General features: G+C 65.9%; 60 protein-coding genes, 1 tRNA gene and 1 other RNA gene (2 of these 62 cut by a window edge). 25 read left to right on the forward strand and 37 right to left on the reverse strand.

Annotation, left to right across the window (positions count from 1 at the left end):
* From PBN85_RS05390 to purL, 5 genes are all read right to left on the reverse strand, one after another.
* Window positions 1–25 carry the 5' end (the start) of a hypothetical protein gene (locus tag PBN85_RS05390; protein ID WP_271300376.1) on the reverse strand. The gene continues 140 nt to the left of window position 1, outside the view, so 25 of the gene's 165 nt are visible here — the first part of the coding sequence; it begins with the start codon at window positions 23–25; its stop codon lies beyond the left edge, outside the window.
* 109 nt (window positions 26–134) lie between these two features.
* Window positions 135–1,460: an outer membrane protein assembly factor BamB family protein gene (locus PBN85_RS05395; protein WP_037535023.1), complete on the reverse strand. Its 1,326-nt coding sequence runs from the start codon at window positions 1,458–1,460 to the stop codon at window positions 135–137.
* The gene (locus tag PBN85_RS05400; protein WP_271300377.1) at window positions 1,457–2,209 is read right to left on the reverse strand and encodes a tetratricopeptide repeat protein; all 753 of its coding nucleotides are present in this window, start codon (window positions 2,207–2,209) and stop codon (window positions 1,457–1,459) included. Before PBN85_RS05400 ends, PBN85_RS05395 begins: the two co-directional genes overlap by 4 nt.
* Window positions 2,210–2,321: 112 nt before the next feature.
* A complete protein-coding gene (gene panB, locus PBN85_RS05405; protein ID WP_037535021.1) occupies window positions 2,322–3,185 on the reverse strand; it encodes a 3-methyl-2-oxobutanoate hydroxymethyltransferase in 864 nt (287 codons plus the stop codon).
* Window positions 3,186–3,239: 54 nt separating this feature from the next.
* Window positions 3,240–5,459 carry a phosphoribosylformylglycinamidine synthase subunit PurL gene (gene purL / locus PBN85_RS05410; RefSeq protein ID WP_271300378.1) on the reverse strand — a complete coding sequence of 740 codons (2,220 nt, stop codon included), beginning with the start codon at window positions 5,457–5,459 and terminating at the stop codon, window positions 3,240–3,242.
* Window positions 5,460–5,565: 106 nt separating this feature from the next.
* Between purL and PBN85_RS05415 the strand changes: the two genes are divergently transcribed.
* Window positions 5,566–5,871: a polyhydroxyalkanoic acid system family protein gene (locus PBN85_RS05415; protein WP_037535019.1), complete on the forward strand. Its 306-nt coding sequence runs from the start codon at window positions 5,566–5,568 to the stop codon at window positions 5,869–5,871.
* A gap of 230 nt (window positions 5,872–6,101) precedes the next feature.
* On the opposite strand, the gene fghA is transcribed toward PBN85_RS05415, so the two are convergent.
* The 5 genes from fghA to PBN85_RS05440 all read right to left on the reverse strand — a co-directional run bounded on the left by fghA (window position 6,102) and on the right by PBN85_RS05440 (window position 9,878).
* Window positions 6,102–6,932: an S-formylglutathione hydrolase gene (gene fghA, locus PBN85_RS05420; protein WP_271300845.1), complete on the reverse strand. Its 831-nt coding sequence runs from the start codon at window positions 6,930–6,932 to the stop codon at window positions 6,102–6,104.
* A gap of 9 nt (window positions 6,933–6,941) precedes the next feature.
* Window positions 6,942–7,325, reverse strand: coding sequence for a VOC family protein (locus PBN85_RS05425; RefSeq protein ID WP_271300379.1), 384 nt, complete (start codon window positions 7,323–7,325; stop codon window positions 6,942–6,944).
* Between the two features lie 252 nt (window positions 7,326–7,577).
* Entirely contained in the window at window positions 7,578–8,699 is a 1,122-nt protein-coding gene (locus PBN85_RS05430; RefSeq protein WP_037535017.1) for an S-(hydroxymethyl)glutathione dehydrogenase/class III alcohol dehydrogenase, read from the reverse strand.
* A 72-nt stretch (window positions 8,700–8,771) separates the two neighbouring features.
* Window positions 8,772–9,413, reverse strand: a complete 642-nt coding sequence (locus tag PBN85_RS05435) for a histidine phosphotransferase family protein (protein WP_037535016.1) — start codon at window positions 9,411–9,413, stop codon at window positions 8,772–8,774.
* A 63-nt stretch (window positions 9,414–9,476) separates the two neighbouring features.
* Window positions 9,477–9,878: a M67 family metallopeptidase gene (locus PBN85_RS05440; RefSeq protein WP_271300380.1), complete on the reverse strand. Its 402-nt coding sequence runs from the start codon at window positions 9,876–9,878 to the stop codon at window positions 9,477–9,479.
* A 20-nt stretch (window positions 9,879–9,898) separates the two neighbouring features.
* Here PBN85_RS05440 and PBN85_RS05445 point away from each other — a divergent pair, with 20 nt between their 5' ends.
* The 4 genes from PBN85_RS05445 (at window position 9,899) to mtgA (ending at window position 13,791) form a co-directional block, all read left to right on the forward strand.
* The gene (locus PBN85_RS05445; protein WP_271300381.1) at window positions 9,899–10,846 is read left to right on the forward strand and encodes an RluA family pseudouridine synthase; all 948 of its coding nucleotides are present in this window, start codon (window positions 9,899–9,901) and stop codon (window positions 10,844–10,846) included.
* A gap of 76 nt (window positions 10,847–10,922) precedes the next feature.
* Window positions 10,923–11,828 (forward strand): RNA polymerase sigma factor RpoH, encoded by a 906-nt coding sequence (rpoH, locus tag PBN85_RS05450; protein ID WP_037535013.1) that lies wholly within the window; start codon window positions 10,923–10,925, stop codon window positions 11,826–11,828.
* A 4-nt stretch (window positions 11,829–11,832) separates the two neighbouring features.
* Window positions 11,833–13,107: a flavin monoamine oxidase family protein gene (locus tag PBN85_RS05455; RefSeq protein WP_271300382.1), complete on the forward strand. Its 1,275-nt coding sequence runs from the start codon at window positions 11,833–11,835 to the stop codon at window positions 13,105–13,107.
* A gap of 9 nt (window positions 13,108–13,116) precedes the next feature.
* Window positions 13,117–13,791: a monofunctional biosynthetic peptidoglycan transglycosylase gene (gene mtgA, locus PBN85_RS05460; protein WP_271300383.1), complete on the forward strand. Its 675-nt coding sequence runs from the start codon at window positions 13,117–13,119 to the stop codon at window positions 13,789–13,791.
* Window positions 13,792–13,905: 114 nt separating this feature from the next.
* On the opposite strand, the gene PBN85_RS05465 is transcribed toward mtgA, so the two are convergent.
* Together PBN85_RS05465 and PBN85_RS05470 are read right to left on the reverse strand one after the other, a co-directional pair.
* On the reverse strand, window positions 13,906–14,229 hold the full coding sequence (locus PBN85_RS05465) for a YbaB/EbfC family nucleoid-associated protein (RefSeq protein ID WP_037535010.1): 324 nt from the start codon (window positions 14,227–14,229) through the stop codon (window positions 13,906–13,908).
* The gene (locus PBN85_RS05470) at window positions 14,226–15,872 is read right to left on the reverse strand and encodes a DNA polymerase III subunit gamma/tau (RefSeq protein ID WP_271300384.1); all 1,647 of its coding nucleotides are present in this window, start codon (window positions 15,870–15,872) and stop codon (window positions 14,226–14,228) included. Before PBN85_RS05470 ends, PBN85_RS05465 begins: the two co-directional genes overlap by 4 nt.
* A 92-nt stretch (window positions 15,873–15,964) precedes the next feature.
* On the opposite strand from PBN85_RS05470, the gene PBN85_RS05475 reads away from it, so the two are divergent.
* From PBN85_RS05475 to PBN85_RS05490, 4 genes are all read left to right on the forward strand, one after another.
* The gene (locus PBN85_RS05475) at window positions 15,965–16,219 is read left to right on the forward strand and encodes a hypothetical protein (protein ID WP_271300385.1); all 255 of its coding nucleotides are present in this window, start codon (window positions 15,965–15,967) and stop codon (window positions 16,217–16,219) included.
* 110 nt (window positions 16,220–16,329) lie between these two features.
* The gene (gene recJ, locus PBN85_RS05480) at window positions 16,330–18,084 is read left to right on the forward strand and encodes a single-stranded-DNA-specific exonuclease RecJ (protein ID WP_271300386.1); all 1,755 of its coding nucleotides are present in this window, start codon (window positions 16,330–16,332) and stop codon (window positions 18,082–18,084) included.
* Between the two features lie 52 nt (window positions 18,085–18,136).
* Window positions 18,137–18,211 (forward strand) — tRNA-Glu (locus PBN85_RS05485).
* Between the two features lie 134 nt (window positions 18,212–18,345).
* Entirely contained in the window at window positions 18,346–19,074 is a 729-nt protein-coding gene (locus PBN85_RS05490; RefSeq protein WP_271300387.1) for an HNH endonuclease, read from the forward strand.
* A gap of 73 nt (window positions 19,075–19,147) precedes the next feature.
* On the opposite strand, the gene PBN85_RS05495 is transcribed toward PBN85_RS05490, so the two are convergent.
* A complete protein-coding gene (locus tag PBN85_RS05495) occupies window positions 19,148–20,413 on the reverse strand; it encodes an AAA family ATPase (RefSeq protein WP_271300388.1) in 1,266 nt (421 codons plus the stop codon).
* Window positions 20,414–21,563: 1,150 nt separating this feature from the next.
* On the opposite strand from PBN85_RS05495, the gene PBN85_RS05500 reads away from it, so the two are divergent.
* From PBN85_RS05500 to PBN85_RS05510, 3 genes are all read left to right on the forward strand, one after another.
* A complete protein-coding gene (locus tag PBN85_RS05500) occupies window positions 21,564–22,145 on the forward strand; it encodes a recombinase family protein (RefSeq protein ID WP_271300389.1) in 582 nt (193 codons plus the stop codon).
* Window positions 22,146–22,200: 55 nt separating this feature from the next.
* On the forward strand, window positions 22,201–22,863 hold the full coding sequence (locus PBN85_RS05505; protein ID WP_271300390.1) for a hypothetical protein: 663 nt from the start codon (window positions 22,201–22,203) through the stop codon (window positions 22,861–22,863).
* Window positions 22,864–22,945: 82 nt separating this feature from the next.
* Window positions 22,946–23,122 (forward strand): hypothetical protein, encoded by a 177-nt coding sequence (locus PBN85_RS05510; RefSeq protein WP_271300391.1) that lies wholly within the window; start codon window positions 22,946–22,948, stop codon window positions 23,120–23,122.
* Between the two features lie 41 nt (window positions 23,123–23,163).
* Here PBN85_RS05510 and PBN85_RS05515 read toward each other — a convergent pair whose 3' ends face one another.
* The 9 genes from PBN85_RS05515 to PBN85_RS05555 form a co-directional block, all read right to left on the reverse strand.
* On the reverse strand, window positions 23,164–23,448 hold the full coding sequence (locus tag PBN85_RS05515) for a hypothetical protein (RefSeq protein ID WP_271300392.1): 285 nt from the start codon (window positions 23,446–23,448) through the stop codon (window positions 23,164–23,166).
* A gap of 62 nt (window positions 23,449–23,510) precedes the next feature.
* Window positions 23,511–23,933, reverse strand: coding sequence for a TlpA disulfide reductase family protein (locus tag PBN85_RS05520; RefSeq protein WP_271300393.1), 423 nt, complete (start codon window positions 23,931–23,933; stop codon window positions 23,511–23,513).
* Window positions 23,934–24,170: 237 nt separating this feature from the next.
* On the reverse strand, window positions 24,171–25,004 hold the full coding sequence (locus PBN85_RS05525; RefSeq protein ID WP_271300394.1) for a hypothetical protein: 834 nt from the start codon (window positions 25,002–25,004) through the stop codon (window positions 24,171–24,173).
* A 953-nt stretch (window positions 25,005–25,957) separates the two neighbouring features.
* Entirely contained in the window at window positions 25,958–26,983 is a 1,026-nt protein-coding gene (locus PBN85_RS05530; RefSeq protein WP_271300395.1) for a hypothetical protein, read from the reverse strand.
* Window positions 26,984–27,647: 664 nt separating this feature from the next.
* Window positions 27,648–29,408 carry a hypothetical protein gene (locus PBN85_RS05535; RefSeq protein ID WP_271300396.1) on the reverse strand — a complete coding sequence of 587 codons (1,761 nt, stop codon included), beginning with the start codon at window positions 29,406–29,408 and terminating at the stop codon, window positions 27,648–27,650.
* A 132-nt stretch (window positions 29,409–29,540) separates the two neighbouring features.
* Complete coding sequence (locus PBN85_RS05540; protein WP_271300397.1) at window positions 29,541–30,419, reverse strand: polysaccharide deacetylase family protein; 879 nt, start codon at window positions 30,417–30,419, stop codon at window positions 29,541–29,543.
* A gap of 33 nt (window positions 30,420–30,452) precedes the next feature.
* Window positions 30,453–30,995, reverse strand: coding sequence for a DUF2076 domain-containing protein (locus PBN85_RS05545; RefSeq protein ID WP_271300398.1), 543 nt, complete (start codon window positions 30,993–30,995; stop codon window positions 30,453–30,455).
* Window positions 30,996–31,064: 69 nt separating this feature from the next.
* Entirely contained in the window at window positions 31,065–31,868 is an 804-nt protein-coding gene (locus tag PBN85_RS05550) for a metallophosphoesterase (protein ID WP_271300399.1), read from the reverse strand.
* Window positions 31,865–32,728, reverse strand: a complete 864-nt coding sequence (locus PBN85_RS05555) for a hypothetical protein (RefSeq protein WP_271300400.1) — start codon at window positions 32,726–32,728, stop codon at window positions 31,865–31,867. The genes PBN85_RS05550 and PBN85_RS05555 overlap by 4 nt, the downstream gene beginning before the upstream one ends.
* Before the next feature lie 103 nt (window positions 32,729–32,831).
* Between PBN85_RS05555 and PBN85_RS05560 the strand changes: the two genes are divergently transcribed.
* A complete protein-coding gene (locus PBN85_RS05560; RefSeq protein ID WP_271300401.1) occupies window positions 32,832–33,908 on the forward strand; it encodes an aldose epimerase family protein in 1,077 nt (358 codons plus the stop codon).
* Window positions 33,909–33,928: 20 nt separating this feature from the next.
* Here the strand turns inward: PBN85_RS05560 and PBN85_RS05565 are convergent, their stop codons facing one another.
* The 3 genes from PBN85_RS05565 to PBN85_RS05575 all read right to left on the reverse strand — a co-directional run bounded on the left by PBN85_RS05565 (window position 33,929) and on the right by PBN85_RS05575 (window position 35,837).
* A complete protein-coding gene (locus PBN85_RS05565) occupies window positions 33,929–34,447 on the reverse strand; it encodes an Hsp20/alpha crystallin family protein (RefSeq protein WP_271300402.1) in 519 nt (172 codons plus the stop codon).
* Between the two features lie 32 nt (window positions 34,448–34,479).
* Complete coding sequence (locus PBN85_RS05570; RefSeq protein ID WP_271300403.1) at window positions 34,480–34,944, reverse strand: Hsp20 family protein; 465 nt, start codon at window positions 34,942–34,944, stop codon at window positions 34,480–34,482.
* A gap of 149 nt (window positions 34,945–35,093) precedes the next feature.
* On the reverse strand, window positions 35,094–35,837 hold the full coding sequence (locus PBN85_RS05575) for a phosphatase PAP2 family protein (RefSeq protein ID WP_271300404.1): 744 nt from the start codon (window positions 35,835–35,837) through the stop codon (window positions 35,094–35,096).
* Window positions 35,838–36,019: 182 nt separating this feature from the next.
* Between PBN85_RS05575 and PBN85_RS05580 the strand changes: the two genes are divergently transcribed.
* From PBN85_RS05580 to PBN85_RS05625, 10 genes are all read left to right on the forward strand, one after another.
* The gene (locus tag PBN85_RS05580) at window positions 36,020–38,311 is read left to right on the forward strand and encodes a chemotaxis protein CheA (protein WP_271300405.1); all 2,292 of its coding nucleotides are present in this window, start codon (window positions 36,020–36,022) and stop codon (window positions 38,309–38,311) included.
* The gene (locus tag PBN85_RS05585; RefSeq protein WP_271300406.1) at window positions 38,311–38,736 is read left to right on the forward strand and encodes a chemotaxis protein CheW; all 426 of its coding nucleotides are present in this window, start codon (window positions 38,311–38,313) and stop codon (window positions 38,734–38,736) included. Before PBN85_RS05580 ends, PBN85_RS05585 begins: the two co-directional genes overlap by 1 nt.
* Before the next feature lie 66 nt (window positions 38,737–38,802).
* The gene (locus PBN85_RS05590; RefSeq protein ID WP_037530094.1) at window positions 38,803–39,168 is read left to right on the forward strand and encodes a response regulator; all 366 of its coding nucleotides are present in this window, start codon (window positions 38,803–38,805) and stop codon (window positions 39,166–39,168) included.
* 16 nt (window positions 39,169–39,184) lie between these two features.
* Complete coding sequence (gene cheB / locus PBN85_RS05595) at window positions 39,185–40,285, forward strand: chemotaxis-specific protein-glutamate methyltransferase CheB (protein ID WP_271300407.1); 1,101 nt, start codon at window positions 39,185–39,187, stop codon at window positions 40,283–40,285.
* Between the two features lie 2 nt (window positions 40,286–40,287).
* Window positions 40,288–41,136, forward strand: a complete 849-nt coding sequence (locus tag PBN85_RS05600; protein ID WP_037530765.1) for a CheR family methyltransferase — start codon at window positions 40,288–40,290, stop codon at window positions 41,134–41,136.
* A gap of 41 nt (window positions 41,137–41,177) precedes the next feature.
* The gene (locus PBN85_RS05605) at window positions 41,178–41,867 is read left to right on the forward strand and encodes an N-acetylmuramoyl-L-alanine amidase (protein WP_271300408.1); all 690 of its coding nucleotides are present in this window, start codon (window positions 41,178–41,180) and stop codon (window positions 41,865–41,867) included.
* A gap of 96 nt (window positions 41,868–41,963) precedes the next feature.
* Window positions 41,964–42,346, forward strand: an RNA gene (gene rnpB, locus PBN85_RS05610) — RNase P RNA component class A.
* Window positions 42,347–42,393: 47 nt separating this feature from the next.
* A complete protein-coding gene (locus tag PBN85_RS05615; RefSeq protein WP_271300409.1) occupies window positions 42,394–44,328 on the forward strand; it encodes a hypothetical protein in 1,935 nt (644 codons plus the stop codon).
* Window positions 44,329–44,373: 45 nt separating this feature from the next.
* Complete coding sequence (locus tag PBN85_RS05620) at window positions 44,374–44,913, forward strand: J domain-containing protein (protein WP_271300410.1); 540 nt, start codon at window positions 44,374–44,376, stop codon at window positions 44,911–44,913.
* Window positions 44,898–45,230, forward strand: coding sequence for a hypothetical protein (locus PBN85_RS05625; protein WP_037530102.1), 333 nt, complete (start codon window positions 44,898–44,900; stop codon window positions 45,228–45,230). The genes PBN85_RS05620 and PBN85_RS05625 overlap by 16 nt, the downstream gene beginning before the upstream one ends.
* Here PBN85_RS05625 and PBN85_RS05630 read toward each other — a convergent pair.
* The 9 genes from PBN85_RS05630 to PBN85_RS05670 all read right to left on the reverse strand — a co-directional run bounded on the left by PBN85_RS05630 (window position 45,221) and on the right by PBN85_RS05670 (window position 48,811).
* Window positions 45,221–45,625 (reverse strand): SufE family protein, encoded by a 405-nt coding sequence (locus tag PBN85_RS05630; protein WP_037530103.1) that lies wholly within the window; start codon window positions 45,623–45,625, stop codon window positions 45,221–45,223. The two genes, PBN85_RS05625 and PBN85_RS05630, sit on opposite strands and share 10 nt — an antisense overlap.
* Window positions 45,626–45,943: 318 nt before the next feature.
* Window positions 45,944–46,177: a hypothetical protein gene (locus PBN85_RS05635; protein ID WP_037530105.1), complete on the reverse strand. Its 234-nt coding sequence runs from the start codon at window positions 46,175–46,177 to the stop codon at window positions 45,944–45,946.
* A 175-nt stretch (window positions 46,178–46,352) separates the two neighbouring features.
* Window positions 46,353–46,634: a hypothetical protein gene (locus PBN85_RS05640; protein ID WP_443026766.1), complete on the reverse strand. Its 282-nt coding sequence runs from the start codon at window positions 46,632–46,634 to the stop codon at window positions 46,353–46,355.
* A gap of 10 nt (window positions 46,635–46,644) precedes the next feature.
* The gene (locus PBN85_RS05645) at window positions 46,645–46,911 is read right to left on the reverse strand and encodes a hypothetical protein (protein WP_235199435.1); all 267 of its coding nucleotides are present in this window, start codon (window positions 46,909–46,911) and stop codon (window positions 46,645–46,647) included.
* 9 nt (window positions 46,912–46,920) lie between these two features.
* Entirely contained in the window at window positions 46,921–47,265 is a 345-nt protein-coding gene (locus PBN85_RS05650; RefSeq protein WP_373276460.1) for a hypothetical protein, read from the reverse strand.
* Between the two features lie 48 nt (window positions 47,266–47,313).
* Window positions 47,314–47,688: an envelope stress response membrane protein PspC gene (gene pspC / locus PBN85_RS05655; RefSeq protein ID WP_037530111.1), complete on the reverse strand. Its 375-nt coding sequence runs from the start codon at window positions 47,686–47,688 to the stop codon at window positions 47,314–47,316.
* A gap of 1 nt (window position 47,689) precedes the next feature.
* Window positions 47,690–47,953 carry an envelope stress response membrane protein PspB gene (gene pspB / locus PBN85_RS05660; protein ID WP_051583132.1) on the reverse strand — a complete coding sequence of 88 codons (264 nt, stop codon included), beginning with the start codon at window positions 47,951–47,953 and terminating at the stop codon, window positions 47,690–47,692.
* A gap of 1 nt (window position 47,954) precedes the next feature.
* Window positions 47,955–48,620, reverse strand: coding sequence for a phage shock protein PspA (pspA, locus tag PBN85_RS05665; protein WP_037530113.1), 666 nt, complete (start codon window positions 48,618–48,620; stop codon window positions 47,955–47,957).
* Between the two features lie 56 nt (window positions 48,621–48,676).
* Window positions 48,677–48,811: a hypothetical protein gene (locus PBN85_RS05670; protein WP_268747098.1), complete on the reverse strand. Its 135-nt coding sequence runs from the start codon at window positions 48,809–48,811 to the stop codon at window positions 48,677–48,679.
* Between the two features lie 174 nt (window positions 48,812–48,985).
* On the opposite strand from PBN85_RS05670, the gene pspF reads away from it, so the two are divergent.
* Window positions 48,986–50,050 (forward strand): phage shock protein operon transcriptional activator, encoded by a 1,065-nt coding sequence (pspF, locus tag PBN85_RS05675; protein ID WP_271300411.1) that lies wholly within the window; start codon window positions 48,986–48,988, stop codon window positions 50,048–50,050.
* Window positions 50,051–50,135: 85 nt separating this feature from the next.
* The gene (locus tag PBN85_RS05680) at window positions 50,136–50,741 is read left to right on the forward strand and encodes a superoxide dismutase (RefSeq protein WP_271300412.1); all 606 of its coding nucleotides are present in this window, start codon (window positions 50,136–50,138) and stop codon (window positions 50,739–50,741) included.
* Window positions 50,742–50,881: 140 nt separating this feature from the next.
* Here PBN85_RS05680 and PBN85_RS05685 read toward each other — a convergent pair whose 3' ends face one another.
* The 3 genes in view from PBN85_RS05685 to mtaB are tightly spaced (at most 32 nt apart) and all read right to left on the reverse strand, a layout consistent with a single transcriptional unit that may run on beyond the window.
* Complete coding sequence (locus PBN85_RS05685) at window positions 50,882–51,520, reverse strand: inner membrane-spanning protein YciB (protein ID WP_037530120.1); 639 nt, start codon at window positions 51,518–51,520, stop codon at window positions 50,882–50,884.
* A 32-nt stretch (window positions 51,521–51,552) separates the two neighbouring features.
* Entirely contained in the window at window positions 51,553–52,491 is a 939-nt protein-coding gene (gene ftsY, locus PBN85_RS05690) for a signal recognition particle-docking protein FtsY (RefSeq protein ID WP_037530122.1), read from the reverse strand.
* Window positions 52,488–53,565 carry the 3' portion of a tRNA (N(6)-L-threonylcarbamoyladenosine(37)-C(2))-methylthiotransferase MtaB gene (mtaB, locus tag PBN85_RS05695; RefSeq protein WP_271300413.1) on the reverse strand. It continues 326 nt past the right edge of the window, so only the last 1,078 of its 1,404 coding nucleotides appear in the window; its start codon lies beyond the right edge, outside the window — the gene reads right to left on this strand; the stop codon is at window positions 52,488–52,490. Before mtaB ends, ftsY begins: the two co-directional genes overlap by 4 nt.

Here is a 53,565-nt window from a genome sequence, read left to right on the forward strand (position 1 = left end):
CATCGGCTTGCGGCAAGAAGAACACCGGGCTCCCGGCTGGGCGGGAGCACAGACATGACCGTCGCAATTCTCCCCACCCGTTCGGGATGAGGGCATCGCAAGCAACCCCAATTCCGCCCCGGCCGCGGAAAGGATCACCGATAGGCGGTGATCTTCCCCGACTGGCCGAGCGTGTAGAGCGTCGACTTCACGACGATCGGCGGCAGCGCATAGCTGTCCTTGGTCTCGATCGTCTTGACGATGCTGCCGTCGGTCGGCGAGGCGAAGGCGATGTCGCCCAGCGAGTTGGTCAGCACCAGCCGGTTGCCGGCGAGCACCGGCCCGAACCAGGTGACCTGCGGCCCCTTGTTCTTCTTGGCGTTCTTGAAGCGCTGCAATTGCGCGATCCAGCGTGCCTTGCCGTTCGACCGGGCGAGGCAGACGAGCCGCGCGTCGTCGGTGACGACGAACAGCCATTCGCCCGCGATCCACGGGGTCGAGATGCCGGCGAAATTCTGCTCCCACAGCCGCTGGCCGGTGGCGAGATCGAGGCTGACCATGCGGCCGCCCTGGCCGACCGCGAAGACGCGGCCGTTGTCGATCACCGGCGCGGCATCGATATCCGACAGGCTCGACACCGAGGTGGTGATCGAGGTGCGCGACAGAGCGTCACCCCACAGCACGCGGCCGTTCTCGTAGCGATAGGCGTTGAGCTCGCCGCTCGAAAAGCCGGCGACGATCGTGCCCTGGCTCGCGGCGGGGGCGGCGACGCCGAACACGCCCTGCGTCTCCAGCGTGCCCGACTGCGTCCATTGCACCTTGCCGTCGCTCTGGTTGAGCGCGAAGATCTGATTGTCCTGGCTCAGCACATAGACCGAGCCGTTGGCGACGGTCGGGGCGCCGCGCAGCGGGCCGCCCGGCTTGGCGCGCCAGATTTCCTTGCCGTCCGCGGCATTGACCGCGACGACGTCGCCGACGCCGTCGGTCGCATAGACGTGGCCGTCGTCATAGCTCGCGCCGCCGCCGAACCGCGCCGGACGATTCTGGTCGCCGGTGCTGACCGAGGCGTCCCAGAGCTTCGCGCCGCTGTCGGCGGCGAAGGCGTGGATCTGCGCATTGACGTCGACGACGAACAATTTGTTGTCGGCGACCACCGGCGGCGCGCCGAGGCGCTCGCGGTTGGAGGCGCGGCCGATCGACTCCTGCCAGGCGCGCGCCGGCGATTCGGCCAGCGCCAATTGTCCCATCGACTTGGCGGCATTGCCGCCGGGCTGCGTCCAGGCGTCGTTCGGCTCCGCGGCGGGCAGCGTCACCTGGATGTCGGCGATCGTGCTGTCCGCCTCGATCGCATTTTCCGATGCGAGGATCGGCACCCGCTCGCCGACCGTCGGCGTCTTCTTGGTATGGCCCTTGAAGATGCCGCAGGCGGACAGCGCCATCAACGCCGCCACCGCCACCGAGGCCCGATATCTCGTCGTCATTGCGCAGGTGCTTCCTTCGATTGTGCGCCGGCCGCGCTGGCGGGAGAGACGATCCGCACCTTGGCGGCATCGTTCGGCGTGGCATCGATACCCATCGTGCCCGCCATCTGAACCGCGCGTTGACGGATCGTGTCGGGCACCGCGTCATTCTGCGCGAGCTGGCTGAACAGCTGGCCGGCGAGGTCCTTGCGGCCGCTGTCGAGATAGGCGATCGCGAGCATCTCGCCGGCGCTGCCGAAATAGGCGTTGGTCGGCACCGCGATCGGGCGCAGCCGCTCGATCACCACCTGCGGCTTCAGCGTGTCGAATTCGGCGCTGGTCTGCCGGATCAGCGCGAGGTCGCGGAACGGCTGGGCGAGGCTGGTGTCGGCGGCGATCCTGGCGAACATCGCCGCGGCGGGCTTGATCTGCTGCTTGCCGAGCAGGATGTCGGCCTGCGTCATCTGCGCGAGCGCGCGATAGCCGGGGCGCGGCGAGCCGGCGATCGGCTTGAGCATCGTGTCGGCCTTGTCCGCCTGTCCGGCGCCGAGCGTGTCATAGGCGGCCTGCAACTGCTCGCCCTCGACGCCCGCCGCCTCGGTCTGGCGATGCTGCCAGTAGAGCACGCCGGCGAAGGCGGCGAGCGCCACGACGATCGCGGCGATCGTCCAGCGGCCGTAGCGCTCCCAATAGCTGGTCAACTGGTCGCGGCGCAGCTCGTCATCGACTTCGCGCAGGAACGCTTCGTTGTTTTGCGGCGTAAGGGCCAAGGAGGGCTCCGGAACAGACGGTGGAATTGGCGCGCACTCTTAGCGGCGACGCCGACGAAACGAAAGCACGCGAAATGTGGCGGGTTGAGGGCGCTGCACCGCGGGCGGGGACTTACACCTTGGCGGCGTAGATCTGCTCGGGTCCGGGGAAGGTCCGCGCGCGCACTTCCGCGGCATAGCGTTCGGCGGCGTCGGAGATGCGCGCCGCCATATCGTCATAGCGTTTGACGAAGCGCGCGGTGCGCTCGAACAGGCCGAGCATATCCTCCGCCACCAGCACCTGGCCGTCGCAGCGGGCCGAGGCGCCGATGCCGATCGTCGGGCAGGCGACGCTTTCGGTGATGCGGATCGCGATCGGCTCGACCACGCCTTCGATCACCAGGGCGAAGGCGCCAGCCTCGGCGATAGCGGTGGCGTCGGCGGCGATCGCCTCCGCCTCCGCGTCGCTGCGGCCGCGTGCACCATAGCCGCCGAGCACGTTGACCGCCTGCGGCGTCAGGCCGACATGGCCCATCACCGGAATGCCGCGCTCGCTGAGGAAGCGTACCGTCGGCGCCATCGCCGCGCCGCCTTCCAGCTTCACCGCCGCGGCACCGGTCTGCTTGAGCAGCAAGGCGGCGCTGTCGAACGCCTGCTGCGGCGAGCCTTCGTAGCTGCCGAACGGCATGTCGATGACGACCAGCGCGTGATAGCTGCCGCGCACCACCGCCGCGCCATGCGCCGCCATCATCTCCAGCGTCACCGGCACGGTGGAAGGCAGGCCGTAGATCACCTGGCCGAGGCTGTCGCCGACGAGCAGCATGTCGCAATGCGGGTCGAGCAGCTGCGCGGTGCGCACCGTATAGGCGGTAAGCATCACCAGCGGTTCGCCGCCGCCCTTGCGCTGGCGAATCGCGGGCACGGTCAGGCGCTTGCGCGGCGCCGGCGTCGGGTTGGCGCGGCTGGTCGCGGTGTCGATGGTGAAGGTGGTGGACATGGCCATGCCTTACCGCGCGGGGCGGGCGGGCGCTACCCGGCCCGCCGCTGCCGGTCAGGCGAGCGCGCCGTCCACCCCCATCAGCGCCGGGAAGAAGCCCTCGTGCGCGCTGCGCAGCGCCTCCAGCGTCACCACGTCGTCACGATCGGGCCGTTCGAAGATCAGCCGCTTGCCGCCGGTGCGCCCGAGCGGCTCGGCCTCGACCCCGGCGGCATGCGCCGCGCCGAGGAAGTCGAGCAGCGCCGCATCGTGGACGGTGACGACATAGACGCCCTGGTCCTCCGCGAAGAAGGCGCGCGCACAGTCGAACGGCTGCTTGCGGTCGATCATCGCGCCGACATTGCCGGCGAGCGCCATTTCGGCGAGCGTCACCGCGATGCCGCCGTCCGACACGTCGTGCACTGCGGAGAGCTGTCCGGCGGTGATCGCGGCGCGGATCAGGTCGCCGGTCTTGCGCTCGGCGGCGAGATCGACCGGCGGCGGCGGGCCGTCCTCGCGGCCATGGCATTCGCGCAGGAAGAGCGACTGGCCGAGATGGCCGCGCCGCGTGCCGACCGCGAGGATGATGTCGCCGGTGCCCTTGAAGGCGATCGTCGCATTCCGGGTCCAGTCCTTGAGCAGCCCGACGCCGCCGATCGCCGGGGTCGGCAGGATCGCGCTGCCGCCGCCGGTCGCCTTCGATTCGTTGTAGAGCGAGACGTTGCCGCTGACGATCGGGAAGTCGAGCGCGCGGCACGCCTGCGCCATGCCGTCGAGGCAGCCGACGATCTGGCCCATGATCTCGGGCCGCTGCGGATTGGCGAAGTTGAGGCAGTTGGTGATGGCGAGCGGCGTGCCGCCGACCGCGGTGATATTGCGCCACGCCTCGGCGACCGCCTGCTTGCCGCCCTCGACCGGATCGGCGAAACAATAGCGCGGCGTGCAATCGGTGGTGATCGCCAGCGCCTTGTCGGTGCCGTGGACGCGGACCACCGCGGCGTCGCCGCCGGGCGCCTGCACCGTATCGGCACCGACCATGTGGTCATATTGCTCCCAGATCCAGCGACGGCTGGCGATGTCGGGCGAGCCCATCAGCGTCAGCAGGTCGGCGGCGATGTCGCGGCTCTCGGGCACGTTGGCGAGCGGCGCCGGCGGCGGCGTCGGCACGTGCGGCCGGTCGTACAGCGGTGCCTCGTCGGCGAGCGGGCCGAGCGGGATGTCGCAGACGGTCTCGCCCTTGAAGGTCAGCACCATGCGGCCGGTGTCGGTGACACGGCCGATCACCGCGAAATCGAGCTCCCATTTGCGGAAGATCGCCTCGGCCTCGGCCTCGCGACCGGGCTTGAGCACCATCAGCATGCGCTCCTGCGATTCGGAGAGCATCATTTCATAGGGCGTCATGCCGGTTTCGCGCTGCGGCACGTCGTCCATCACCAGCTCGATGCCGACGCCGCCCTTCGACGCCATCTCGACGCTCGACGAGGTGAGGCCGGCGGCGCCCATGTCCTGGATCGCGACGATCACGTCGGTCGCCATCAGTTCGAGGCAGGCCTCGATCAGCAGCTTCTCGGTGAATGGATCGCCAACCTGCACGGTCGGACGCTTGGCATCGGCATCCTCGCCGAAATCGGCCGACGCCATCGTCGCGCCGTGGATGCCGTCGCGCCCGGTCTTGGACCCGACGTAGACGATCGGATTGCCGATGCCGCTCGCCGCGGAATAGAAGATCTTGTCCTGATCGGCGATCCCGACCGTCATCGCGTTGACCAGGATGTTGCCGTCATAGGCGGGGTGGAAATTGACCTCGCCGCCCACCGTCGGCACGCCGACGCAATTGCCGTAGCCACCGATGCCATGGACGACGCCGCTGATCAGGTGGCGCATCTTGGGATGGGTCGGCGATCCGAAGCGCAGCGCGTTCATGTTGGCGACCGGCCGTGCGCCCATCGTGAACACGTCGCGCAGGATGCCGCCGACCCCGGTCGCCGCACCCTGATAGGGTTCGATGTACGACGGGTGGTTGTGGCTCTCCATCTTGAAGATCGCCGCCTGATTGTCGCCGATGTCGATCACGCCGGCATTCTCGCCCGGACCGCAGATCACCTGCGGCCCTTCGGTCGGCAGCTTCTTGAGGTGGATGCGGCTCGACTTGTAGCTGCAATGCTCGGACCACATCACCGAAAAGATGCCGAGCTCGACCAGATTGGGCTCGCGGCCCAGCGCGTGGAGGACGCGCTCATATTCTTCCGGGGACAGGCCGTGGTCGGCGACGATCTGGGGCGTGATCTCGGTCATGCGGCGCGCCTTAGCGGGGCGCGGCGGTTTCGTCACCATCGCTGATGGTTGACGGCGCACGCCGGGCGCGGGCAGGGGCGCCGCCTGTTCCTTTCCGGAGACGATGATGGCCGCGATCCCCTTCGACATAGCGCACGACCTCGGCCGCGACGAGGCGCGGCGGCGGATCGCGGCGGGGCTGCCCAAGCTCGCCCGGCATATCCCCGGCGGCGGCACGGTGGATGCCGACTGGACGGGGCCGGACACGCTGGCGCTGGCGATCGTCGCGATGGGGCAGAAGGTCGCGGTCGACATGACGGTCGGCGACGCCGACGTCCGCGGCACGGTCAGGGTGCCGATGATGCTGGCGATGATGTCCGGCCCGATCGCCGACTTCGTGAAGACCAGCGCGGAGAAGATGCTGGCCAAGTGAAGAGGTGATCACGTGCGTTCATCCGCTGAGCGTCGCGTGATCCTGTCAGACTAGAGTGCTCCCGCGCAGGCGAGAGCCCAGTGTTTCTGTGCTGCAAGCCGTCGTTCTGCTGGGCCACTGGATTCCCGCCTGCGCGGGAATACGGGCGGGCAGGCGGAAGCCCCCGATCAGCAGCGGCGTTCTACAAGCGGAGGTGATGGGGTGACCATCGCTAGCGTACCCGTAACCCGCTACCCCAGCCGCGCGGCATGCCAGGCGAGATGGTCCGCCATGAACGTCGCAATGAAATAGTAACTGTGGTCATAGCCCGGCTGCATCCGCAGCGTCAGCTCGATCCCCGCGGCGTCACACGCCTCGGCGAGCAACTGCGGGCGTAGCTGCTCGGCGAGGAACTGGTCGGCCTCGCCCTGGTCGACGAGCAGCGCGGGCACGCGCGCGCCGTCCTCGATCAGCGCCACCGCATCGTGCCGGCGCCACCCCGCGCGGTCCGCGCCGAGATAGCCGCCGAGCGCCTTCTCGCCCCACGGCACCCGGCTCGGCGCGACGATCGGTGCGAAGGCGGAGACGGCGCGGAACCGCTCCGCCAGCATCAGCCCGATGGTCAGCGCGCCATGACCGCCCATCGAATGGCCCATGATCGACTGGCGCGCCATGTCGGCCGGGAAATGCGCGGCAATCAGCGCGGGCAATTCCTCGGTGACGTAGGACCACATGCGGAAATGCGCCGCCCAGGGCGCCTCGGTCGCATCGACGTAGAAGCCGGCGCCCTGGCCGAAGTCATAGGCGGGATCGTCGGCGACGCCGTCACCGCGCGGCGAGGTGTCGGGCGCGACGAAGATCAGCCCGAGCTCGGCGCAGGCGCGGCGATATTCGCCCTTGTCGGTGACATTGGCGTGCGTGCAGGTCAGCCCCGACAGATACCAGATTACCGGCAGCGTCTGTCCCGGCACATGCGGCGGGACATAGACCGAGAAGGTCATCGGCGTGCCGGTCGCGTCGGAGGCATGGCGATAGACGCCCTGCGTGCCGCCGAACGCCCGCGCGGTGGCGACGGTCTCGATCGCCATCGCTCAGGCCGCCATACGGTGCGCGGCGCACAGCTTGTTGCCGGCGGGATCGCGCAGATAGGCGAGATAGAGCTGGCCGAACGGCGACTGGCGCGGGCCGGGCGGGTCCTCGATCGCGGTGCCGCCATGCGCGAGTCCGGCGGCATGCCACGCATCGACCGCCGCGGGCGAGGCGGCGGCGAAGCCGATTGTGCCGCCATTGGCGTGGCTGGCGGGCTCGCCGTTGATCGGCACGCTCAGCAGCAGCCGGCCGCCAGCGTGCATATAGGCCGTGCGGCCCTTGGCATCGCTGACCCCCGGTCCGATGCCGAGCGCGCCCAGCGTCGCATCGTAGAAGGCGCGCGAGGCGGCCATGTCATCGGTGCCGAGCATGACGTGGGAGAACATGGGAGGCTCCTTCATGTGTGTTCGATGCTACGCTTGGTCGAAGGTAAAGCGGGTCGCTGTTTCAGCGATCCAGCCGTCATCGGGATGGTTGAGAATACCATTCCGTATCTCCCTAGCTACCACCCCGGCGCAGGCCGGGGTCCAGTCGGGTGGACCCTGGTAGTCACTCACTCCGCGTCCCCCATCTGGGCCCCGGCCTCCGCCGGGGCGGTCGGAGGATTGTTGCAGGAATCCAGGGGGAATCGTGCGCCGTCAGTAGATCACCACGCTGCGGATGCTCTCGCCGGCGTGCATCAGGTCGAACCCCTTGTTGATCTCGTCGAGCGTCAGGCGGTGGGTGATCATCGGGTCGATCTGGATCATCCCGTCCATATACCAGTCGACGATCTTGGGCGTGTCGGTGCGGCCGCGCGCGCCGCCGAACGCGGTGCCGCGCCAGTTGCGCCCGGTGACGAGCTGGAACGGGCGGGTGCTGATCTCCTTGCCCGCCTCGGCGACGCCGATGATGATCGACGTGCCCCAGCCGCGGTGGCAGCATTCGAGCGCCTGGCGCATCACATCGGTGTTGCCGGTGGCATCGAAGCTATAGTCGGCGCCGCCGTCGGTCAGCTGGACGATATGCGCGACGATGTCGCCCCCCGGTACCGAAGAGGCATCGCGCGGATTGGCGAAATGGGTCATGCCGAAGCGGCGGCCCCAATCCTCGCGATCCGGATTGATGTCGACGCCGACGATCATCTTCGCGCCGGCGAGCTTCGCCCCCTGGATGACGTTGAGGCCGATGCCGCCGAGGCCGAAGACGACGACGGTGTCGCCCGGCTGCACCTTGGCGGTGTTGACCACCGCGCCGACACCGGTGGTGACGCCGCAGCCGACGTAGCAGCTGGTGTCGAACGGCGCGTCGGGGCGGATCTTGGCGACCGCGATCTCGGGCAGCACGGTGAAGTTGGAGAAGGTCGAGCAGCCCATGTAGTGGAAGATCGGCTGGCCCTTGTAGCTGAACCGGGTGGTGCCGTCGGGCATCAGCCCCTTGCCCTGCGTCGCGCGGATGGCGGTGCACAGATTGGTCTTCTGGCTGAGGCACGACTTACACTGGCGGCATTCGGGCGTGTAGAGCGGGATGACGTGATCGCCGACCGCGACGCTGGTCACCCCCGCGCCGACCTCGCGGACGATGCCCGCGCCCTCATGGCCTAGCACGCTCGGGAACAGGCCCTCGCTGTCGAGGCCGTCGAGCGTATAGGCGTCGGTATGGCAGATGCCGGTCGCCATGATCTCGACCAGCACCTCGCCGGCCTTCGGTCCTTCGAGGTCGAGCTCGACGATCTCGAGCGGCTGTTTGGCGGCGAAGGCGACGGCGGCGCGGGTCTTCATGGATCGGAGCTCCGGAAAGTGCAGGCCGCCCGGTTAGTCCCCTCCACCCGGACAGGGCAAGTCGCGGCGGGATCAGCCGCGAAATACCGCGCCGAAGATCATGATCGTCTCGGTCGGCTCGCTGATCTGCAACGTGCCGCCCGCCTGCGCGACCAGGCTGTGCACCATATAGGCGGCGGCGGTGCGCGGTGTGACGCCCTCCGGCCCTTCGCCATGATCGAGCGCGAGCCGCAGGTCGGGCGCGAGGATGATGCGCGGCCCCTCGATCTTGACGACGATCTCGAGCTGGCCGTTATTCTCCTCGCCGCCGACGTCGAGCGTGCCGCCGCGCACCAGCGCCTCGCTGGCGAGCAGCGCGAGGTTGAGCATCACCTTGAGCGCCGTCTTGGGCAATTGGTCCGACTCGACCCACCAGTTGAAGGTGGTGCGCTTGTTGTCGATCAGCAGGCCTTCGATCGCCGTCTTCGCCTCGCGCGAATCGACGCGGTCGCCGAAGCCGCCCGCCCCGCCGAACGCGAGGCGGAAGAACTTGAGCTTGTTCGCCGAGGCGCGGGCGGATTCGGCGAGCAACTGGAAGACGCGCGCGCGCATCTCCTCGTCGGTTTCGTCGGTGAGCAATTCCAGTCCGTTGTTGAGCGCGCCGACCGGCGAGAGCAGGTCGTGGCACAGCCGCGAACAGAGCAGACTGGCGAAATCGACCGGACTGACGGACATGAGCTTCCCCTGGATGAACGCTGCGTGTGTGGCCGAGCCGAGTCGCGCGCGCAAGGGCGGCCGTCAGGCGATGCGCAGCGGCACCGGCGCGAACCGCCCCTCGACCGGTCCGTCGGCGACAGCGCGCCAGCCGCGCACCGTCCCGCCGGCGACGATCAGCCACAGCGCACCGTCGGGCGGCGCGCTCGCGGCATCGCGCGGCGAGGGACGCGCGATGCCGCTCGGGTGCGAATGATAATGGCCGATCAGGCGCGGTCCGCCGCCGCGCGCGGCGCGATGCGCGGCGAGCAAGGCGGCCGGATCGATCTCGAACCAGCGCGCCGGATCGGCGGCGACGTTGCGGCACGGCCGGATCGCGGTGATCGCCGCATCGTCGCCGAACAGCAGGCCGCAGACCTCCGCGTCGGGACAGGCGGCGGCTTCGCAGCGGATGCGGTCGATCAGGTCGCTTGCAATTGCGGTCATGCTACCCACATCCCTAGGTAATGGACCGGGGGGTTTCCATCATTGAAGCAGTGATCGCGCCGGCGGCGGACGGCTGGCGGCTCGATCGGGCGCTGGCCGATGCGGTGCCGACGTTGTCGCGCGAACGGCTGAAAGTGCTGATCGCCAGCGGCGCGGTGACGCGCGCGGGCCTGATGGTGCGCGATCCCGCCAAGCGCGCCGCGGCGGGCGACCGGCTTGCGGTCGCGGTGCCCGTGCCGAGCCTGCCGCATAACGAGGCGCAGGATATCCCGCTCGTCGTCGCCTATGAGGACGAGCATCTCATCGTCATCGACAAGCCCGCCGGGCTGGTGGTGCATCCCGCCGCGGGCAATCTCGACGGCACCCTGGTCAACGCGCTGCTCCACCATTGCCAGGGATCGCTGTCGGGAATCGGTGGCGTCGCGCGGCCGGGGATCGTCCACCGCATCGACAAGGACACCTCCGGCCTGATGGTCGCCGCCAAGACCGATCGTGCGCATGAGGGGCTGGCGCGGCAGTTCCACGATCACAGCATCGATCGCCGCTATCGCGCGATCGTCGGCGGCGTGCCGCGTCCGGCGGAGGGCAAGGTCGACGCGCCGCTCGCGCGCTCCGCGGCCAATCGCAAGAAGATCGCGATCGTCCCCGGCGGCAAGCGCGCGGTGACGCATTTCCGCACGATGCAGGTGCTGCGCGATGCGGCGCTGGTCGAATGCCGGCTGGAGACGGGGCGGACACACCAGGTGCGCGTCCATATGGCCTCGCTCGGCCACGCCTTGCTCGGCGACCCGGTCTATGGTAGAACAAAGGGTGTTCAAAAGGCGCTGCTCGAAACCCTTGGTTTCCGGCGCCAGGCCTTGCACGCCGCCCATCTCGGGTTCATCCATCCGGTGAAAAGCACCGCTTTGGCGTTCGATAGCCAGATGCCTGCAGACATGCAGGAACTGTTCACCGAGCTTCACGTATAGGTTCGAGCCGGTTCGCCGCCGCCCCAAAGGAGACAGGGCGGGGCGAATCGCCTCCGAAAGAAAGGGAGATCAGATCATGGCAGCCCGCAGCAACGTCCCCGCGACGATTCCTGCCCTTGGCGGGGAGCAGAGCCTCAACCGCTACCTGGCCGAGATCAAGAAATTCCCGATCCTCGCGCCCGAGCAGGAGTTCATGCTCGCCAAACGGTTCCAGGAGCATGGCGATACCGATGCGGCGGCGCAGCTCGTCACCAGCCATCTGCGCCTCGTCGCGAAGATCGCGATGGGCTATCGCGGCTATGGTCTGCCGACCTCGGAGCTGATCTCGGAAGGCAACATCGGCCTGATGCAGGGCGTCAAGAAGTTCGAGCCCGATCGCGGCTTCCGCCTCGCCACTTATGCGATGTGGTGGATCCGTGCCTCGATCCAGGAATATATCCTGCGCTCGTGGAGCCTGGTGAAGATGGGCACCACCGCCGCGCAGAAGAAGCTGTTCTTTAATCTGCGGCGGATGAAGTCGAAGCTCGACGCGTTCGAGGACGGCGACCTCAAACCCGAGCATATCACCAAGATCGCCACCGACCTCGGCGTCGCGGAAGCCGATGTCGTGTCGATGAACCGGCGCATGGCGATGGGCGGCGACACCTCGCTCAACGTCTCGATGCGCGAGGATGGCGAGGGCCAGTGGCAGGATTGGCTGCAGGACGACGCGCCGTTGCAGGATACCGTTGTCGCCGAGGCGCAGGAGGCGGACGTCCGCCACGGCATGCTCGTGTCGGCGATGGACGATCTCAACGATCGCGAGAAGCATATCCTCACCGAGCGGCGGCTGACCGACGATCCCAAGACGCTGGAAGAGCTGTCGCAGGTCTATGGCGTATCGCGCGAACGCGTGCGGCAGATCGAGGTGCGCGCGTTCGAGAAGCTCCAGAAGGCGATGATGCGCATCGCCGGCGAAAAGCGTCTGCTCGCCGCGGCCTGACCCGATGCGCACCGTCGTCATCGGCGGCGGTGCGGCCGGGATCGCCGCGGCCCGGCGGCTGCACGATGCAGGCGCCGAGGTGCTGCTGGTCGAAGCAGGCAGCCGACTCGGCGGCCGCGCGCGCAGCGTCGCGGTGGAGACGCTAACCGGTGGTGAGAGACTGTCTTCGCGCGCGCCGGATCGGGCCGAAGGTCAACCCGCCATCGATCTCGGCTGTGGCTGGCTCCATTCCGCCGGCCGCAATCCGTGGACCGCGATCGCCGAGCGCAGCGGCGCCGCGATCGATCGCAGCTCCCCCCATTGGGGTGAGCAATGGCGCGACCTCGGCTATCCGCCCGACGAGCAACGCGCCTTCCGCGCCGCCTATCAGCGCTGGGACGAGGCTGCGCATGCCGCGCTCGCCGGCCCCGACCGGCCCTTGTCCGATTTCGTCGCGCCGGACGATCCGTGGCGGCCGATGATCGATGCGATCTCGGGCTATGCCAATGGCGCGCCGCTCGACCGTGTCTCGCTGCACGATTGGGCGGCTTACGAGGATGCCGCCACCGACGACAATTGGGCGCTTCCCGCCGGCTATGGCACGCTGATCGTCGGACACGCCGGCGCGGTGCCGGTGCGGCTCGATACGCCGGTGACGCGGATCGACCACCGCGGCCGGACGATCCGGCTCGACACGCCCGCGGGGACGATCGAGGCCGACCGTGTCATCCTCGCCATCCCGACGAGCGCTTATGCCGCGATCCGCTTCGACCCGCCCTTGCCCGACAAGCAGGCGGCGGCGGCGGCGCTGCCGCTCGGTCTCGCCGACAAGGTGTTTCTCGCGGTCGACCGACCCGAATGGCCGGCACAGGCGCATCTGATCGGCGATCCGCATCGCAGCTGCACCGCCAGTCACCGGCTGTCGCCCTTCGGCCTGCCGATCATCGAAAGCTTCTTCGGCGGCGCCTGCGCCGAGGCGATGGCCGACACCCGCGCCGCGACCGACTTCGCGATTCGCGAGCTGGTCGCGCTGCTCGGCTCCGACTGGCGGCGCCGGCTGACCCCGCTCACCGCGACGCACTGGCGCGGCGAGTCGTATATCCACGGCAGCTACAGCCACGCGCGGGTCGGGCAGGCGGGGGCGCGCGCGATCCTCGCCGCGCCGGTCGACGATCGCCTGTTCTTCGCGGGCGAGGCCTGTTCCGCCACCGACTTCTCGACCGCGCACGGCGCCTATCAGACCGGCATCGCCGCCGCCGACGCGATCCTCCCCTTGCTGGAGCCCGCGCCGCGCCGGTAAGGAGCGGCGATGCTCTTCGTCCTCCGCCTCCTGTTCAAGGCCGGTCTGGTCTTCGTCGCGATCAGCCTGCTGTGGGTCGGCATCTATCGTTTCGTGCCGGTGCCCTTCACCTGGACGATGGCGGGCGATCTGCTCGGCGGGCGCAGCGTCACCAAGGACTGGATGCCGCTGTCCAAGATGGACCCCGACATGGCCCGCGCCGCGATCGCCGGCGAGGATGCGCGTTTCTGCTCGCATCACGGCTTCGACTGGCAGGGGATCGCGCACGCCGCCTATAGCAATGCGCAGGGCAACCGGCTGCGCGGCGGCTCCACGATCAGCCAGCAGACCGCCAAGAACGTCTTCCTGTTCCAGGGCGGCGGCTATGTCCGCAAGGCGTTCGAGGCCTATTTCACCGTCCTGATCGAGACCCTGTGGGGCAAACGCCGGATCATGGAGGTCTATCTCAACGTCGCCGAGACGGGGATCGGCACCTATGGCGTCAATGCCGGGGCGATGCGCTATTTCCACCACGACGCTTCGCACCTGACCCCGACCGAGGCGGGGCGGATCGCCGCGGTGCTGCCGCTGCCCAAGAAACGCGCGGCGATCGACCCGCACGGCTTCGTCCGCCGCCACGGCAACGCCCTGTCGCGCTATGTCGGCGTGGTGCGGCGGAGCGGGCTGGACAGCTGTCTGCGGTAGGGGAGGTCGGTCCGGGGCAGCGTCTTACCTCTGTATCGCGTCTGTCTTGTCGTCCTGCCCCGGTGGTCATCCCCGCCTGCGCGGGGATGACAAATTCCAGTGGAGCTAAGACCCTCAGAACGGCAGCTTGAACCCCGGCGGCAACGGCAGGCCGCTCGTCATCTTCGACATTTCCTGGCCCGACACCGCATCCGCCTTGGCGCGCGCATCGTTGAACGCCGCGGCGAGCAGGTCCTCGAGCATCTGCTTTTCCGACACCTCGATCAGCGAATCGTCGATCGCGATGGTGATGATCCGGCCCTTGGCGCTCGCCTTGACCTTGACCAGGCCGCCGCCCGAGACACCCTCGACCTCGATCGTGTCGAGCTGGTCCTGTGCCTTCTGCAGCTCGTTCTGGACGTTCTGCGCCATGGCGAGGATTTCGTCGATATTCTTCATGCCATACTCCGTTTGCCGGGCCAGGATTCGAGTTCCGCCTCGGGGAAGGCGGCGAAGGCCGCCCTGACCAGCGGCGTGTCGAGGATCGCCAGCCGCTTCGCCTCGTCGTCCGCCTTGGCCTGCTCGCGCAAGGTAGGCGCGCCGGGCGCATCCTCCAAGGCGATCTTCCACACCTGTCCGGTCGCGGACTTGAGCGCATCGGCGACGTCGCGCAGCGTATCGGCGGACATCGGCCGCGACCCGCTGAGGATCAGCTCGGGCGCCGCATAGCGGACGACGCGCGCGCCGTGGCTGAGTTGCGCCGCGACCGCGAAATGGCCCTTGTCCTCGAGCAGGGTGACGAGGCCGGGGAAGTCCGCGGGCACCGCCGGACGTTCGGCCACGGGGGCGGCGGCGGCGGCGGGCGCCGGCGCGCCGGACGCGGCAGCGGGTGCGCCGATCGCGCCGAGCTTGCCGCTGGCGATCTGCTTCGCCAGTTCGCCGGGATCGGGCAGGCTCGCGGCATGGATCGCGCGCAGCAGCGCCATCTCCGCCGCCTCGATCGGCAGCGCCGCCTTGGCGACCTCGTCATGCCCCTTCAGGAACAATTGCCACAATCGGTGCAGCGCCGGGAAGGACAGGGCCGCCGCCCATTCGTGCCGCGCCGCGCGCTCCTCGGCGGGCTGGGCGGGATCGTCGGCAGTGCCGACCTTGGTCAGCGTGATGCCGTGCACCGATTCGAGCAGCGCGCGCAGCACCGCCTGCGGATCGACACCATAATCATATTGCCGGCGCAGGCTGGCGAGCGCCCCCGCCGAATCGCCGGCGAGCACCAGCGCGAGCAGGTCGCGCACCGCGCCGCGATCGGACAGGCCGAGCATCTGGCGCACCGCATCGGCGGTGACGCCGCCGCCCTCCAGCCCGGCATGCGCGATTCCCTGGTCGAGGATCGACAGGCCGTCGCGCGCCGAACCTTCCGCGGCGCGTGCGATCAGCATCAGCGCCTCGGGCTCGGCCTCGACGCCTTCCTCGCGGCAGACGAAGGCGAAATGCTGGGCGAGCTGCTCGGCCGAGATGCGCCGCAGGTCGAACCGCTGGCAGCGCGACAGCACGGTGATCGGCACCTTGTTCACCTCGGTGGTGGCGAACAGGAATTTGACGTGCGCCGGCGGCTCCTCCAGCGTCTTCAGCAACGCGTTGAACGCATTCTTCGACAGCATGTGGACTTCGTCGACGATATAGATCTTGTAGCGTGCCGACACCGCAGCATAGCGCGCCGCATCGATGATCTCGCGCACGTCGTCGACGCCGGTATGGCTGGCGGCGTCCATCTCGATCACGTCGATGTGACGCCCCTCGGCGATCGCGCGGCACGGCTCGCAGACGCCGCACGGATCGATCGTCGGACCGCCCTGGCCGTCCGGGCCGATGCAGTTGAGCGCCTTGGCAATCAGCCGCGCGGTCGACGTCTTGCCGACGCCGCGCACCCCGGTCATCAGGAACGCATGCGCCAGCCGGTCGCGCTTGATCGCATTGCCGAGCGTGGTAACCATCGCGTCCTGGCCGATCAGCTCGCGGAAGGTCTGCGGACGGTATTTGCGCGCCAGCACGCGATAGGGCGTCGCCGCCGCCGGTGGTTCGCCCAGATCAAAGGAATCGGCCATTGGCGCTGATATAGGCCGGGAGCGGGCCGGTGTCGAAGGGTGAGACGGGAACGGCGGTTCCGGCGCCGGGACGATAGATGGAGGGGACGACCTTGCTCGCCGATCTGCTCACCGCATTCGCATCGACGGCCTGCGTCGGTTTGATCGGCTACGCCGCGACCCGGTGGCTGGCCCCCTTGCGTCCGGCCCGTTTCGGCGGCTTCATGCTGGCGATCGGCTATGCCTCGGCACGGTTCAGCGGCGCGGGGGCGGGGGAGGCGCCGCTGATGCGCGCGATCGGTGCCGCCGCGGCGCTCGGGTTGCTGTGGTTCCTGTGGTTTTCTGAACGCGACGCGGATCGGCCGTGACACCGCGATGAGCCGCTGACCGGCAAAGCGTTTCCTCCTCGGCGCATCTTGCTTTAAGGACGGCAGACCGTCGCGCCGTGCCGCGCCCTACCGGAACCTTTGCCCCATCCATGACCCCCGTTCTCGGCGTATCCCATTCGATTCTCGGCCAGCCCTGGCATTGGCGCAGCCTCGCCGCCGATGCGCGCGATGGCTTTGGTGCGGACGATCTCGTCACCCAGCTGCTGCTCGCCCGCGGCGCCGAGCGCGAGACGCTCGACGATCACCGCAGCCCCTCGATCCGCGCCTTCATGCCCGATCCGTCGGTGTTCCGCGACATGGACCGCGCCGCGGCGCGGCTCGCCGATGCGGTGCAGGCGGGGGAGAGCGTCGCGGTGTTCGGCGATTATGACGTCGACGGCGCCACCTCGGCGGCGCTGATGATCCTCGTGCTGCGCGAGCTCGGGCTCGAGGCGCGGCCCTATATCCCCGACCGGCTGCTCGAAGGCTATGGCCCATCGGGCGATGCCCTGGTGCGGCTGGCGGGTGAGGGGGCGTCGCTGATCGTCACCGTCGATTGCGGCGCGCAGGCGTTCGACGCGCTGGCGATGGCGCATGCGCATCCGGTCGACGTCGTCGTCGTCGATCACCACAAATGCGCCGCCGCGCTGCCGCTCGCGCATGCGCTGGTCAATCCCAACCGCCTCGACGAGGCGGAGGGCGCGGCGCACGGCCATCTCGCCGCGGTCGGCGTCTGCTTCCTACTCGCCGCCGCGCTGCTGCGCGTGCTCGATGCGCGCGGGTTCTTCGCCAGCCGGGCCAAGCCCAACCTGCTCCACCATCTCGATCTCGTCGCGCTCGGCACCGTCGCCGACGTCGCGCAGCTGCGCGGGCTCAACCGCGCCTTCGTCGCGCAGGGGCTCAAGGTGCTGGCGCAGCGCCGCAACCCCGGCCTCGCCGCGCTGATCGAGGCGGCGCGGCTGACCCGTGCGCCGACGTGCAGTGACCTGGGCTTCGCGCTCGGCCCGCGGATCAACGCCGGCGGCCGCGTCGGCCGTGCCGACCTCGGCGTCCGGCTGCTCACCACGCGCGATCCCGACGAGGCGCGGCAGATCGCCGTCGAGCTCGACCGGCTCAACGAGGAGCGCCGGCTGATCGAGGCGGGCGTGCAGCAGGCCGCCGAGCTCGGCGCGACCGGCGACCGCCGCGTCGTCGTCGTCGCGGGCGAGGGCTGGCACCCCGGCGTGATCGGCATCGTCGCCGGTCGCCTCAAGGAGAAGCTCGGCCGCCCGGCGATCGTCATCGCGATCGGCGAGGACGGGCTCGGCAAGGGATCGGGCCGGTCGATCGCCGGGGTCGATCTCGGCGCGGCGGTGCTCGCGGCGAAGGAGCACGGGCTGCTCGTTGCCGGCGGCGGCCACGCGATGGCGGCGGGGCTGACGATCCCCGCCGACGGCATCGCCGCCTTCGCCGACTTCCTCGAAGCGCGGCTCGCCGCCACCGTCGACAGCGCGATGGAGAGCCGTGCGCTGCTCGTCGACGCGGTACTCGCGCCGGGCGGGATCAACCCGCTGCTGGTCGAATCGCTCGACGTCGGCGGGCCGTACGGCATGGGCTGGCCGGCGCCGCGCATCGCCGCCGGGCCGGTGCGGATCATCAAGGCCGATGTCGTCGGCAACGGCCATGTCCGCGCGGTGGTGGCGGGCGACGATGGCCGCAGCTTCAAGGCGGTGGCGTTCCGCGCCGCCGACACCGCCCTGGGGCAGGCGCTGCTCGCCGCCGCGCCGCACCGCCGCCTGTGGCTCGCCGGCCGCGCCAAGATCGACGATTGGGGCAGCCGCCCGGCGGCGGAAATGCACCTCGAAGACGCCGCTTGGGCAAATTGATCGCTGCAACCCCTTGACCGATCGCCGACCCTCTTCTAGCAGCACCCCCGCTGGCCCCTTCGTCTAGCGGTTAGGACGCGGCCCTTTCACGGCTGAAGCACGGGTTCGATTCCCGTAGGGGTCACCACGTTAAGGATTTCAATGACTTAGCGTGGTGACCAGCAGCAAAATCTCACAGTTTTATCTCGCATTTCCGATGGACGGGTCCACGGCTCAAACGAGCCTGTCGCATGGTGATCGGTGGCGAGGTACTGTCCACGGATGGAAAAGCAGCCGCGCAACCCGGTATGGTCAAGAGACGAGCTGACCTTGGCGCTCGACCTCTACGTCAAGACAGGCGGGAATCCGACCGCGAAGGATGATGCCGCGTTAGAAGCGCTGTCGTCCGTCTTGAACAAGATGCATCGGCTAAACGGCGGCAGCGACAGCGACACGCTTCGAAATCGTAATGGCGTCTACCTTAAGGTGATGAACTTCCGCTCGTCCGATTCGACGTACCTAGAGCAAGGCAAAGTCGGTATGCAGCGCGGAAACCGCCTTGAAGGCGTGCTGTGGGCCGAATACGACGGTCGGCTAGCTGATCTTGCTACAGATGCAGATGCGATCAGACAGGCCGTCCTGGGGGCTGATGAGGCGGTACTAGCAAAGCTACCACCGGCAGAGCCTTACGAAGGTGAAGAGGGCGGCGTCATCATGCGCCTTCACAAGCGCTATGAGCGCGATCCGAAGCTGGTGAAAGAGAAGCGTAAGGCAGCGGCGGCAGCGGGATCGTTGACGTGCGAGGTATGCGGATTCGACTTCGAGGCCACGTATGGAAAGCTAGGTGCCGGGTACATCGAGGTACACCACACCAAGCCGGTACATACGCTCAAACCCGGAACTAAGACGAAGCTAGCCGACCTCGCTACCCTATGCGCCAACTGCCACCGAATGGCGCATAGGAACCGCTCGCTGATTTCCTTATCGACTCTGAGAGAATACCTTAAATAAGCATACCAAATTAGGATAGGGAAGACAGCTAATCAGCTTGCGAGACAACATTTTTAATTTATTTTGAATAACTCTAAAATAACTTTATAACGCGATTTTCTTCGTCTAACTTAAATCTAGCTCTAATAATCATTTTAAGTTTCGGAGATACGAAACGGTAGCCCTCACCCGACGGATGCCTTCGGAGAAGGGGGTTCTCGGTTTTAGTAAAGCTAGCCAAAATTTGGGGGATATTAAGGTTGATGGCATCTTCGACATCGAATCGCTCTCTCACCGATCTCTCTATGTCAATATATTTAAAGTCTTCTTTTTTATAAGTCCCGAGGCAGTACAAAACCTGATTTTTCCTTCCAACCTTTGTATCTCTCGAATTCATTAATAATTCAATTGTGCCTAGGTCAGCAGAAAGTGATTCGTGCGCCCACGCTTCTTCCGCAGCGGCCACAACCTCTTTAGAAATCGTCCCTGAATTTCGTCGCGCTTCCAGGGCAATTTTCAAACAAAGTTCTTGTATTTCTTGCGCGATACGGTCGGTTTTCCAGCAAATGTCTTTGTATAACTCGTTTTTGTTGACGGTAAATGTATAACGCAGATGCCTTTCGAACCCCTGTGCCATGATCGCAAATGCCTCATTCGGCTCCAATCTGGCAACCTCTGGTATCTCTATAAGTCTGTTTGAAATTGTATAGGCATTACTAACTCTTGAAATCATGTGCCGAATATTATTTGGTGTCCCGACGATAAGAACCTTAACGTTGTGCACGGCAATTGATTCTTCATCGGCAGATATTATTAAATTTGCAACCTCTTTGACTAGTTTTTCGTTTTCAACAACTTGTTCAAAGTTATCTAAAACGAGAACGCCTTTCTTGCCGCCATTCGTATGCGATATTTCGGCGAGAAGTCGAGAGAACGCGCTTGGACTCCAATTTTTATATTCTGTAGTCTCTTTCATTGCGATGCCGACGTTAAATGGTCGAGCGCCGCCCTCAATTTCGGTTTTTTTACTTAAGAGTTGCTGGTGGCCGATTTCCCCGAGCTTCTGCTCAAACGCGCCTTCCAAGCTGCCCACCGTATTCGCATTCGCTAAATTTACCGTCTGAAAAGACAATCCTGCCTGACTAAGAACTTTCTTAAATAGCCACGTTTTACCGTTTCCGCTTTCCCCATGGATAATGATGTACTTACGCCCGCCTAACGCATCGAGTAAGCGATGTTCCAGCCCACGACGCTCTACGTACGTTCGCTGATTAATGTCGTGTGATCTCGGCGTAAAAACCTCATTCGGGTCGTTGCTCGACTTCAAAATTCCTGCTCCATCGGTAAGCCAGCTATTCATGGGTTCTCCCCCAGGCGATTTGCCCTCGTTATGAGGGGCTTAGAGAGGAAGGCAAGCCTCTATCGCTAACGGCTCTACTTATCTTCGCTCGTAATTGGACGTACCCACTATGCCGATTCTGACACTTGCACGCTGTTCGCCCGCGCAGTGCCAGGAAATCACACTTACTGTTGCGCTTCGTGTTACAGCTTGGCATTTACGCTTTGCCGTCCGGCATAATCCGGGCTGTGAGGCGTAGGAACCTCCGAGAGAAACCAGCCGGTCACGTCTAAGTGGCCGGGTGGCATGTGCGTATGTCCAGCCGGCGACGGTAAAGGCACATGCGCCTGTGGGGTTTCTCCGGGTTCCTAACACCCGGCTCGCCGCCGGGTTTGCCTCCAACTGATTTGGGGGCATAAATGAGCAGAAAGGCGCTAATCTTCATTGCTACAGCCGTTACATTGGCGGCGTGCTCGAACGCCGGCGAGAGCGGAAGCGGTGGAAACTTAACCGGATCGGCAAAAAGCGTCGAGCTACGGCGACGTGATTTCGATTGGAAAGCCGTGCCGGAGGCTCGACCTTATCGACGCCTAATAGTCGCCGCTGCGAATGGGGTCCTCCGTTCCGATACAAACTGTATTTCGCTAGCCCCGCATGCGCTAGCCGTCGATAAAGACCTTTACAGTAAGGCGAGCCCCGTTTTTCAGCTTACCTGCGCGACGAAAGGCCCGAAGGCGCATGTGGTGCGTATCGACGTACGGGCCATTCAAGCTGCTGCTAATGCGGAAGCCCCGACTCCACTAGATCAGGCACAAGCGATGCTTCTTTGTCGTCGTGCAGTGGAAACGCGTACAACCCACCCGTTGTCCATCGAATTTGTAAGCGGCGACGCCTTCGATAACTTGGGGGAACGAAAGGCACATTTCGCGACCAGTTTCACAGCGCAAAATAGCTTCGGTGTTCGCGACCAATTCCGAGCGCACTGCTTTTTTGAAGGGGAGCGGCTGACGCGATCCCTTGTGAGGCCAGAAGTCGGCTAGCCGAGATACGTAAGTTGTAACTGATGAGCCACCCGCAATATAAATTGCACCATAGGCTCAAAAGATATAACTCCACATTTATGCACCTGGTGCGTAAATAGAGAATATCTTTTGAGCGACTCGGAGCCTCTATGTCCCGCATTGCATACTATCGCTGTTCGACCGCGGACCAGAGCGTCGAGTCACAACGTCAGGCTCTAGGTGGGACCTTCACCAAAGAGTTCACGGACGAAGGCGTGTCCGGCGCGGTGCTAGCTGCCGATCGTCCCGGCTTTGCAGCGTTGCTAGGTTACGTTCGTGAAGGCGATACAGTCTGCATATATGCAATCGACCGCCTAGGTCGGGATGCTCTTGATATTCAGACGACCATCCGCCGATTGATCGACAAAGGCGTAACGGTAGACGTTCGCGGCCTCGGCCCGATTGCCAAAGGCGTTGGTGAGTTGATCGTTGCGGTTCTGGCGCAGGTTGCGGAAATGGAACGGCAGCGAATTAGGGAAAGGTGCGATGCCGGACGTGCCGCTGCTAAAGCGGCGTTGGCACTCACCGGCAAGACTCACAGGGGTAAGGTTAGCCTTGGTCGTCCAGTCGCCCATGATCGCAGTGAGGTTCTTGCATGGCGTCGCGATAATGGAGCAAGCATCGCGAGGACCGCTGCGCAATTTGGAGTCTCTGCGGCGACCGTGAAGCGCTACTGCGTGAAATCCGAATAAGAGCGTAGGCTTGAAAAAATTCTGACTTGTGCCACCCTCCATAATGGAGGTGGCCATGGCCCTTGATAACATTCACCTGCGCAAGCTTTTGAAGATACTCTTCTTGGATCAAGCACCGAGGCGAACAGCCCTCCGTGGCGATATTAGGGAGGAAATAGCCAAAGAAGCGGGGGAAACCGCGGGCGGTGGAGACTTTTACGCTCCATTCTGGTTCGATGCTAAATCCCATGTGTTTGGCACGGCCGATCTTCATACCTGTGTCGAGGAACGAGTGGCCGCAAACGGGGGGCGTGCAAACCTCTACCCTTTGTTGCGGGATGGATTTCTTCTTTGGTGGAATGAGCGTCGCCGTTGGACCAACGAGCCATTTAGGCCGGGGCAGTCGTTGAAAACGAGTTTCCGCTTCCCTGGCCTTGCAGCGACGGTAAAAGTAGACAGCATTCTATCGGTTCGCGATGGACAGGACATAGAGCATTTTGTCTACCCATACTTTGCTCCCACACCTGCGCTGTCGGACGAGGCAGCACGATGGGGTCTTTGGCTTTTGGGACGTGCAATACCAACGGTCCAGCTAGGCGAACTGCGTATGCTGGACGTAATCAGAGGGCGGACGTTCTCGATCGATCGAAGCCCGTTGCGCGGGGACGAACAAGAGCGATTTAGGCAGCGCTATGAGCAAGTGCTGGAAGAACGTGTCGTACTCCGGCGTGATTATTGAAAGGTCGTCGGGCATTCATCAGGCTCACTGCAAAGGCGACCTGTCAGGTAAGGAATGGTACGGGTACGCGGCATCTATCGACGTGAACGAGACGAACGCCATGGGCGGCTATTCGGGTTATCAGCCGTACACGATCCTCTTCACCAACGGCAAAGCATGGAAGGCCGTGGAAGGGACTGACTTCGGCGCTTTTGGCCCTGCCAAAGGGCTGCTAGGCCTTGGTGGTGGTGCCGGCGTTTGCCGTTGGCTAGATCGTTAAGCGATGCGCTGGCGTCTTACCAAAACGCCAGCGGGAGAAGATCAATGGGACGTTTTAACTACCGTCTTGCGATCACCGTCAGAGCTTACAGACGTTTCCCTGACGATCTTACGCTTCACTGTCTTATGGCCTACCTTTACCCCTAGAATCTTCTTCGGGCGATGGGTCTTCCGCTTGCTAGACTCGGTGACCTTCGTGGTCGTCGTGGCGACGCCATTATGAACCTTGGTATCGTGGTCCACCTTTGTCTCGCGCACGGTCTGTGCCATTGCGGACGTGCCTACGGTCAACGACAAGGCGGCGATGGCGATCAAGCTGCGTTTCATGGCTTACTCCTACTGGGGAGCGGATAACCAATGGACGGGGCGCTGGTTCATCGAGCGCTGGTCTAGTCCGACAGCAGCCCCGGTATCCGTGCAAGCGCCATTGGCTTGTAGCCAACTATCATCGCTATCGGCGTTCCTGCTTTATCGAAGACGAAGGTGCGCGGAATCAGATTGCGAGTATCGTTCGTAAGGCGTGGTAAGTCGGCATAACCCATCGACACGTAATCGTGTGGCGGCATCCCGATTGACCGCAGAAAGCGAGCTAGGTCCGCTGGGGGAGCGCCATCTTCACGGACATTGAGGTAGACAAGGTTTATTTTGTCGGGGCCGAAATGGCGCCGCAATTCGACTATGTCGGGTGCTTCAAGCTGGCAGGGGCCGCACCAGCTTGCCCACAGCGAAATGACGGTCGGCAATCCCGGACGAATTAGTTGACCCAACGGGGCTTGCTGCCCGTCTGGAAGCGTGACTGGAAGCTTGCTCACCACCTTAATAGGCGGCGGCATTGGACCGGTCGTAAAGGATTGGGCTGACCAAACCCGCACCCCGATAAGCGCGAGCAGGGCCATAGCCACTAGTGGCAAAAGCCGACGCCAGCGTAAGTGCTTATGACGTTGCTCCGAGTGTCCTATCGACAATGCCATTATGGATGCCCCTACGGATTTAGTCGGACCGGAAGATCAGAATGGATAGCGTTATTTAGCGCAGAGCAGGACCACGGGCTAAAATGGGGGTGGAATCTCCCTGACGAAGCGTACGGTTTTGATTTTATCGCTAGATAGCACGATGCCGGCACTCCAAAGGCCGCCTGCGAACAATCTAACCGCCTCTGGCTTAGCGCCATTGACCTCTGCCAAATCCTTCCACTTCAAAAGGTCACTTGGCCAACTTTCGCTGTACGCGTCGATCCGGCTTATACTCGTTATTGGGAATTGAGCGAGCGCGGCGCGGCCATTCGTGATGGAAGTGGTTGCTTCTTTAGGAAAGTTGGCGTGGTCTGACGGACGCCTTGAGAGGTAAGCTCGATTAGATCGAGCGTACTCATCATCGATGCTAAGTGTCGCACCTGCGCCGTGCTTTTGCTGTAGGGCGACAAGGAAACGGATAACCTCGAAGCCGCGCTGCGCATTATCAGCCTGTGCTTCGAAGAATTCGTAGTGTTTACCTTCGCAGCTCGCAGAGGTGGTGCCATTTGTAGCCCAACGGTAAAGCTTTGTATTTGTGAGTCGAGCCGCTTGCGCCGGTGGCAGAGTGCCGTTGATCCGTGTCACTGGGTCTAATAATACGGTTGCCTGTATCTTCTCGCAGAAGCCTTTTTCGCTGGAAGGTTGAGCCGCTGTATATAGCCTTATTTCGCTTTGGATCGGGCTTTCTGGTGGGGGTGGCGGCATCATTCCTATGGGGCCAACGCTAGCTTCGACGATTGGCGGATGATTAGGCGCAAGCAAAGCATCACCCAGTTCTGCCGGTGTCATAGCCTTAGCTTGCTCTAGGGTTATAGCGGGGCCATCTTGGCGTACATCAACCGTTGCGATCATCAGCAGCAGCGTAAGCATCTAATTTCCAACCTTTGCCAATGAAGCTAACGTTTCGAGCTTGCACTTTAGGCTTATGCGCAAGCTCTACAACCTTAAAGCCTTCCGCCTCATACATCGTCCGATGCGGGGTTAAGCGACTGCGAAGTCCTAGATTAGAACCGATCCGGAGTTACCGGTGCATCGTCAGCCAAGACGGCAAAAAACCTATGTGTGAGGATACTGCCTAGGTAGGCTGATCCCTATGATCGCAATCGGATGCCTATCGCTTATTGTCCTTCCACTAATCGGGCTTGCTGTAGGCGGCTACATCGGCGGGTTGGACGCTGCGATCTGGTCCGCAGGTTTGGGGTTGGCGGTTGCCGTGCTGATCTGTGGAGTTGGAATAACCGCTTTGATCAAGTCCGGGCGTCAGTAGGCTGGCGCAAGGCTTATTTAAGCCTCGTACAGGGCCTTGGGCGTGTCGGGCTACCCACGTAGCTGCCACACCCGCTTCGGTGTCGGCTGGTGGGCGGCTGGGGCCTTAATGATGATGCTGCGCTTTGGTTAGCCGTTGGTGGGCTGACGGTTGCTGCGCTGTTGTGTGGATTGACGGCAGTGGCGCTCATGAAGGCTAAACGGCGTTAGGCTTTAAACGCCCTTAGAGGCCCCGTAGAGCGTCTTCCGCTTTCTAGGCTATCCCAGTAGCCCTTGGCCTCTTTTCCTGCTCAAGGGGCCTTCCTGGCTCGTTTTCAGCTAAATGGGGGAGTGGTTTGCCAGTAAGCATGTTTTAAAACGCGTCGCTTGCCTCTAAAGCAGAGGCGGCGACCAACCACCATTCTTAAATTGATGGCGAACCTGCCTCATAGGTTCTTCAACCCCCTTCCATCCTGCTTGTTTCCCGTATGAGAGAGAGTGGATGGGGGGGGGGGTGAAGAGAGAGGATATATAGATATTTTACATTATCTTTTTGCTGGTAATCATCAAGTCATAATCTAATTAGGATTATCAACAATCGCCTGAATGCCGGTATGCTTTAGAAATTCATCTTTAATAACATCAACGGTCATTGACGAGTCCTGAACCGACACCCTTAAGGCATCATGCATTGGCAGCGCTGGTATGTTATGAACCTCTGCCAAACGTTGTGTAGCGTCTAGCATGATCTGGCTTTCTGCCCTGAACAAGTCGGCCCATGAGTATGAACTTTCTACCCATTCCGAAACAATCGGAAAGTGAGGTAGGCACGCTTTCCTTACGGCCGTCATCGGATACCTTTTTGGTACGTCTACGTACCCCTTCTCTTCAAGCTTACTAATCGTCTCTTTCGGCCATCGCTTATGATAATTGGAGTGACCAATAGTAAGGTTGACCCAAGCCTTGATGATATCGCGGGGCAGGTCGGGGCCAGCATAGGGATCAACCGTAGCGCAGAAGGGGTGGCCGAGAAGGAAATGTAGAAGCGTAAGGAAGCAGGCTGATATATCTACCTCAATCGTCCTGTGGCCGTTGATCGTAATATGTTCGCGGTATTTTCTTTTAATGCTTTGATATGACTCATAGGCCCGGCCGCCTTTATTATATCCATGACCTGACTGATCGCCGAGATTGAAGATACGGCGCAGGGCTATGTCCAGTGTCACGCCTTCATGGTCGATAACAGATTGCTTGCCTAAATAGGCGTTGATTGACCGAATTTGGTCTGCGTGGGCTGTGACCGTGGGGCAGGCGTAGTCGACCCTCATCTTCCTACCTCGGAACACGCGGGGCCATTCCTTAGCGGTGGTTGCCCGTAGTTGGATCGGCGGAATGTCTTCCATAGCCCGTTGATAATCGAAATGGTGGAAACGGTTGGCGACTGTGATCCCCGATGCCGCCAGTTGGTGGGTAAGCCTTGGCGTGAATAGAATGCGCGTTACCGTACCTTCGCGGGTTCCCCACTCGGAATAGCCCTTTTCAAGCTTGGCAAAGCCGTGGCTGCGCATATCGGCCAACGCCTGCTTAAAGGGGCGATAGCCCACGGCACCACCAGTGAAGCTTTCGGTTTTCAGAGGCCGGAAGCAAGCGCGGGGTGGAGCGTACGATGCCGCCCTTAGGAGTTCCGCAACCATAGCACCTAGAGCAAGGTGATACTCTGAATTGGGGGTGGTGCAGGGTATCTTTGACTCGATCATCGAGGCTGCGAGCGTGGCGATAAACGCTTTCGCCGCAGCGCTTCTTGGGCGTGACGTTAAGTACATGCGGGCGGTGGGTTGATCCCGGTCAAGCGGGCTGTGGTCCGTTGCCGCTACAAGGGTCAGTGACGGGATGGGTGGGTTTATTACAAGTTGCATATTGGCTCCAAAAAACCGGCGGGATTGCCGGCGGAGCCATGCTAGATGACAGGAAAATATGGGGCGGCAACAGCTAGTGAATTGATTAGGAACACATTTGTTTAAGAAACTATAAGCTATATTTATGAATTTGCTTAAAGCTAATGTTAAGTAGAATGCTTATGACGCGCCTACTTAACAAAATTCTTTGTCATATTTGTTAGCCACCTATCTTGAAAGCGGTCAACCCACCGGTTGGTGCGGCTGGTTTGTCGCAGATGCGCATGTAGAACGGCGATCCTCACAGGGCGGCAGTTGCAATTCAGGCGTTTTGGTGAGTAAAAGACCAAACTGCGTTAAAGTTCACGCTTATCTAATTTGGTAAAGGGGGCGCAACAGGTAGATTTAGGCCCTGAAAGTTACAATTCCTCATCACGGGGTAAGTCTCTTCGATAGTTACCTCGCCTATATACCGCTCGTTTAACTCGCTTTGCTTGTGGCCGACCACTTCATCATAGATCAGCGAGGGTACGTTTGGCCACTTACCGACCATGGCTTTGAATGATCCTCGGAATGAATGAAAAGTAACGTCGCTACGAGCGCCGCTAAGCATATTGGCGCCTAACGTCTTCGGTATGACGTGACGATTGAAGGCGCGCACAACGCCGTAATTAGACCACGCAGGATCATCGCTTTCTGTAGCACCTTTCCGCTTAGGCGCTGTCCACTTTGGGAATAATCGGTCATTTTTGCCATCGTTGATGCTGACCACATATTCCGCGAAGCCCATGTTGAGCAAAGCATCTAAGATAGGTACGCTGCGAGCGCGTCGGCTTTTCGTGCGGCGGTATTCGTTGTCCCGTACGATAAAGTGCGGATGCGGGTCATCTAATCGAACCTCGCTTAACTTCATCCCACCTAGCTCACCCGCTCGGCAGCCGGTGAACAAAGCGACGATTGGAACCCAAAAGTGTTCCCCGCGAAGGCGATGACTGCCGGGTTTGTAAGGTTTGGTTTCTGACTCGCAGCCTGTAAACCAAGGATGCGCAAAGATCGAGTTTAGCTCACTAATGCGAAAACGCCGCTTGTCTGGCATAATAGCTTTGTCGACTGGTCGAACGTGACCGGCGAATCGTATATTAGAGAAGGGGTTTTCCCCGGAAAAAATCTCTCTATCGCGGGCAAAATTCACCGATGAACCAAGTAGCCGACAACGCTTTCTTATGCTCTGCTCGGAAAGAGGGCGAACTACGCTTCCGGCTGTTTTCCCGCCTACCGTCTGATTAGACAGATACTCAATAAAGTCATAAACGTCTTCACGACGAATTGCTGCAAGTGTCTTGCGTCCGACGACCTGCTCAAACTGACCCAGAGCTAAATTAATTTCGCTCAAGGCCTTGGCCGGAAGCTTTCGTACTTCGATGTACCGTCGGACAGCGTCCGCAAGCGTTATAGTATCTGCTATACTAGATGATGGCGAAATGTCATCAAGACGAGGCGCTACGTCCCCTGTCGAAAGTGCAGCAATGCGACGATAGCCTCGTTCCATGCCGCTTCTGACTGCACCGATGATCGCGCCGCGATTTTCACTACCGGCAGGTGCGAAATAGCCAATCTCGTCAATCAGCAGATTCGCCTCGGATGCAGGCCGTAAGAAGGCGCTGTCGTTTCCGTCACTACGGCTTCTTACCGCGTCTCTGATCTGGTCAGCGTCCATTTCAAGATCGCTTTCCATGCGTTCAAGATCGGCCGCCGCGATTGGACATACGTTCGCTCTTCGGTGGAGTCGTTCGAACGGTCCGGCGGTGAGCATTTCGTACCGGTCGGCTATGGCGGTAAGGTCTTGATCCGTTAGTGTACGTCGCGGGTCTTCGCGGTTCGGCTTTGGACGCACCTCAATGCCGCACTTGCGACCCAGCAACGCCTCAAATTGTGCGTCGACCGCCCCGTATGCCAAAACGGCTTCGTCTCGCTTTTTCGTCCGCAATGACCTGCGGAATAAGGCTTGGCCTTTGAACGTCTCTTGGAATCTCTTCGTGTCGCGCTGAATGGCGATGGGGATACGACGTTCATATTGAAACACACCGTCTCGGTTTCGGATATATGGCAATGATGCTGTCATATTCTCGTTCATGATCGAGGTGCTGTCCCGCACCAAAGTCTCACAATAAATGACAGCCTTGCATGGGGGCGCAACCCTTAGTGACGCGACTTCTTACGGGTGTGTCTTGGTGAGATTTCCCGTAGGGGTCACCAGCACTTCCCCTTACACCGCCACCCCCGTGGCCGCGACATGCGCGGCGATGTCGCCCGCGGTCGTCCACCAGATGCGCGGATCGTCCGCGGCGCGCAATTCGGTCAGCACCTTCGCCAGCGGCGGGACGCGGTGCGCCTGTCCCATGATATAGGGATGCAGCGCGATGCCGAGGACGAGCGGCCGGCGGTCGCATTCGGAAAGCAGTTGCTCGACCGCGGCGCGAATCATCGCGGCGAAGGTATCGGCTTCCTGATGGCGCTGGATGATCGAGGGGATGTCGTTGATCTCCTGCGAATAGGGGATCGACAGCAGCGGCCCGTCGCTGGTCGCCAGCCGCGTCGGCTGGTCGTCGTGCGCCCAGTCGAGCACGTAGCGATAGCCCGCTGCGGCGAGCAGGTCGGGGGTATGCTCGCTCTCCGAGATCCACGGGCCGAGCCAGCCGGTCGGCGTGGTGCCGAGCGCGGCGAGGCGGTCGGTGACGTCGGCGATCATCTTGCGCTCGGCATGGCGCGACAGCTTGCCCTGCGCCTGCGCGTTGCTGCCGCCGTGCGCGGCGATCTCGTCGCCGCGGTCGCGGCAGGCCTCGGCGAGGCCGGGGCAGCGGTCGAGCACCGCGCTGTTGAGCAATGCGGTGGTGCGCAGCTGCAAACGGTCGAACAGGTCGAACAACCGCCATGCGCCGACGCGATTGCCGTAATCGCGCCACGCGTAGTTCATCACGTCGGGCTGGGTCTGCGACGGCGCGAGTTCGGCGCCGAGGCCGCCGCCGAAGTCGAACACCTCATAATTGACGCCGAGGTAGATCGCGAGGCGGCGGCCGTCCGGCCAGTCGTAATCGGGCCGGTCGATGATCGGGCGATAGGCGTAGCGGTCGTGATGCTTGGACATGGACGCGCAACGCACGACCGGCCGGACCGGCCCCTACCAGTCGCCGCGATCGTCGTAATCGTTGTCGCCGTCGTCGCCGTAATTGTTGATGACGACATTCTCCTCGGGCGCGAGGAAGCCCTGGCCGCCGCCGTGGTGGCCGCCGAACAGGTCGGACAGGCCGCTGAACAGCATCTCGCCGCCGGCGACGCCCGCCGCGGTGGTGCCGGCGGCGCGCAGGAAGCTGCCGAGCCCGCCGCCGCCAGACAGGATGCCGGGCCGCGCCTCGGGCGCGGGCGGGGCATAGTTGGTCTGGGCGAAGGCGGGCGACGCGCCCCACGGCCCCTGCTCGGGCAGGAACCGGTTCGCGGCGGGCTGCGGCGCGAGCTGCCGCTCCAGCTCGGCGATCCGCGCCTGCGCCGCGTGCAGCGACTGGTCGGCGACGATCGCATGCTGGACGAGCACATAGGCAGCGTCCGGATTGGCGGCGAGCGCCTGGCGGATCATCGCGTCCGCCTCGGCATCCTTGGCGATGCCGCGCGCCGCGCCGAGGTCGGTGAGGAATTGGGAGAGGAGGGTGCGTTCGTCCGGTGTCATCTCTGATCCCCTGGATAGGTCGCCGCGGGAGATCGGTGCGGATCGGTCCCAGTCAACCGGCGGGGGCGATCATGACGCCGAATTCACCTCGGCCGCCGGCGTGTCGACCGCCTGCAGGATCGCGGCGCGGTCGTCGCACAGATAGAGCGCGGTGAGCACGCCGGTCTTGTACGCGCCGGTATCGATGCCGATGCGGTGCGGCAGCAGCACCGGCTGGTCGCCGGTCCAGGTATGGCCGTGGACGATCACCGCCGTGGCAGGGCGCGGGTGGTCGAGGAACTCGTCGCGGATCCACAAAAGGTCGTCGCGGCGCTGCGCATGCAAGGCCACGCCGGGAACGACGCCGGCATGGACGAAGGCGTAATCGCCGACCTCGACGAGCAGGTCGAGACGGTCGAGCAAATGATAATGCGAGGTCGGCATCGCATCGAGCAGGCTGTCGCGCAGCGCGACGAGCGTCGCGGGGGTGTCGAGCGCCGCCTCGTCGGGAATCGCCACGCCGTACGAGGCGATCGTCGCCGCGCCGCCGACCGCGAGCCAGCGGCGATGTTCGGCCGGGCGATCGAGGAAGCCGCGCAGCATCGCCTCGTGATTGCCTTCGAGCAGCCGCGCATCCACCGCCTTGGACCGCAGCAGCCAGACCAGCGCCGCGAGCACCGCCGCCGAGGCGGGGCCGCGATCGACATAGTCGCCGCACAGCAGCAGCCGCGGCGTCACGCCGGGATGCCGCTCCGCCGCGTCGCGGCTGATCTCGGCGAGCAGCGCATGGAGCAGGTCGTAGCGGCCGTGGACGTCGCCGATCGCATAGAGCGGCTGCGGTCCGGCGCGCAGGCCCGGCGCGGGGTTATGCGCGACGCGACGGATGGCGATCATCGCCACGCCATCCGGTCGTCCCCCGGCGCATTGTCGGCGTAGAGCTGAAGGTCGGCGGCGATCATGCCGTAGATGCGCAACGCCTCGCGCGGGCGGCGCTGCGAGACGCGGCGGGCGCGCAGCCATTCGTCGCGATAGTCGCGCAAGGTGCCGTTGCGCACCTGTGCGGCGGTGGCGCGGTCATAAGCGACCGCGACGGTGCGCTCCGCCGCCTGCAATTGCGGGGCGAGGCACGACGCCTCGTCATAGCAAGTGCGCGCGGCATAGAGGGCCGGGGGTGCCCGGTCGATCGCCACGGGGCGCTCGGCGCGGCGCGGGCGCGGCACGACGATCGGCCGCTCGTCGGCGCGTGCGGTCTGACGGGCCGCGGCGGCCGGCGGCGCGGGCGTCGCCCCGTCCGCCGGGGCCGAGTCGACACGATAGTCGGCGCCGGCGCGATCATCGGCATCACCGCGATAGCCGGTGTCGCCGCGATCCTCGGTGTCGCCGCGATAGTCCTGCGCCTCCGCAGTGTCGCCGGGCGTCGGCGTCGGCACGGTGGCGGCGGCGACCATCACCGGCGCCACGGTCGGCGCGGCAGCGGGGCGGGTGGCGATCCGCTTGGGGGCGGCGCGCTGCGCCGGCGCGGCGCCCGAATCGAGTACGGCGCTGCCGCCGATCAGCCCGGCGGTGATCATCGTCGCGACCCCGCCGACCGCGACCAGCGCGCGCCAGGCGCGGTGGCGTCGCTGCGGCACCAGCGCCGGCGCGCGGTCGTTCGGCAGATCGCCGCGATGCGTCGCGCCGAAGATCGCCGTCATATCGTCGGCAACGGCGCGGATCGCCGGGGCGGGAGCGGGGGCGGGCGTCTCGGAATCCATGGCGGTCCTGTTAAGCATAGCCGCTGAACCTCGGCTGTATTGCACGCAAGCGCAACGCCACGCGGGACTCGCCCACCTGCCGTCGCTGGCGTAGATCGCGTGAATGATGATTTTGCTCCCGCTTGCCGCGATCGCCGCCGCGACGCCACCCGCCGATCCGACGATCACGCTGCGCAACGCGCACGGCATGGTGGTGCGGCTGATCCCGCAGGGCGCGATCGTCACCGCGGTCGAGGTGCCCGATCGCGACGGCCATCGCGCCAATGTCGTGCTCGGCTATCCGACCCCGGCGGACTATCGCGCCAAGATCCGCAAGAACGGCTTCGGCGCGACGATCGGCCGCTATGCCGGGCGGATCGGCGGTGCGCGCTTCGCCATCGACGGCCGGCCGGTGACGCTGGTCGCCAATGACGGCGCCAATGCGCTGCACGGCGGCGGTCCGCAGGGGTTCGACACCGTCGACTGGACGCCCGCCGCGATCCGCCGCGACAGCGTCCGCTTCACGCTCGTCAGCCCCGACGGATTCCAGAATTTCCCCGGCCGGCTGACGGTGAGCGTCACCTATCGGCTCGCCGCCGACGATGCGCTGCACATCGACTATCGGGCGCAGACCACCCGGCCGACCGTGCTCAACCTCACCAACCACAGCTATTTCAACCTGGCGGGGGAGAGCAGCGGCAGCGTCGACGGCCAATATCTGCAACTGCGCGCGGCGCGGCTGGTCGACACCGACGCCGGCGGCATTCCGAGCGGCCGCTTCACCCCGGTCGCAGGGACGCCGTTCGACTTCCGCTGTCCGCACACGATCGGCGAACGGATCGCGCAGCCGCCGCTGACGCCACGCGGCTACAATCACGCCTGGCTGTTCGACAAGCCCGCCGGCACGCTGGCGCCGGTCGCGCGGCTGGTCGATCCCGGCTCGGGCCGGACGTTGACGATCGAGACGACCGAACCGTCGATCCAGGCCTATACCGGCGGCTATATCGACGGCAGCGATGCCGGTCCCGGCGGCCATGTCTATCGGCCGGGCGACGGCATCGCGCTCGAGATGCAGCATCTCGCCGACAGTCCCAACCAGCCCTCCTTCCCGTCGACGCGGCTGCGTCCGGGCGAGACCTATCGCCAGACGACGATCTGGCGGTTCGGGGTGGCGGCGAAGGGGGCGCCCGCCTGCAATTAGGCGGGCGCCGTCGATGCGGCTCAGCCCGAGCCGGCGTGGATCGGGATGCGCCGCACCGCATCCCCGGCGGCGGCGGTGCGCGGTATCGTCACGGTGAGCACGCCATGGGCGAAGGCGGCGGTCGCCTTGTCGGCGTCGATGCCGCGCGGCAGGCCGATGCGGCGTTCGAAGCGGCCGTAGCGGCGTTCGGAATAGCCGCGCGCCTCGTCCGCCACCTCGGCCTTCTTCTCGCCGCGCAGCGTCAGCACCTGGTCCTCGATCGACAGCTCGACGTCCTTCTGTTCGAGCCCGGGCAGTTCCGCGGTGACGCGGATCGCCTGATCGGTCTCGCTCAGCTCGACGCTCGGCACGGCGAGGCGTTCGGTGGCGAAGGACGGCGCGCCGAAGCCGTGCAGCACGTCGTCGAACAGGCGGTTCATCTCGCGGTGAAGCGACAGCAAGGGAGGCGTGTCGCGGGCGCCCTCGGCATCGCGCAGGCCGATCGCCGGTACGGCGCGATGGTCCTGGCGGCTCCAGGGGATCAGATCACGGAAAGCCATCATCATTCTCCTGTCTGGCTGGGCTGTGGGGATCAGGCGGCCGCGGGCAGAGCGGCGCCGTCGTTGATCGCGATCCGGCGCGGCTTCATCGCGTCCGGCACGATGCGTTGCAGCGCGATGCTGAGCAGGCCGTCGCGGAAGTCGGCGGACTGTACCTCGACGTAATCGGCGAGCTGGAAGCGCCGCTCGAACGAGCGCGTCGCGATGCCGCGATGCAGGAAGCGGCTGCCGCTGTCGTCCGATCCATCCCGATCGGGTTCGGCGTGGCGACCGGTGACGGTCAGCTGATTGTCGCGCGCGACGATCTCGATCTGATCGGGCCGGAAACCGGCGAGCGCGATCGTGATGCGGTAGCGGTCGTCGCCCTCGCGGACGATGTCATAGGGCGGATAGCCGTCGCCGCCGTCGCCGCGCGTCCCCGTTTCGAGCAGGTCGAACAACCGGTCGTAGCCGACCGTGGCGCGCCGATACGGCGTGAAATCGAAATTGGTTCTCATCTCCAAATCCTCCTGACGAGCAATCTGGACCTGAGCTGCGCCGGAGCGAGAGCCGGCGCCCCCTACGTCCAACCGGACCCGAACACGGCGCCCGGCGGCGGTGAACTAGAAAGCGCCGATTGCGGTTCAAGCCGACCGGCGCGAATTTTTTACGGAAGCATCTGCACCACGACGCGACCGCCGGCCGCGGCGGTGACGCGCGTCGTCTCGCCCGAGATCGACTCCTTGCCGAGCATGTATTTGACCAGCACGCGCTGGTCCGCGAACAGCGTGCCGAAGCTCACCGCGACGAAGGCGAGCGCGGCGGTGATCGCCACCGGCGCGCGGCGATAGGCGAGGGCGACGATCCGGTTGGCGCGATGGCCGATATCGGTGAAACGCCACAGGCCGGTGAAGGTCGCGACGCCGAGCCCGGCGCCGATCAGGATGTCGGTGGGATAATGATAGCCGGCGAACATCTTGGCGATCGCGACCAGCACACACATGGCGATGCCGACGATCCCCCAGCGCCGCTCCGCCGTCCACATCGCGGCGGTGAAGGCCGAGAGGATGGCGAGCGTGTCGCTCGGCAGCGACGACCAGTCGAAGGGGAAATCCTGCCTGGTGAAGGGATACAGGCCGAGCGCGGCGGGACGGGGCCGCGCCGGCAGGAACAGCTTCGACGCCATCGCCAGCGCGACGACGACGATCGCGGCGATGAAGCCGGTCATGATGATGTCGCTGCGGCGGCCGTCGCGCGGCGCGGTCAGCCACATGGCGAAGGCGATCATCGCGATCGGCAGCGTCTGCACCGTATTGTAATGCAGGCCATAGACGAAGACGTCGTCGAGCCCGCGATGGCCGTTCAGCCCGGCGAAGAAGCGCACGGCCGCCATGTCGAAGCCGTTCTTCATTGCTCTGCCCCCCTTACCCTCGTCGCGCCAAAACGTAGATCGGCCAGCGGGACTTGTCACTAATCTGTCATCTAAATGAAATGCGCCTGTCATGTGTCAGATCGGGCCGCGCCGCCCCCTCGCGAGTAAACGCAGCTTTAACGCATGTTCCGCCATGACCCGGGGATAACCCACGGGGACCCATGGACGACCTTCTGCAGGAATTCATCGCCGAGACCCGCGAGACGCTCGAGGCGTTGTCGGGGGAGATCGTCGCATGGGAGGCGGCGCCGACCGATCGGACGCGGCTGGATGCGATCTTCCGCTTCGTTCACACGGTGAAGGGCAGCTGCGGCTTCCTCGATCTGCCGCGGCTCGCCCGGCTCAGCCATGCCGCCGAGGATGTGCTCGCCGCGGTGCGCGACGGACAGCGCCTCCCTGACACCGCGCTGGTGGATGCGGTGCTCGCCATCGTCGACCGGATCGGCGAGCTGGTCGAGGCGATTGACGCCGGCGCGCCGCTCGACGATTCGTGCGAGGACCTGCTGATCGCCGCGCTTGCCGAGGATGCCCGCCCCGCGGTCGTCGCGCAGCCGGCGGCGGCGGTGCGTAGCAACGGCCGCTCGGTCCGCCTCAACGTCGACCTGCTCGACCGGATGATGAGCGGCATGTCGGAGATGGTGCTGGCGCGCAACGAGCTCGCCCGGCGACTGCGCGACGAACAGGTCGATCCACTGGTCGAGGCGGCGCTGGAGCGGCTGTCGCTCACCGTCTCCGACATGCGCGACACCGTCACCCGCACCCGGATGCAGCGGATCGACGCGCTCTTCTCGGCTTTGCCGCGGATGGTGCGCGATACCGCGGGCGAGCTCGGCAAGTCGGTCGCGCTCAGCATCGACGGCGCCGATGTCGAGCTCGACCGCGAGATGATCGAGCTGATGCGCGATCCGCTCGTCCACATCATCCGCAACGCGGTCGATCACGGCATCGAGACGCCGGCCGAGCGCCGTGCCGCGGGCAAGCCGGAGACGGGCCGGCTGCTCGTCTCGGCGCGCCAGTCGGGCAATCAGATCCTCGTCGAGATCGCCGACGACGGCCGCGGCATCGACAGCGACCGGCTCGCCGCCAAGGCGCGCGCGCAGGGGCTGGTCAGCGACGCGGCGCTCGCGTCGATGGACGCGGCGGCACGGCTCGACCTGATTTTCCACGCCGGCCTGTCGAGTCGCGACACCGTCACCGCGATCTCGGGCCGCGGCGTCGGCATGGACGTGGTGCGGTCGAACATCGAACATATCGGCGGCCGCATCCAACTCGCCAACCGGCCGGGGCAGGGGCTGACGATCGTCATCTCGGTGCCGCTGACCCTGTCGATCATGTCGACGATCGTCGTCGGCGTCGGCGACCAGCGCTTCGCGATCGCGCGCCAGTCGGTCGACGAGATCCTGCGCATCGGCGGCGAGACGGTGCGGATCGACACGGTCGGCGATGCCCAGGTGGCGACGGTGCGCGGACGGCGGCTGCCGCTCGTCTCGCTCGGCCGGCTGCTCGGCATCGGTACGGGCGGCGAGACCAATCTGGCGATCGTCGCCACCCGCGACGGCGATTATGCGCTGGCGATCGATGCGGTGATCGATGCCGAGGAACTGGTGGTCAAGCCCGCCGCGCCCGCGGTGATGGCGACCGGCGTCTATGCCGGCCATACCTTGCCCGATTCGGGACTGCCGATGCTGCTGCTCGACGCCTCGGGGATCGCCACCGTCGCCGGGCTGCGCTTCCTCCACGGCATCCTCGCCGAGGAGGAGGCCGCTGCCGCGGCACCGGCGCGCGGCGTGCTCGCGCTGATGTTCGAGGATCTCGACGACCAGCGCCGCGTGCTGCCGCTCGCCGCGATCGACCGCGTCGAGACGGTGTCGACCGCCGCGATCCGCCGCACCGGCGGCCAGTTGCGACTCGCGATCGGCGGCCACCTCGTGCCGCTCCACGCCGCCGCCGCGATCGGCGAGCGCGCCGACCTGCCCGTGCTGCGGCTGACCGACGGATCGACCGAGATCGCTTATGCGATCCACGAACCCGTCGAGATCGTGCAGCTGCCCGGCGAGGTCGCGCCGGCGCGCGGGGTCGGGCCGGTCGCCGGCGTCGTCATCATCGACGGCGAGCAGGTCGAATTGCTCGACGCGCACGCGCTGTTCGCCGGGGCGCTGCAACCCGCCGGCGATCGCCTGTGCTGGCTGCAACGCGATGCCGGCGGCTGGATGGAGACCTTCCTGCGGCCGATGCTCGAATCGATGGGCTATCGCTGCGTGATGCAGCCGCCGCCGGACGGACCGGCCGACGTGGCGCTGGTGATGGACGGAGCGACGATCGCCCCCGCCGCCGCGCGCAACGTCGTCCGGCTGCGCCAGGAGCGGCCGAGCGACGGCGATCCCGCCAGCATCTATCGCTATGACCGGCCGGCGCTGCTCGACGCGCTGGCGCATGCCGTGGGAGATCGCTGATGGGCCTGTTCCTGATCGCGCATATCGCCGGGCGCGGCGTCGCCATCGAGACCAGCCAGGTCGATTCGGTGGTCGATATCGCGCAGGTGATCGCGGTGCCGCGCACCGAGGCGGCGGTCCGCGGCCTCGTCGCGCTGCGCAGCCGCGTCGTGACCGTCATCGACACCGGCACCGCGCTCGGCCTCGATCCGACGCCGGCCAGCGCGCGCCGCGCCGTCATCACCCGTGTCGACGGCCATCTCTACGCGATCCTCGTCGACGAACTGGAGGACGTCTCGGTCTTCGAGGCGCAGCCGCTGTCGCCGGGCCTCGCGCTCGACCATGGCTGGGCGCGCGCCGGCATCGGCCTCGTCGAGCGCGACGGCGAACCGTTGCTGATCGTCGATCTTGCCGCGCTCGTCCCGCAACAAACGCTCGCCGCTTAACGCGACGCTTACGCTTCGCTGCCACTGTCCCGAATGGCGAACACACGCCCGTATAAAGGCTTATCCATGAAGACCTGCCTCGTTGTCGACGATTCGAAGGTGATCCGGAAGGTCGCGCGCCATATCCTCGAAACGCTCGACTTCACCGTGTCGGAAGCCTGCGACGGGCGCGAGGCGCTCGACGCCTGTCTCGCCTCGCCGCCCGACGTGATCCTGCTCGACTGGAACATGCCGGTGATGAGCGGCATGGATTTCCTGCGCGCGCTGCGCGAGGCGCCGATCCCGACGCGGCCCAAGGTGGTGTTCTGCACCACGGAAAACGGCATGGCCTATATCCGCGCGGCGATCGAGGCGGGGGCGGACGAATATGTCATGAAGCCGTTCGACCGCGATACGCTCGAATCCAAACTCCAGATCGTCGGCATGGCCTGAGGCGGAGGCCGGCGTGATGGCCACCGCGATACCCCTCGACCGGCAGGAGGCCGCGACCGCCGGTGCGACTCTGGCACGGGTGCTGATCGTCGATGATTCGGCGGTCGCGCGCGCGGTGGTCGAACGCATCCTGACCGCGACCGATCGCTATGCCGTCGTCGCCAGCGTCAGCACCGCCGCCGCGGCGCTCGACGTGCTGGCGCGGGCGAAGGTCGACGTGATCCTGCTCGACGTGCAGATGCCGGGCACCGACGGGCTGACCGCGCTGCCCGACCTGATCGTCGCCGGGGCGGGGGCGACGGTGCTCGTCGTCTCCGGCCAGGCGGGAGAGGGCGCCGCGACGACGGTGCAGGCGCTCGCGCTCGGCGCCGCCGACACGGTGTTCAAGCCGGCGAGCGGCGCGCGCCTCGGTCAATTCGCCGCGATCCTGATCGACAAGCTCGACCGGCTCGCCGGCGCCACCCCGTCACGCATGCCGTCGCCGCCCGCGCCGGCGCGCCCCGCACCGCCGCCGCGCATCGCGACCGGTGCCGGCAGCGACGAATTCGACATTGTCGCGATCGGCGCCTCGACCGGCGGCATCCATGCGCTGAGCGCCTTCCTCGCCGAGATCCCGGCGAGCTTCCGCCTGCCGATCCTCATCACCCAGCATCTGCCGACCGCCTTCATGCCCTATTTCGCCGCGCAGCTCGCGGTAATCGGCAAGCGTCCGTGCGAGGTCGCGACCGACCGGCTGCGGCTGCGTCCCGGCCGGATCGTCGTTGCGCCGGGGGATGCGCACATGCGCATCGTCGCGCTCGCCGACGGCTCCGCCGCGATCCGCCTCACCGCCGAGCCGGTGGCGAGCGGCTGCACGCCCTCGGTCGACCCGATGTTCGCCTCGCTCGCGGCAGTGTTCGGGCCGCGGCTGCTCGCCGTGGTGCTGAGCGGCATGGGCCGCGACGGATCGGACGGCGCGCGACGGGTGCATGAGGCGGGCGGCTGCGTGGTCGTCCAGGATCAGGCGAGTTCGGTGATCTGGGGCATGCCCGGCGCGGTGGTCGACGGCGGCAGCGCGGACGCCGTGCTGCCCCCCGCCGCGATCGGCCGCATCGCCGCCGCCCGGCGCCGGCCATGACCATGCCCGCGTCCGGGACGGTATCGCCCGTCGCCCTCAACGTCTTCAGCGCCTTGCTCGAGGCGCGCACCGGGCAGCAGATCGCCAGCTATCGCTCGTGGCGGATCGACGTCGCGCTCAAGCCGCTGCTGCGCGAACGCGGGCTCGACACGCTCGACCAATTGGTGACGCTGCTGCTCGACGGGCAGGACGTGCGGGTCGGCGATCAGATCGTCAACGCGCTGGTCAACCAGGAAACCTCCTTCTTCCGCGACGCGCCGGTCTTCGATCTGGTGCTCGAGGCGGTCGCCGGCGCCGAAGCCGCCGGGCGGCGGCCGCGCATCTGGTGCGCGGGCTGTTCGACCGGGCAGGAGCCGCTGTCGCTGGCGATGCTGTTCGCCGAACGCGCAGAAGGCGGGCGACCGATGCCGGAGATCATCGCCACCGACGTGTCCGAGGCGGCGGTCGCCCGCGCGCGCGCCGGCCGCTACAATCAGTTCGAGATTCAGCGCGGCCTGCCGATCCGCCGCATGATGCGCTGGTTCGACAGCGAGGGCGGCGACTGGGTCGCCCGGCCCGAGCTGACCCGGCTGGTGACGGTGCGCCGCCACAATCTGGTCGCCGATCATCCGCCGGGCGGCGCGTTCGACGTCATCCTCTGCCGCAACGTGCTGCTCTATCTCTCCCCGACGACCAAGGCGGCGGTCTTCGCGCGCTTCGCCGCGGCGATGCGGCCGGGCGGAACGCTCGTGCTCGGCGCCGGCGAGACGGTGATCGGCCAGACCGACGCCTTCGCCCCCAGCCGCCGGTTGCGCGGCCTCTACGAGCGGACCGGCGATAGGCCGGCACCGTCGCACGCCGCCGCGGCCTGATCCCCCTTACGCACCCGGCCCGGCTCGGCTAGGCTGACGCCATGACCATCCTCGACACGCCCTCGCCGAACTTCGACGAGCGGTCGCTGCCGATCTCCATGATCGTGCTGCATTATACCGGCATGCAGGACGGCCCGTCGGCGCTCGCGCGGCTGCGCGATCCGGAGGCCAAGGTGTCCGCGCATTATCTGGTCGAGGAGGACGGCACGGTCTGTCGGCTCGTCGCCGAACAGGACCGCGCCTGGCATGCCGGCCGCTCGTCGTGGCGCGGCATCACCGACGTCAATTCGGCGAGCGTCGGTATCGAGATCGTCAATCCCGGCCACGACTGGGGCTATCGCCCGTTCACCGAGGAGCAGATCGCGGCGCTGATCCCGCTGGTCGCGGCGATCAAGGAACGCCACGGCATCACCCGCGGCAATATCGTCGGCCATTCCGATATCGCCCCGGCGCGCAAGCGCGATCCCGGCGAGCTCTTCCCCTGGGGCAAGCTCGCCCGGCTGCGGCTCGCGCTGCCGCGCCCGACGCGCAACCTGCTCGACCCGATGTGGACGCAGGGCGGCTTCCTGCTCGCGCTCGAACGCTTCGGCTATGACGTCAGCGACGCGATGGCGGCGATCATGGCCTTCCAGCGCCGCTATCGCCCCGAGCTGATCGACGGCGAGATCGACGCCGAATGCCGGATGATCCTGCTCGCGCTGCTGCTGCCCAAGCCGCAGGGCGACGATTGAAGCGTCGTGCCGGACCCGGCGGCAGCGCGGCGTTCGGCATGGAAGCGCGCCGGTACCGCTTCCCTAGCGCGATTTCCCGCGCTAGGGCGCACCCGGTCAGAGGGTCGGGCGGCCGCGGGTATCCCAACGGATACGCGAGGAAAGTCCGGGCTCCGCGAAACAACGGTGCCGGGTAACGCCCGGCGGGGGTGACCCCAGGGACAGTGCCACAGAGAGCAGACGGCGACGGCTTCGGCCACGTCAGGGTGAAAGGGTGCGGTAAGAGCGCACCGCGCGCCTGGTAACAGGAGCGGCATGGTAAACCCCACCGGGAGCAAGACCGAATAGGGGCGACAGGGGGCTTCGTGCTCCGGGGCTTTGTTTCAGCTCGTCGCCCGGGTTGGTTGCTGGAGGCGGCGCGCAAGCGTCGTCGTAGAGGAATGGTCGCCCATCTTCCGTAAGGAAGAGGACAGAACCCGGCTTACAGACCCTCTGGCGTTTCATTGCCCCGTGGTGCAGGCTGCCCCCAAGGGACGGGGGACGGACGATGCGGATCGAAATGGGCGTGCTGGTGACGATGCTGGCCATCGGCAGTGCGGCCGTCGCGCAGCCCCAGCGGAGCGTCCAGCAGGATTTCGAGGCCGCCACGGCGCTGAGCGCGGGCGACGATCATGCCGCGGCGCTCGCGGCATGGCAGGCGCTGGAGCCCCGCGTTGCGGCCAAACCGCGCAGCCGCGGCATCGTGCTGGTGCGCAAGAGCCGGGATTTGGTCGCGCTCAAACGCTATGACGAGGCGGTCGCCGCGACCCGCGAGGGGCTGGCGCTGCTGCCGACCGGCGACAAGACGTTGAGCGCGGATCGCTTCGATGCCTATCTCAACCTCGCCGGGCTCGACCAGCAGACGCTCGATTATGCCAGCGCCGCCGACGCCTACCGCCATGCCGAGCAGGAGGCCGCGACCGCCGGCGAACGGCTTGCCGCCTTGCGCGGGCTGATCCGCACCGCGACCTTCACCGATCCCGCCACCGCAACCGCCGCGGCCGCACGCGCCGATGCGGTGATCGCCGCGTCGCCGATCGACAATCCGCTCGCCGCCGATTTCGCCTCCGCCAAGGCGGTGCTCGCGCTCAACACCGGCAATCTGCCCGTCGCCACGGCCGAGGCGATGCGCGCCGTCAAGCTGCTCGGCGGACTCACCGAGAAGACCGACCTGCGCGATGTCGCGGCGCGATCGAACGTCGCCCTGGCGATGCTGCTCGCCGGGCGGAAGGACGAGGCGCGCCACTATATGGCGATGACCGGAGCGGGTCGGATGCCGGACGGCCAGTTCGACCTCGGCGCGGCGATGACCCCGCCCGATTGCGGCGGTGAGGCGGGGCTCAAGCCCGAGCAGCTCGCCGTCGTGCAATTCTCCATCGCCGACGATGGCAGCGTCCTGCTTGCCGAGCCGATCTATGCCGAAGGCGGGCGCACGGTCGCGCTCGCCTTTGCCCGCGCGGCCCGGCAGTGGGCGTGGAGTGCCGAGCAGGTCAAGGCGATACCCAGTTTCCTGCGCTACAATGCGAGGGTCGAATTACGCTGCAACATGGCCTTTCCGCGGCCGTCGATCACGGACGGGTTGCTCGCGGACCTGACGCGCTGGTCTGCCGAGCGCGGTGCTCCGATGGCCGACGCGCCCGAAAACCCGGCGCAGGCGCTGGCCGGCCAGCGTGCTGCACTGGCCGCCGCGCCGCCCGCGGGCAAGCTGCCGGCGCTGATCGCGTTGCTCAATTCGCCGGTGGTGCCGCGCGAGGAACGCGCCCAGTTCGCGGCCGAGGCCTTGCAGGCGGCGAGGGCGGCACAGGCGCCAGTGACGGGGCAGCTCGCGCTCGACCTCGACGCACGGCTCAACGGTGTCGCGGACCAGTGGCGCCCCGGCACCTTCCGCCGGGTGGTCGCGCCGCTGCTCGATCAGCAGCCCTATGCCGGCGATCCGCGTGCCCGCGCCGCATTGCGGTTATTGCTCGCGGACGAGGAGCGGAACGCGAGCGACCGGATGGCGGCGCTGCTCGGCCAGGTCGTCGACGATCCGACGCTGCCCGCGGACGATGCGCTGCGCACCGGCGCGCAGATCCGCCTCGCGTCGCTGGCGCAGCGGCGCGGCGACGACGCCGCGGCGAAGGCGGCCTTCGACAAGACCGGCCTCACCGCGAGCCAGTGCGCGCTGGTCGGCGATGCGCCGCGGATGCTCCACTCGGGCGGCAGCTTCCCGGAAGAGGCGCTGTCGTGGGGCTTCGAAGGGTGGACGCGGACGCAATATGACATCGCCGCCAACGGCCATGTCCTCAATGCGCGCGCGATCGTCTCCTATCCGCCGTTTATCTTCACCAAGGCGGGCGCGGCGACGGCGAGCGGGCTTGTCTATGCCAAGACCTATCGGCCCGAAGGCGCGCTGGCCTGCGGGGCGAACACCTCCAACGTCAAATTCCGGATACCCCACTGACCCCGTTCCGGTTGCGCCTTGGCGCCCAGGGCCTATGTGGTCCTGATGGCGCGCAGCACTTCACGCTCGAACGATTGGGGCTTTCCCCGCTGGCGTGGCTATGGCTCGGGTCGCGAGACGACGACGGTGCGGATTTGCGACCGGCACGGCTGTACCGAGCCGGGGGATTGCCCCGCGCCGAAATCGCCCAACAGCCCCGACCGCTGGTATTTCTGCACGACGCACGCCGCCGAATATAATCGCGGCTGGAACTATTTCGAAGGCCTGTCCGCGGAGGAAGCGGCGCAGCGCGAGGCGGCGGAGTCGCAGAATGCGTCGGGCTATGCCAATGCCAGCCATTATGCCTGGGGCGGCAGCGGCGACGGCAGCCGCTCGCGCGACGAGATGCGCGCGCTCGACGTGCTCGGGCTCGATACCGATGCGGATTTCGACACGGTGAAGGCCGCGTGGCGCAAGCTCGCCAAGGAAAACCATCCCGACATCCGCCCCGGCGATGCCGATGCCGCGGTGCGTTTCCAGACGGTGCAGGCCGCCTATGAGGTGCTGCGCAGCGCGGAGGAACGGCGCGAATGGCGCCCCCGCTGAAGCAGGTGCCGAGCGCCTGGCGCGGCGCGATCCTGGTCTGCGGCAAATGTTCGAAGAAGCTCGACGGCGGCTTCGGCAAGAAGGCGCAGACGCCGCTCGCCAAGCTGCTGCGCAAGCTGCTCGGCCTCGGCAAGGGGCGCAAGGCGACGCTCGGCGTGGTCGAGACGCGCTGCCTCGGCCTGTGTCCGCGCGGCGGCGTTGCGCTGATCGACGGCCGCGCGCCGGGGACGTGGCTGGTCGTGCCGCAGGGCGCCGACGTCGCCGAACTTGCCGCGCGGCTGGCGACAGTGCGGACCGTGCCCGCCGATCAGGCGTAGCGGCGCGCGGTTTCGCGGATCAGTGCGATCATGTTGGGGATGCCCTGCGTCCGGTTCGAGCTCAGCTGATTGGCGAGATCGAACGGCGCGAGTGCGCCCTCGATATCGGTCGCGACGATCGTCGCCGGCGTCTCGTCCTGCACGGTACGCAGCACGAGCGCGATGATCCCCTTGGTGATCGCGGCATTGCTGTCGGCGAGGAAATGGAGCGTGCCGTCCTCCGCCCGCATCGGATAGACCCAGACCGATGCGGAACAGCCGCGCACCAGCGTCGCCTCCGTCTTGAGCGCTTCCGGCATCGGCTCGAGCGACCGGCCGAGGTCGATCAGCAGCCGATAGCGATCGTCGGCATCGAGGAAGTCATATTCGTCGCGGATCTCGGCGATGCTGGTCATCACGGCGCGGTAGACCGGCGGCGGGGAGGAGGCAATCGGCCATCACCTTGGTGATGCCGCGCCGGTCCTGGGCGAATCCTCTGCAACACCGTGTGTCATGCCGGACTGGTTCCGGCATCCACTGTTCCGCAAGAGCAGCCTCTGGGTTTGCGGGGCGGCAGACCCCGGAACACGTCCGGGGCGACGTTAGGGTTCAGGAGAGGTCAGGACGTTCGCAGAGGTCTTGCCTGCGCGGAAACCAGGTGTCCGGTCAGGCAAGCGCCCCATCCGGGCTCCGCGTTGACGCGGGGTGGCGAACCGCAATCGCCACCTGCGTCCTCACAGATCCACACCGGCGGCGATCGCCTCCAGCTTGCGGATACGCTCCTTGAGATCGGCGATCTCGATCCGCGATCCGGCGGAGGGGCCGGCGGGGACGGGCTCGCGGGCGGCGAGCTGTTCGTGCTGGAGCGCGAGCCAGCCGCGCCAGCCCGACAGGCAGGCGCCGACCAGCATCGCCAGACCGGCGAGCGCCACCAGCGCGAGCGTAAGATAGACGTTGGGATCGTTCATGATCGGCCTCCGGTCAGCGGGCGTGCAGGCGGCGGGTCTCCGGACGGGACCGACGCTGCCGCGGGTTTCGGTACCGGCGCCACCCGGGGGAGGGCGCGCCGCGGATTGGTCCCACCCAGAACAGCGGGTGGAAAGGGGGGGGGGCAGGCAGCTCCGGCCGCCTTGGCCCCCGTGGTCAGTTGATCGGCAGACGGCCGGGCGCGGTGCCGCGCAGCGCGTCGATCTCCTGCGCCAGGTCGGCGCCGCGATCGGTGACGATGCGTTCGAGCACGCGCACTCGTTCCTCCAGCCGCTCGGTCTGCGCGGCATATTGCGCGGCCTTTTCGGCGACCTTGTCGGCCTCGATCTCCATCCGGCGGTGCTGGAGCGCGAACCACGGCTTGACGAAGATGCCGCCGAAGATCGCGAGCAGACCGCAACAGATGCCGAGGATGGGGATCATCAGAGGGCTCATCATCCTACTCCTGTCAGCAGCTGCGCAGCTGGTCGATTTCGTGGCCGAGCCGGTGGGCGCGGTCGGTGACGATGCTCTCCACCGTCGCCAGCCGCTCCTGCAGCCGGTCGATCTGGCCGATGCGGCGGGCGTTTTCGGCATCGAGCAGGTCGATGTTGCGGCGCGCCTCGACATCGGGGGCAATGATCGCCTGCCGCACCTTGCGGCGGCCGTAATATTGCACCGCCAGCGTCACCATCGCGCCGAAGATCATGCAGACGATATGATCGGGTCCCATCATCCGTCTCCCTTAGCGGTCGCGAAGCGCTTCGATCTCGCGGGCGGTGCGCTCGGCGGGATCGGTGGCGATGCGTTCGAGGACGGCGATCCGTTCCTCCAGCCGGCTGACCTGCCCGGTCAGCTTCTCGTTCTCGTTGGAGAGCAGCATGATCTTGCGCTCCGCCTCGATGTCGTCGCCGCCGTCGGGGCCGTAGCCCATCCACATCATCCGCTGCATGCGCCGCATCTTGCGGGCCTGGCGGTTTTGCGCCTCTTCCAGCGGATAGCCGTGCTTGGCCTTGACCCAGGTGGTGAAGGCGTGACGCGCGCTCACCGCTCCGACGATACCGACCGGCACCATCCAACCCATGTCCATCGTGATTCTCCCTGAACCCGTGATGCCTGATCCTGCCCCCGACGTTGCTCAGCGCAGGCTGTCGATTTCCTCGGCCAGTCGGCTGTTGCGGCTGGTGTAATGCAGCTCGATGTCGGCGAGCCGGCGATCGATGTCGCGGAACTTGCTGCGCACCTCGCTGGTCGAGCGCTTCGGATTGGTCCGCACGCCCTGCCAGAATTTGGCGTCTTCCTGCGTCTCGTAGAGGCCATAGGGCTTCTTCGGCGCGAGCAGCCCGGCGGCGACATAGGCGATGAACACCCAGCCCGAGGTGGCGATGGTCAGCACGATCATCGCGACGCGGACCAGCGTCAGGTCGAAGCCGGTATAGTCGGTGATCCCGGCACAGACGCCGAGCCACTTGGCTTCCTGCTTGTCGACGTAGAATTTGGTGCGGGTAGACATCTCAATTCCTCCGGTCGAGCGAATAGGGGGTTGCTTGCGGGCTGTTCAGACTGGCCCGAAAGTCAGGATTGTCGGCGGCGACGATCCGCTCGACGGTATTGAGCCGATCTTCGAGGCGACGGGCGAGATTGAACATCTCGTCCAGCAGACGTTCGTCTTCTTCCGTGATCTTGGGTGCCTGTTTCCACTTGGTGATGTAGTGGAAGATCAACCAGGGCAGGCCGATCAGGGCAAGCGAAATGGCAAGTACGCCTTCGATGTCCATTTCACCCCTCCTTCTTCAGGCGCGCCTTGAGCGCGGCGAGTTCGGCATCGACCTTGTCGCTCTGGCGCAACTCGGCGATCTCTTCCTCAAGGCTCTTCGGTGCGCCGAGACCCAGCGCCTCGGCGCGGCCTTCGGCATCGTCGACCCGGCGTTCGAGCACGTCGAAGCGGCTGAACGCCTCGTGCGTCTTGGGGCCGGCATACATCTCGCGGAGGCGGTAGCGGTTGTTGGCGCTTTCCAGCCGCGTCTGGACGTTCGACTGTTTGGTGCGCGCTTCGGTCAGCTTCTTCTGGAGCTTGGCGATATCCTCTTCCGAGGCGCGCAGCGCGTCGTCGAGCACCTTGATCTCGATCTTGAGCTGCTCGGCCATGTCGGCGGCCTTCTGCTTCTCGACCAGAGCCGCCTTGGCGAGGTCTTCGCGATCCTTGCTCAGCGCCAGCTCGGCCTTCTCGGTCCAGCTGTCCTGCAACTGCTCCAGCTTGCTGATATGGCGACGCATCTCTTTCTGGTCGGCGATGGTGCGGGCAGCGGAGGCGCGCACCTCGACCAGCGTCTCCTCCATTTCGAGGATGATCATGCGGATCATCTTCGCCGGATCTTCCGCCTTTTCGAGCAGGTCGGCGAAATTGGCGGCGACGATGTCGCGGGTGCGGGAAAAAATGCCCATCGATTCTTTGCTCCTAAGACTGTCCGGCGCGACGGGGCGCCGGCTTTGCGACCATGTTACGCGCTCTGCTGCGTGGTCGCTACACTGTGGCTGGCCGCGGCGGGACCGACCGCGCCAGCGACACAGGTGGCGCTGAACAGGACGGTGCAGACGATCGCGGCGAGCTTGCGGCCGGTGTCGGAATTGAACATGGAAACCTCCTGATATCTGAACCTTGTTCCCGCCGTGTGGCGGTATGTCCGGTGCTTTGCAGGAGGCGTGCCAAATCGGAAAAGCACGCAAAAGCGTCACTTTTCGGTGTCATATATATGTAAAACACCGGCGGATGCTTGCATAGTCTTGGCGTTTTGCGCCAGATGTTGGCGATGGAACGGACCTCGCAGGTGATCGGCCAATCGGGGGCCTTTCTCGACGCGCTGGAGCGTGCCAGCCGCGCCGCCGCGCTCGATCGCCCGGTGCTGGTGATCGGCGAACGCGGTACCGGCAAGGAGCTGGTCGCCGAGCGTCTCCACCGCCTGTCGCCGCGCTGGGACCAGCCGCTGGTGGTGATGAATTGCGCCGCGCTGCCCGAGTCGCTGATCGAGGCGGAACTGTTCGGCCATGAGGCGGGTGCCTTCACCGGCGCCACCAAGGCGCGCGCCGGCCGGTTCGAGGAGGCACATCGCGGTACCTTGTTCCTCGACGAACTCGGCACGCTGTCGATGGCGGCACAGGAGCGGCTGCTGCGGGCGGTCGAATATGGCGAGATCACCCGGATCGGCGCGTCGCGGCCGGCGCGCGTCGACGTGCGGATCGTCGCGGCGACCAACGAACATCTTCCCGACAAGGTCGATGCGCACGAATTCCGCGCCGATCTGCTCGACCGGCTGAGCTTCGAGGTGGTGACGCTGCCGCCGCTGCGCGCGCGTACCGGCGATATCGCGGTGCTCGCCGACCATTTCGGCCGGCGGATGGCGTCGGAGATCGGCTGGGATCGCTGGCCCGGCTTCGGTCCGCGCGCGCTCGACCAGCTGCACACCTATCGCTGGCCGGGCAACGTCCGCGAGCTGCGCAACGTCGTCGAGCGCGCGGTCTATCGCTGGGACGGCGACGGCCCGGTCGACGCGATTGAGATCGATCCCTTCGCCTCGCCGTTCCGGCCGCAGGGCGGGGCGGGCGGCGGGCCGCGCCGGGCAACGCCCGCGCCTGCATCCGCGTCCGCGTCTTCGGGCGCCGATGCGCCGCCCGAGGACAGCCCGGTCGCCGCCTGCGAGGCCGGACCGTCCGACTTCAAGTCGCGCGTCGCGCAATTCGAACGCGAGCTGCTCGCCCGTGCGCTCGCCGACCATCGCTTCAACCAGCGCGCCACCGCCGAGGCGCTCGGGCTCAGCTACGATCAGTTGCGCCACGCGCTGCGCCGACACGAGCTGATCAACGCGACGGGCTCGTAACGCTTGCGTAACGGCGGGGGAGCATTAGGCAAAGACCTGCGTTAACGCCGGGACGACACTGTCCCTACCGAAAGGAGCCTTAGCCATGGCATTCGAACTGCCGCCGCTGCCGTATGACTATGACGCGCTGGAGCCGGTCATCTCCAAGGAGACGATGACCTTCCACCACGACAAGCATCATGCCGCCTATACCGCCAAGCTCAACGAAGGCGTCGCCGCCGACGCGAGCCTCGAAGGCCTGTCGATCGAGGACATCCTCGGCCGCATCTCGTCGCTGCCGCCGCTCGTCCGCAACAATGGCGGCGGCTATTGGAACCACGACTTCTTTTGGAAGATCATGGCGCCCAAGGGTTCGACGCAGCCGTCCGGCGCGCTCAAGGACGCGATCGACGCTTATGGCGGGCTCGACAAGCTCAAGGAGGATTTCAACACCAAGGGTGCGGGCCAGTTCGGTTCGGGCTGGGCCTGGGTGATCAAGGATTCGGGCGGCGCGCTCAAGGTGACGTCGACGCCGAACCAGGACAATCCGCTGATGGACGATGCCAAGGACAAGGGCACGCCGATCCTCGGCAATGACGTGTGGGAACACGCCTATTACCTGACCTACAAGAACGATCGCCCCGGCTACCTCAAGGCGTGGTGGGACATCGTCAACTGGGACGAAGCCGGCAAGCGTTTCGACGCGGCGTAATTCCCAAATTCCTCCCCGCTAGCGGGGAGGGGGACCAGCCGCAGGCTGGTGGAGGGGGGCTTCCGCAAGCGATGCGCTGCGTGAAGAGCCCCCTCCACCACCGGCTTCGCCGGCGGTCCCCCTCCCCGTGCCGGGGAGGATTATTCCGGCGGGATCCCCGCCTGCGGGTCCTCGGTATTCAGCCCATGCCGCAGCAGCATCGGCACGTTCGCGAACGCGAACAACAACGTAAGCGGGATCGCCCCCCATAATTTGAACCCGACCCAGAAATCCCAGCTCGTCGTCCGCCACACCGCCTCGTTGAGCGCCGCCATCGCGACGAAGAATAGCGCCCAGTTGCGCGTAAGCTTGCGCCAGCCGACCGCGTCCAGCCCCGGATAGGCGGTGCCGAGCAGGCCCTGCAGCAAAGGCCGGCCGGTGATCAGCCCGAAGGCGAGCACGGCGGCGAACATGCCGTAGACGAAGCTCGGCTTCATCTGGATGAACTTGGGGTCGTGGAACCAGACGGTCAGCCCGCCGAACACGACGACGAAGCCGCCCGAGATCCACAGCATCGGCGACACCGCACCGAGCTTCGCCTTCGACACCGCCATCGCGATCACCGTCGCGACGACGAAGGCGGTGGTGGCGACGATCACCTTGGCGATCACCAGCGCACCGGCGCGGTCGAGATCGGAGAGGAAGCCGGTGCCCGCCGCGACCAGCTTCATCGCCAGCGCCGCGGGGAAGAGGAAATTGACCGCGAAGAAGACGAGCAGCGGACCATATTCGATGCCCATCCGCAGGCCGGGGGAGGATGGCCGTGCCGCGGTCACTTGCGCGCCCCCTGATCGACGCCGGCGATGATCCGTGCCACCTCATTGGCGTCGAACGGCCGAAGGTCGGTCATCCCCTCGCCGACGCCGATCGCATGGATCGGCAGGCCGTATTTCTCCGCCGCGGCGACCAGCACGCCGCCGCGCGCGGTGCCGTCGAGCTTGGTCATGACGAGGCCGGTGACCCCCGCCACCTCCTTGAACACCGCGATCTGGCTCAGCGCATTCTGGCCGGTGGTCGCGTCGAGCACCAGCACGACGTCATGCGGGCTCGCCGGGTTGATCCGGCCGAGCACGCGGCGGATCTTGGCGAGTTCGTCCATCAGCTCGCGCTTGTTCTGCAACCGGCCGGCGGTGTCGACGATCAGCACGTCGATGCCGGTCTCGGTCGCCTTCTTCACCGCGTCCCAGACAACGCCCGCGGCATCGCCGCCCTCCGGCCCGGTGACGATCGGCACGCCCACCCGGTCGGCCCAGGTGCGCAGCTGGCCGATCGCCGCGGCGCGGAACGTGTCGCCTGCCGCCAGCATCACGCCGTAATCCTGTTCCATCAGCAGATGCGCGAGCTTGGCGATCGTCGTCGTCTTGCCCGATCCGTTGACGCCGATGACGAGGATCACCTGCGGCCGCGGAAACGCCTCGATCTCGATCGGGCGGGCGACGCGGGCGAGCGTCTTCTCGACCTCCTCGGCGACGACGAGGCGAATGCCGAGCTCCTCCATGTTGCGCTCGAACGTCCCCTCGGCGAGGCGGGTGCGGATCTTGCCGGCGGTGTCGGGGCCGAGGTCGGAGGCGATCAGCGCCTCCTCGACCTCGTCGAGCGTCGCCTCGTCGAGCCGCGCGCCGCCGAGGCCGGCGAGATTGCCGACCAGCCGGTCCGACGTCTTCTTGAATCCGCCGAGCAGCCGCTCGTGCCAGGTGGGGGTGGTGCTCATATCATCGTCCCTAGCAGCTGGGTGTCGGTGGCGGCAGTGATGCGGACCGCGACGATATCGCCGGGGTTGCGGGTGACTGGACGCGAAAGCGCGGCGCTTGCGGAGGCCTGCCCTTCGACCGGCTCAGGGCGAACGGGGGAGGGGGGCGCGGTGTCTTCACGACCGCCACCGCCAAAGTCCCCATGATCCGTCAGGGCTGAGCCTGTCGAAGCCCGGCCGTCCCCGTGCGCGACGCCGATCGGCGCAAGCGACACCTCCGCGAAATTCCCCGCATGGCCGCGGGTCCCCGGCCGTTCGAGCAGCACCTGCTGCACCGTGCCGACCTGCCCGTCGAGCCATGCCGTCCGCCGCCGCGCCGCCGCGGCGCGCAACCGTTCCGCCCGCGCCTTGATCGTCGCCGGGGCGACCTGCGGCATCCGCGCCGCCGGCGTGCCGGCGCGCGGCGAATAGGGGAAGATATGGCCGTGGACGATATCGGCATCGTCGATCAGCGCGAGCGTGTCGGCGAACATCGCGTCATCCTCGGTCGGGAAGCCGGCGATCAGGTCGGCGCCGATCGCGAGATCGGGCCGCGCCGCCTTGAGCCGCGCCACCGTCGCCACCGCCTGCGCGCGGCTGTGGCGGCGCTTCATCCGCTTGAGGATCAGGTCGTTGCCCGCCTGGAAGGAGAGGTGGAGATGCGGCATGATCCGCGCCTCGCCGGTGATCAGCGCCTCGAGCCGCGCGTCGATCTCGATCGAATCGAGCGACGACAGCCGCAGCCGCGCCAGCGCCGGGACATGGCGCAGGATGCGCGCGACCAGATGCCCCAGCGTCGGCGCGCCGGGCAGGTCATGGCCATAGCTGGTCAGATCGACCCCGGTCAGCACGATCTCGCCATGGCCCGCGTCGACCAGCGCGGCGATCCGGTCGATCACCGCGCCCGCCGGCACCGACCGGCTCGGCCCGCGGCCGAAGGGGATCGCGCAGAAGGTGCAGCGATGGTCGCAGCCGTTCTGCACCTCGACGAAGGCGCGGGCGTGGCCGGTGAAGCTCGAGGCGAGATGCGGCGCGGTATCGCGCAACTGCATGATG

This window comes from Sphingomonas sp. CV7422 (genome assembly GCF_027945725.1).
Classification (GTDB): Bacteria; Pseudomonadota; Alphaproteobacteria; order Sphingomonadales; family Sphingomonadaceae; genus Sphingomonas; species Sphingomonas kyungheensis.

What these genes read in the sequence shown, in the direction of transcription:
- PBN85_RS05395 (WP_037535023.1), bottom strand. Translation starts at nt 1,460, where the DNA reads ATGACGACGAGATATCGGGCCTCGGTGGCGGTGGCGGCGTTGATGGCG.
- panB (WP_037535021.1), bottom strand. Translation starts at nt 3,185, where the DNA reads ATGTCCACCACCTTCACCATCGACACCGCGACCAGCCGCGCCAACCCG.
- purL (WP_271300378.1), bottom strand. Translation starts at nt 5,459, where the DNA reads ATGACCGAGATCACGCCCCAGATCGTCGCCGACCACGGCCTGTCCCCG.
- PBN85_RS05415 (WP_037535019.1), top strand. Translation starts at nt 5,566, where the DNA reads ATGGCCGCGATCCCCTTCGACATAGCGCACGACCTCGGCCGCGACGAG.
- PBN85_RS05425 (WP_271300379.1), bottom strand. Translation starts at nt 7,325, where the DNA reads ATGTTCTCCCACGTCATGCTCGGCACCGATGACATGGCCGCCTCGCGC.
- PBN85_RS05430 (WP_037535017.1), bottom strand. Translation starts at nt 8,699, where the DNA reads ATGAAGACCCGCGCCGCCGTCGCCTTCGCCGCCAAACAGCCGCTCGAG.
- PBN85_RS05435 (WP_037535016.1), bottom strand. Translation starts at nt 9,413, where the DNA reads ATGTCCGTCAGTCCGGTCGATTTCGCCAGTCTGCTCTGTTCGCGGCTG.
- PBN85_RS05440 (WP_271300380.1), bottom strand. Translation starts at nt 9,878, where the DNA reads ATGACCGCAATTGCAAGCGACCTGATCGACCGCATCCGCTGCGAAGCC.
- PBN85_RS05445 (WP_271300381.1), top strand. Translation starts at nt 9,899, where the DNA reads ATGGACCGGGGGGTTTCCATCATTGAAGCAGTGATCGCGCCGGCGGCG.
- rpoH (WP_037535013.1), top strand. Translation starts at nt 10,923, where the DNA reads ATGGCAGCCCGCAGCAACGTCCCCGCGACGATTCCTGCCCTTGGCGGG.
- PBN85_RS05455 (WP_271300382.1), top strand. Translation starts at nt 11,833, where the DNA reads ATGCGCACCGTCGTCATCGGCGGCGGTGCGGCCGGGATCGCCGCGGCC.
- mtgA (WP_271300383.1), top strand. Translation starts at nt 13,117, where the DNA reads ATGCTCTTCGTCCTCCGCCTCCTGTTCAAGGCCGGTCTGGTCTTCGTC.
- PBN85_RS05465 (WP_037535010.1), bottom strand. Translation starts at nt 14,229, where the DNA reads ATGAAGAATATCGACGAAATCCTCGCCATGGCGCAGAACGTCCAGAAC.
- PBN85_RS05470 (WP_271300384.1), bottom strand. Translation starts at nt 15,872, where the DNA reads ATGGCCGATTCCTTTGATCTGGGCGAACCACCGGCGGCGGCGACGCCC.
- recJ (WP_271300386.1), top strand. Translation starts at nt 16,330, where the DNA reads ATGACCCCCGTTCTCGGCGTATCCCATTCGATTCTCGGCCAGCCCTGG.
- PBN85_RS05490 (WP_271300387.1), top strand. Translation starts at nt 18,346, where the DNA reads ATGGAAAAGCAGCCGCGCAACCCGGTATGGTCAAGAGACGAGCTGACC.
- PBN85_RS05495 (WP_271300388.1), bottom strand. Translation starts at nt 20,413, where the DNA reads ATGAATAGCTGGCTTACCGATGGAGCAGGAATTTTGAAGTCGAGCAAC.
- PBN85_RS05500 (WP_271300389.1), top strand. Translation starts at nt 21,564, where the DNA reads ATGTCCCGCATTGCATACTATCGCTGTTCGACCGCGGACCAGAGCGTC.
- PBN85_RS05505 (WP_271300390.1), top strand. Translation starts at nt 22,201, where the DNA reads ATGGCCCTTGATAACATTCACCTGCGCAAGCTTTTGAAGATACTCTTC.
- PBN85_RS05515 (WP_271300392.1), bottom strand. Translation starts at nt 23,448, where the DNA reads ATGAAACGCAGCTTGATCGCCATCGCCGCCTTGTCGTTGACCGTAGGC.
- PBN85_RS05525 (WP_271300394.1), bottom strand. Translation starts at nt 25,004, where the DNA reads ATGCTTACGCTGCTGCTGATGATCGCAACGGTTGATGTACGCCAAGAT.
- PBN85_RS05535 (WP_271300396.1), bottom strand. Translation starts at nt 29,408, where the DNA reads ATGAACGAGAATATGACAGCATCATTGCCATATATCCGAAACCGAGAC.
- PBN85_RS05540 (WP_271300397.1), bottom strand. Translation starts at nt 30,419, where the DNA reads ATGTCCAAGCATCACGACCGCTACGCCTATCGCCCGATCATCGACCGG.
- PBN85_RS05545 (WP_271300398.1), bottom strand. Translation starts at nt 30,995, where the DNA reads ATGACACCGGACGAACGCACCCTCCTCTCCCAATTCCTCACCGACCTC.
- PBN85_RS05550 (WP_271300399.1), bottom strand. Translation starts at nt 31,868, where the DNA reads ATGATCGCCATCCGTCGCGTCGCGCATAACCCCGCGCCGGGCCTGCGC.
- PBN85_RS05555 (WP_271300400.1), bottom strand. Translation starts at nt 32,728, where the DNA reads ATGGATTCCGAGACGCCCGCCCCCGCTCCCGCCCCGGCGATCCGCGCC.
- PBN85_RS05560 (WP_271300401.1), top strand. Translation starts at nt 32,832, where the DNA reads ATGATGATTTTGCTCCCGCTTGCCGCGATCGCCGCCGCGACGCCACCC.
- PBN85_RS05565 (WP_271300402.1), bottom strand. Translation starts at nt 34,447, where the DNA reads ATGGCTTTCCGTGATCTGATCCCCTGGAGCCGCCAGGACCATCGCGCC.
- PBN85_RS05570 (WP_271300403.1), bottom strand. Translation starts at nt 34,944, where the DNA reads ATGAGAACCAATTTCGATTTCACGCCGTATCGGCGCGCCACGGTCGGC.
- PBN85_RS05575 (WP_271300404.1), bottom strand. Translation starts at nt 35,837, where the DNA reads ATGAAGAACGGCTTCGACATGGCGGCCGTGCGCTTCTTCGCCGGGCTG.
- PBN85_RS05580 (WP_271300405.1), top strand. Translation starts at nt 36,020, where the DNA reads ATGGACGACCTTCTGCAGGAATTCATCGCCGAGACCCGCGAGACGCTC.
- PBN85_RS05585 (WP_271300406.1), top strand. Translation starts at nt 38,311, where the DNA reads ATGGGCCTGTTCCTGATCGCGCATATCGCCGGGCGCGGCGTCGCCATC.
- PBN85_RS05590 (WP_037530094.1), top strand. Translation starts at nt 38,803, where the DNA reads ATGAAGACCTGCCTCGTTGTCGACGATTCGAAGGTGATCCGGAAGGTC.
- cheB (WP_271300407.1), top strand. Translation starts at nt 39,185, where the DNA reads ATGGCCACCGCGATACCCCTCGACCGGCAGGAGGCCGCGACCGCCGGT.
- PBN85_RS05600 (WP_037530765.1), top strand. Translation starts at nt 40,288, where the DNA reads ATGCCCGCGTCCGGGACGGTATCGCCCGTCGCCCTCAACGTCTTCAGC.
- PBN85_RS05605 (WP_271300408.1), top strand. Translation starts at nt 41,178, where the DNA reads ATGACCATCCTCGACACGCCCTCGCCGAACTTCGACGAGCGGTCGCTG.
- PBN85_RS05615 (WP_271300409.1), top strand. Translation starts at nt 42,394, where the DNA reads ATGCGGATCGAAATGGGCGTGCTGGTGACGATGCTGGCCATCGGCAGT.
- PBN85_RS05620 (WP_271300410.1), top strand. Translation starts at nt 44,374, where the DNA reads ATGGCGCGCAGCACTTCACGCTCGAACGATTGGGGCTTTCCCCGCTGG.
- PBN85_RS05625 (WP_037530102.1), top strand. Translation starts at nt 44,898, where the DNA reads ATGGCGCCCCCGCTGAAGCAGGTGCCGAGCGCCTGGCGCGGCGCGATC.
- PBN85_RS05630 (WP_037530103.1), bottom strand. Translation starts at nt 45,625, where the DNA reads ATGACCAGCATCGCCGAGATCCGCGACGAATATGACTTCCTCGATGCC.
- PBN85_RS05635 (WP_037530105.1), bottom strand. Translation starts at nt 46,177, where the DNA reads ATGAACGATCCCAACGTCTATCTTACGCTCGCGCTGGTGGCGCTCGCC.
- PBN85_RS05640 (WP_443026766.1), bottom strand. Translation starts at nt 46,634, where the DNA reads ATGATGAGCCCTCTGATGATCCCCATCCTCGGCATCTGTTGCGGTCTG.
- PBN85_RS05645 (WP_235199435.1), bottom strand. Translation starts at nt 46,911, where the DNA reads ATGATGGGACCCGATCATATCGTCTGCATGATCTTCGGCGCGATGGTG.
- PBN85_RS05650 (WP_373276460.1), bottom strand. Translation starts at nt 47,265, where the DNA reads ATGGACATGGGTTGGATGGTGCCGGTCGGTATCGTCGGAGCGGTGAGC.
- pspC (WP_037530111.1), bottom strand. Translation starts at nt 47,688, where the DNA reads ATGTCTACCCGCACCAAATTCTACGTCGACAAGCAGGAAGCCAAGTGG.
- pspB (WP_051583132.1), bottom strand. Translation starts at nt 47,953, where the DNA reads ATGGACATCGAAGGCGTACTTGCCATTTCGCTTGCCCTGATCGGCCTG.
- pspA (WP_037530113.1), bottom strand. Translation starts at nt 48,620, where the DNA reads ATGGGCATTTTTTCCCGCACCCGCGACATCGTCGCCGCCAATTTCGCC.
- PBN85_RS05670 (WP_268747098.1), bottom strand. Translation starts at nt 48,811, where the DNA reads ATGTTCAATTCCGACACCGGCCGCAAGCTCGCCGCGATCGTCTGCACC.
- pspF (WP_271300411.1), top strand. Translation starts at nt 48,986, where the DNA reads ATGGAACGGACCTCGCAGGTGATCGGCCAATCGGGGGCCTTTCTCGAC.
- PBN85_RS05680 (WP_271300412.1), top strand. Translation starts at nt 50,136, where the DNA reads ATGGCATTCGAACTGCCGCCGCTGCCGTATGACTATGACGCGCTGGAG.
- PBN85_RS05685 (WP_037530120.1), bottom strand. Translation starts at nt 51,520, where the DNA reads ATGGGCATCGAATATGGTCCGCTGCTCGTCTTCTTCGCGGTCAATTTC.
- ftsY (WP_037530122.1), bottom strand. Translation starts at nt 52,491, where the DNA reads ATGAGCACCACCCCCACCTGGCACGAGCGGCTGCTCGGCGGATTCAAG.